Annotated in this window: 58 protein-coding genes and 1 riboswitch (1 of these 59 running past the window's edge); of the genes, 32 read left to right on the top strand and 26 right to left on the bottom strand. The window is 66.9% G+C overall.

The window, feature by feature from the left end:
* The 6 genes in view from OC184_RS07945 to OC184_RS07920 are tightly spaced (at most 3 nt apart) and all read left to right on the top strand, a layout consistent with a single transcriptional unit that may run on beyond the window.
* A protein-coding gene (locus tag OC184_RS07945) for a D-alanyl-D-alanine carboxypeptidase family protein (RefSeq protein WP_265506662.1) crosses the window boundary here: on the top strand, window positions 1–579 show its 3' portion. It extends 576 nt beyond the left edge of the window; 579 of the gene's 1,155 nt are visible here — the last part of the coding sequence; its start codon lies beyond the left edge, outside the window; its stop codon occupies window positions 577–579.
* Window positions 579–1,175 (top strand): dTMP kinase, encoded by a 597-nt coding sequence (tmk, locus tag OC184_RS07940; protein WP_265506661.1) that lies wholly within the window; start codon window positions 579–581, stop codon window positions 1,173–1,175. The genes OC184_RS07945 and tmk overlap by 1 nt, the downstream gene beginning before the upstream one ends.
* Window positions 1,172–2,284, top strand: coding sequence for a DNA polymerase III subunit delta' (locus OC184_RS07935; RefSeq protein ID WP_265506660.1), 1,113 nt, complete (start codon window positions 1,172–1,174; stop codon window positions 2,282–2,284). Before tmk ends, OC184_RS07935 begins: the two co-directional genes overlap by 4 nt.
* Before the next feature lie 3 nt (window positions 2,285–2,287).
* A complete protein-coding gene (locus OC184_RS07930) occupies window positions 2,288–3,085 on the top strand; it encodes a TatD family hydrolase (RefSeq protein ID WP_265506659.1) in 798 nt (265 codons plus the stop codon).
* A complete protein-coding gene (locus tag OC184_RS07925; RefSeq protein ID WP_265506658.1) occupies window positions 3,082–3,900 on the top strand; it encodes an MBL fold metallo-hydrolase in 819 nt (272 codons plus the stop codon). Before OC184_RS07930 ends, OC184_RS07925 begins: the two co-directional genes overlap by 4 nt.
* The gene (locus OC184_RS07920; RefSeq protein ID WP_265506657.1) at window positions 3,897–4,841 is read left to right on the top strand and encodes an AEC family transporter; all 945 of its coding nucleotides are present in this window, start codon (window positions 3,897–3,899) and stop codon (window positions 4,839–4,841) included. The genes OC184_RS07925 and OC184_RS07920 overlap by 4 nt, the downstream gene beginning before the upstream one ends.
* Before the next feature lie 2 nt (window positions 4,842–4,843).
* On the opposite strand, the gene OC184_RS07915 is transcribed toward OC184_RS07920, so the two are convergent.
* The 7 genes from OC184_RS07915 to OC184_RS07885 form a co-directional block, all read right to left on the bottom strand.
* Window positions 4,844–5,404: a hemerythrin domain-containing protein gene (locus tag OC184_RS07915; RefSeq protein ID WP_265506656.1), complete on the bottom strand. Its 561-nt coding sequence runs from the start codon at window positions 5,402–5,404 to the stop codon at window positions 4,844–4,846.
* A complete protein-coding gene (locus OC184_RS07910; protein WP_265506655.1) occupies window positions 5,401–6,351 on the bottom strand; it encodes an ABC transporter permease in 951 nt (316 codons plus the stop codon). The genes OC184_RS07915 and OC184_RS07910 overlap by 4 nt, the downstream gene beginning before the upstream one ends.
* Before the next feature lie 3 nt (window positions 6,352–6,354).
* Window positions 6,355–7,656, bottom strand: a complete 1,302-nt coding sequence (locus OC184_RS07905; RefSeq protein WP_265506654.1) for an ABC transporter permease — start codon at window positions 7,654–7,656, stop codon at window positions 6,355–6,357.
* Between the two features lie 53 nt (window positions 7,657–7,709).
* Window positions 7,710–8,786 carry an ABC transporter substrate-binding protein gene (locus OC184_RS07900; RefSeq protein WP_265506653.1) on the bottom strand — a complete coding sequence of 359 codons (1,077 nt, stop codon included), beginning with the start codon at window positions 8,784–8,786 and terminating at the stop codon, window positions 7,710–7,712.
* A 78-nt stretch (window positions 8,787–8,864) separates the two neighbouring features.
* The gene (locus OC184_RS07895) at window positions 8,865–9,935 is read right to left on the bottom strand and encodes an ABC transporter substrate-binding protein (protein WP_265506652.1); all 1,071 of its coding nucleotides are present in this window, start codon (window positions 9,933–9,935) and stop codon (window positions 8,865–8,867) included.
* 59 nt (window positions 9,936–9,994) lie between these two features.
* Window positions 9,995–11,098, bottom strand: a complete 1,104-nt coding sequence (locus OC184_RS07890) for an ABC transporter ATP-binding protein (RefSeq protein WP_265506677.1) — start codon at window positions 11,096–11,098, stop codon at window positions 9,995–9,997.
* A gap of 218 nt (window positions 11,099–11,316) precedes the next feature.
* The gene (locus OC184_RS07885) at window positions 11,317–13,212 is read right to left on the bottom strand and encodes a DEAD/DEAH box helicase (protein WP_265506651.1); all 1,896 of its coding nucleotides are present in this window, start codon (window positions 13,210–13,212) and stop codon (window positions 11,317–11,319) included.
* A 242-nt stretch (window positions 13,213–13,454) separates the two neighbouring features.
* Here OC184_RS07885 and chrA point away from each other — a divergent pair, with 242 nt between their 5' ends.
* From chrA to OC184_RS07830, 11 genes are all read left to right on the top strand, one after another.
* A complete protein-coding gene (gene chrA / locus OC184_RS07880; RefSeq protein ID WP_265506650.1) occupies window positions 13,455–14,738 on the top strand; it encodes a chromate efflux transporter in 1,284 nt (427 codons plus the stop codon).
* A gap of 45 nt (window positions 14,739–14,783) precedes the next feature.
* Window positions 14,784–14,886, top strand: a riboswitch (TPP riboswitch).
* A 66-nt stretch (window positions 14,887–14,952) separates the two neighbouring features.
* The gene (thiD, locus tag OC184_RS07875; RefSeq protein WP_265506649.1) at window positions 14,953–15,759 is read left to right on the top strand and encodes a bifunctional hydroxymethylpyrimidine kinase/phosphomethylpyrimidine kinase; all 807 of its coding nucleotides are present in this window, start codon (window positions 14,953–14,955) and stop codon (window positions 15,757–15,759) included.
* On the top strand, window positions 15,752–16,711 hold the full coding sequence (locus OC184_RS07870) for an FAD-dependent oxidoreductase (RefSeq protein ID WP_265506648.1): 960 nt from the start codon (window positions 15,752–15,754) through the stop codon (window positions 16,709–16,711). The genes thiD and OC184_RS07870 overlap by 8 nt, the downstream gene beginning before the upstream one ends.
* Complete coding sequence (thiS, locus tag OC184_RS07865; protein WP_265506647.1) at window positions 16,701–16,898, top strand: sulfur carrier protein ThiS; 198 nt, start codon at window positions 16,701–16,703, stop codon at window positions 16,896–16,898. The genes OC184_RS07870 and thiS overlap by 11 nt, the downstream gene beginning before the upstream one ends.
* A 3-nt stretch (window positions 16,899–16,901) precedes the next feature.
* Window positions 16,902–17,663, top strand: coding sequence for a thiazole synthase (locus OC184_RS07860; protein ID WP_265506646.1), 762 nt, complete (start codon window positions 16,902–16,904; stop codon window positions 17,661–17,663).
* Window positions 17,660–18,256, top strand: coding sequence for a thiamine phosphate synthase (locus tag OC184_RS07855; protein WP_265506676.1), 597 nt, complete (start codon window positions 17,660–17,662; stop codon window positions 18,254–18,256). Before OC184_RS07860 ends, OC184_RS07855 begins: the two co-directional genes overlap by 4 nt.
* Window positions 18,253–19,224 carry a HesA/MoeB/ThiF family protein gene (locus OC184_RS07850; RefSeq protein WP_265506645.1) on the top strand — a complete coding sequence of 324 codons (972 nt, stop codon included), beginning with the start codon at window positions 18,253–18,255 and terminating at the stop codon, window positions 19,222–19,224. The genes OC184_RS07855 and OC184_RS07850 overlap by 4 nt, the downstream gene beginning before the upstream one ends.
* Window positions 19,221–20,162, top strand: coding sequence for an ABC transporter substrate-binding protein (locus tag OC184_RS07845; RefSeq protein ID WP_265506644.1), 942 nt, complete (start codon window positions 19,221–19,223; stop codon window positions 20,160–20,162). The genes OC184_RS07850 and OC184_RS07845 overlap by 4 nt, the downstream gene beginning before the upstream one ends.
* Window positions 20,162–20,833, top strand: coding sequence for a thiaminase II (tenA, locus tag OC184_RS07840; RefSeq protein WP_265506643.1), 672 nt, complete (start codon window positions 20,162–20,164; stop codon window positions 20,831–20,833). The genes OC184_RS07845 and tenA overlap by 1 nt, the downstream gene beginning before the upstream one ends.
* Window positions 20,830–21,543, top strand: a complete 714-nt coding sequence (locus OC184_RS07835) for an ABC transporter ATP-binding protein (RefSeq protein WP_265506642.1) — start codon at window positions 20,830–20,832, stop codon at window positions 21,541–21,543. The genes tenA and OC184_RS07835 overlap by 4 nt, the downstream gene beginning before the upstream one ends.
* Window positions 21,544–21,665: 122 nt before the next feature.
* Window positions 21,666–22,400: an ABC transporter permease gene (locus OC184_RS07830; RefSeq protein ID WP_265506641.1), complete on the top strand. Its 735-nt coding sequence runs from the start codon at window positions 21,666–21,668 to the stop codon at window positions 22,398–22,400.
* Between the two features lie 16 nt (window positions 22,401–22,416).
* Here OC184_RS07830 and OC184_RS07825 read toward each other — a convergent pair whose 3' ends face one another.
* The 7 genes from OC184_RS07825 to OC184_RS07795 all read right to left on the bottom strand — a co-directional run bounded on the left by OC184_RS07825 (window position 22,417) and on the right by OC184_RS07795 (window position 31,621).
* Complete coding sequence (locus OC184_RS07825) at window positions 22,417–23,190, bottom strand: MetQ/NlpA family ABC transporter substrate-binding protein (protein ID WP_265506640.1); 774 nt, start codon at window positions 23,188–23,190, stop codon at window positions 22,417–22,419.
* 27 nt (window positions 23,191–23,217) lie between these two features.
* Complete coding sequence (locus tag OC184_RS07820) at window positions 23,218–23,892, bottom strand: methionine ABC transporter permease (RefSeq protein WP_265506639.1); 675 nt, start codon at window positions 23,890–23,892, stop codon at window positions 23,218–23,220.
* Entirely contained in the window at window positions 23,882–24,940 is a 1,059-nt protein-coding gene (locus tag OC184_RS07815) for a methionine ABC transporter ATP-binding protein (RefSeq protein WP_265506638.1), read from the bottom strand. Before OC184_RS07815 ends, OC184_RS07820 begins: the two co-directional genes overlap by 11 nt.
* A 199-nt stretch (window positions 24,941–25,139) precedes the next feature.
* The gene (locus OC184_RS07810) at window positions 25,140–26,969 is read right to left on the bottom strand and encodes a response regulator (protein WP_265506637.1); all 1,830 of its coding nucleotides are present in this window, start codon (window positions 26,967–26,969) and stop codon (window positions 25,140–25,142) included.
* Window positions 26,959–27,822 carry a CheR family methyltransferase gene (locus tag OC184_RS07805; RefSeq protein ID WP_265506636.1) on the bottom strand — a complete coding sequence of 288 codons (864 nt, stop codon included), beginning with the start codon at window positions 27,820–27,822 and terminating at the stop codon, window positions 26,959–26,961. The genes OC184_RS07810 and OC184_RS07805 overlap by 11 nt, the downstream gene beginning before the upstream one ends.
* Complete coding sequence (locus tag OC184_RS07800) at window positions 27,819–30,890, bottom strand: hybrid sensor histidine kinase/response regulator (protein ID WP_265506635.1); 3,072 nt, start codon at window positions 30,888–30,890, stop codon at window positions 27,819–27,821. Before OC184_RS07800 ends, OC184_RS07805 begins: the two co-directional genes overlap by 4 nt.
* Window positions 30,891–31,063: 173 nt before the next feature.
* On the bottom strand, window positions 31,064–31,621 hold the full coding sequence (locus tag OC184_RS07795) for a cytochrome b (protein ID WP_265506634.1): 558 nt from the start codon (window positions 31,619–31,621) through the stop codon (window positions 31,064–31,066).
* A 144-nt stretch (window positions 31,622–31,765) separates the two neighbouring features.
* Between OC184_RS07795 and OC184_RS07790 the strand changes: the two genes are divergently transcribed.
* The 6 genes from OC184_RS07790 to OC184_RS07765 all read left to right on the top strand — a co-directional run bounded on the left by OC184_RS07790 (window position 31,766) and on the right by OC184_RS07765 (window position 37,248).
* Entirely contained in the window at window positions 31,766–32,467 is a 702-nt protein-coding gene (locus OC184_RS07790) for a CDP-alcohol phosphatidyltransferase family protein (protein ID WP_265506633.1), read from the top strand.
* Window positions 32,464–34,056: a sulfatase-like hydrolase/transferase gene (locus OC184_RS07785; RefSeq protein WP_265506632.1), complete on the top strand. Its 1,593-nt coding sequence runs from the start codon at window positions 32,464–32,466 to the stop codon at window positions 34,054–34,056. The genes OC184_RS07790 and OC184_RS07785 overlap by 4 nt, the downstream gene beginning before the upstream one ends.
* The gene (locus tag OC184_RS07780; RefSeq protein ID WP_265506631.1) at window positions 34,053–34,985 is read left to right on the top strand and encodes a lysylphosphatidylglycerol synthase transmembrane domain-containing protein; all 933 of its coding nucleotides are present in this window, start codon (window positions 34,053–34,055) and stop codon (window positions 34,983–34,985) included. The genes OC184_RS07785 and OC184_RS07780 overlap by 4 nt, the downstream gene beginning before the upstream one ends.
* A complete protein-coding gene (locus OC184_RS07775) occupies window positions 34,982–36,049 on the top strand; it encodes a glycosyltransferase family 4 protein (RefSeq protein WP_265506630.1) in 1,068 nt (355 codons plus the stop codon). Before OC184_RS07780 ends, OC184_RS07775 begins: the two co-directional genes overlap by 4 nt.
* A 72-nt stretch (window positions 36,050–36,121) precedes the next feature.
* The gene (locus OC184_RS07770; RefSeq protein WP_265506629.1) at window positions 36,122–36,535 is read left to right on the top strand and encodes a VOC family protein; all 414 of its coding nucleotides are present in this window, start codon (window positions 36,122–36,124) and stop codon (window positions 36,533–36,535) included.
* On the top strand, window positions 36,532–37,248 hold the full coding sequence (locus OC184_RS07765; protein ID WP_265506628.1) for a fumarylacetoacetate hydrolase family protein: 717 nt from the start codon (window positions 36,532–36,534) through the stop codon (window positions 37,246–37,248). Before OC184_RS07770 ends, OC184_RS07765 begins: the two co-directional genes overlap by 4 nt.
* On the opposite strand, the gene phoB is transcribed toward OC184_RS07765, so the two are convergent.
* The 6 genes from phoB to OC184_RS07735 form a co-directional block, all read right to left on the bottom strand.
* Complete coding sequence (gene phoB / locus OC184_RS07760; RefSeq protein ID WP_265506627.1) at window positions 37,233–37,922, bottom strand: phosphate regulon transcriptional regulator PhoB; 690 nt, start codon at window positions 37,920–37,922, stop codon at window positions 37,233–37,235. The genes OC184_RS07765 and phoB overlap by 16 nt on opposite strands.
* A gap of 3 nt (window positions 37,923–37,925) precedes the next feature.
* Window positions 37,926–38,645 (bottom strand): phosphate signaling complex protein PhoU, encoded by a 720-nt coding sequence (gene phoU, locus OC184_RS07755; protein WP_265506626.1) that lies wholly within the window; start codon window positions 38,643–38,645, stop codon window positions 37,926–37,928.
* Between the two features lie 19 nt (window positions 38,646–38,664).
* Window positions 38,665–39,462, bottom strand: a complete 798-nt coding sequence (gene pstB, locus OC184_RS07750) for a phosphate ABC transporter ATP-binding protein PstB (protein ID WP_265506625.1) — start codon at window positions 39,460–39,462, stop codon at window positions 38,665–38,667.
* A 23-nt stretch (window positions 39,463–39,485) separates the two neighbouring features.
* Window positions 39,486–40,844, bottom strand: a complete 1,359-nt coding sequence (gene pstA / locus OC184_RS07745; protein ID WP_378926409.1) for a phosphate ABC transporter permease PstA — start codon at window positions 40,842–40,844, stop codon at window positions 39,486–39,488.
* Window positions 40,841–42,043, bottom strand: coding sequence for a phosphate ABC transporter permease subunit PstC (gene pstC / locus OC184_RS07740; protein WP_265506624.1), 1,203 nt, complete (start codon window positions 42,041–42,043; stop codon window positions 40,841–40,843). The genes pstA and pstC overlap by 4 nt, the downstream gene beginning before the upstream one ends.
* Before the next feature lie 69 nt (window positions 42,044–42,112).
* A complete protein-coding gene (locus OC184_RS07735; RefSeq protein WP_265506623.1) occupies window positions 42,113–43,138 on the bottom strand; it encodes a substrate-binding domain-containing protein in 1,026 nt (341 codons plus the stop codon).
* Window positions 43,139–43,308: 170 nt separating this feature from the next.
* Here OC184_RS07735 and OC184_RS07730 point away from each other — a divergent pair, with 170 nt between their 5' ends.
* Complete coding sequence (locus tag OC184_RS07730) at window positions 43,309–43,737, top strand: VOC family protein (protein ID WP_265506622.1); 429 nt, start codon at window positions 43,309–43,311, stop codon at window positions 43,735–43,737.
* A 36-nt stretch (window positions 43,738–43,773) separates the two neighbouring features.
* On the opposite strand, the gene OC184_RS07725 is transcribed toward OC184_RS07730, so the two are convergent.
* The 3 genes from OC184_RS07725 to OC184_RS07715 form a co-directional block, all read right to left on the bottom strand.
* Complete coding sequence (locus OC184_RS07725; protein ID WP_265506621.1) at window positions 43,774–44,268, bottom strand: MarR family winged helix-turn-helix transcriptional regulator; 495 nt, start codon at window positions 44,266–44,268, stop codon at window positions 43,774–43,776.
* A gap of 137 nt (window positions 44,269–44,405) precedes the next feature.
* Window positions 44,406–44,714, bottom strand: a complete 309-nt coding sequence (locus tag OC184_RS07720; RefSeq protein ID WP_265506620.1) for an FAD assembly factor SdhE — start codon at window positions 44,712–44,714, stop codon at window positions 44,406–44,408.
* Window positions 44,707–45,051: a helix-turn-helix domain-containing protein gene (locus OC184_RS07715; protein ID WP_265506619.1), complete on the bottom strand. Its 345-nt coding sequence runs from the start codon at window positions 45,049–45,051 to the stop codon at window positions 44,707–44,709. The genes OC184_RS07720 and OC184_RS07715 overlap by 8 nt, the downstream gene beginning before the upstream one ends.
* A 76-nt stretch (window positions 45,052–45,127) precedes the next feature.
* On the opposite strand from OC184_RS07715, the gene OC184_RS07710 reads away from it, so the two are divergent.
* Together OC184_RS07710 and OC184_RS07705 are read left to right on the top strand one after the other, a co-directional pair.
* Complete coding sequence (locus OC184_RS07710) at window positions 45,128–46,330, top strand: pyridoxal phosphate-dependent aminotransferase (RefSeq protein WP_265506618.1); 1,203 nt, start codon at window positions 45,128–45,130, stop codon at window positions 46,328–46,330.
* A 49-nt stretch (window positions 46,331–46,379) separates the two neighbouring features.
* Entirely contained in the window at window positions 46,380–46,766 is a 387-nt protein-coding gene (locus OC184_RS07705) for a baeRF12 domain-containing protein (protein WP_265506617.1), read from the top strand.
* A 124-nt stretch (window positions 46,767–46,890) separates the two neighbouring features.
* Here the strand turns inward: OC184_RS07705 and OC184_RS07700 are convergent, their stop codons facing one another.
* Entirely contained in the window at window positions 46,891–47,673 is a 783-nt protein-coding gene (locus OC184_RS07700; protein WP_265506616.1) for a 3-hydroxybutyrate dehydrogenase, read from the bottom strand.
* Between the two features lie 266 nt (window positions 47,674–47,939).
* Between OC184_RS07700 and OC184_RS07695 the strand changes: the two genes are divergently transcribed.
* The 3 genes from OC184_RS07695 to OC184_RS07685 all read left to right on the top strand — a co-directional run bounded on the left by OC184_RS07695 (window position 47,940) and on the right by OC184_RS07685 (window position 51,297).
* Window positions 47,940–49,796, top strand: a complete 1,857-nt coding sequence (locus OC184_RS07695) for an extracellular solute-binding protein (RefSeq protein ID WP_378926406.1) — start codon at window positions 47,940–47,942, stop codon at window positions 49,794–49,796.
* A 130-nt stretch (window positions 49,797–49,926) separates the two neighbouring features.
* Window positions 49,927–50,259, top strand: a complete 333-nt coding sequence (locus OC184_RS07690; RefSeq protein ID WP_265506614.1) for a hypothetical protein — start codon at window positions 49,927–49,929, stop codon at window positions 50,257–50,259.
* 150 nt (window positions 50,260–50,409) lie between these two features.
* Window positions 50,410–51,297 (top strand): cation diffusion facilitator family transporter, encoded by an 888-nt coding sequence (locus OC184_RS07685; RefSeq protein WP_265506613.1) that lies wholly within the window; start codon window positions 50,410–50,412, stop codon window positions 51,295–51,297.
* Here the strand turns inward: OC184_RS07685 and xth are convergent.
* Window positions 51,294–52,079 (bottom strand): exodeoxyribonuclease III, encoded by a 786-nt coding sequence (gene xth / locus OC184_RS07680; protein WP_265506612.1) that lies wholly within the window; start codon window positions 52,077–52,079, stop codon window positions 51,294–51,296. The two genes, OC184_RS07685 and xth, sit on opposite strands and share 4 nt — an antisense overlap.
* A 63-nt stretch (window positions 52,080–52,142) precedes the next feature.
* Here xth and OC184_RS07675 point away from each other — a divergent pair, with 63 nt between their 5' ends.
* Window positions 52,143–52,679 (top strand): hypothetical protein, encoded by a 537-nt coding sequence (locus tag OC184_RS07675; RefSeq protein ID WP_265506611.1) that lies wholly within the window; start codon window positions 52,143–52,145, stop codon window positions 52,677–52,679.
* On the opposite strand, the gene OC184_RS07670 is transcribed toward OC184_RS07675, so the two are convergent.
* A complete protein-coding gene (locus tag OC184_RS07670; RefSeq protein WP_265506610.1) occupies window positions 52,676–52,999 on the bottom strand; it encodes a HesB/IscA family protein in 324 nt (107 codons plus the stop codon). The genes OC184_RS07675 and OC184_RS07670 overlap by 4 nt on opposite strands.
* A 75-nt stretch (window positions 53,000–53,074) precedes the next feature.
* On the opposite strand from OC184_RS07670, the gene OC184_RS07665 reads away from it, so the two are divergent.
* Entirely contained in the window at window positions 53,075–54,232 is a 1,158-nt protein-coding gene (locus tag OC184_RS07665) for a deoxyguanosinetriphosphate triphosphohydrolase (RefSeq protein WP_265506609.1), read from the top strand.
* A 56-nt stretch (window positions 54,233–54,288) separates the two neighbouring features.
* A complete protein-coding gene (locus tag OC184_RS07660; protein WP_322630190.1) occupies window positions 54,289–54,711 on the top strand; it encodes an OsmC family protein in 423 nt (140 codons plus the stop codon).
* Window positions 54,712–54,893 lie beyond the last annotated feature (182 nt).

Here is a 54,893-nt window from a genome sequence, read left to right as displayed (position 1 = left end):
AAAAACCGTGTTCCCGCCAACGCCAACAATCGCAATCCCCTGCTGCATCTGGGCAACGGAGAATGGACGGCCGACGGCCTCAAAACCGGACACACCGAAGAGGCAGGCTATGGCCTTGTCGGCTCGGCGGTCCAGGACGGGCGGCGGGTGATCTTCGTGATCTCGGGCCTGCCGTCGGACCGCGCAAGGGCCGAGGAATCTGAGCGGCTGGTGAACTGGGCATTTCGCGAATTCACCATGAGCACGCTGGTTCCGGCGGGCGAGAATGTGGTTGAGGCGCCGGTCTGGCTGGGCACTGCGGGCCGTGTGGGCCTGACCACCGAAAGCGGCGTGAACGTCCTGGTGCCCGCCGGCGCGCAGGACCAGGTCCGGGTCGAGGTCGTCTATGAATCGCCCATACCTGCACCGATCCGTCAGGGCGAAACGCTTGGGCAGCTGGTGGTCACCATCCCCGGAACTCCGGACACGGTCACGCCCCTGATCGCGACCGCCGACATCCCCGAGGCCGGCTTCCTTGGCCGGATGAAGGGTGCCGTGATGCATCTGGGACAGCGCGCGATCAACGCCGCCGGCAGCTAATGCTGATCAGCTTCGAGGGGATCGACGGCAGCGGCAAGACCACGCAAGCCCGCCTTCTGGCCGAGGCTCTGCGCGCCGAGGGCCGCGACGTCCTGCTGACCCGCGAACCCGGCGGCAGCCCCGGCGCCGAGGAAATCCGCCGGCTTCTGGTCGAAGGTGCCGGCGAACGCTGGTCCCCCGAGACCGAGTGCCTGCTGTTTACGGCCGCCCGCCGTGACCATCTGGAGCGCAGCATTCGCCCCGCCCTCGCGCAGGGCCGCGTGGTCATCACCGACCGCTTTGCGGATAGCACCCGCGTCTATCAGGGGGCCGCGCGCGGCGATCTGCGGCAGATCGTCGACAGCCTGCACGCGTTGATGATCGGCATCGAACCCGACCGGACCTTCGTGATCGACATCAATCCCGCCACCGGGCTGTCCCGCGGCAACGCCCGCGGCGGGTCCGAGGACCGATTTGAAAGCCTGGGGCTGCAGTTCCAGGAACGCCTCGCCCTTGGCTTTCGCGCGCTGGCCGCCGAATGCCCAGGCCGCGTTGCGCTGATTGACGGCAGCGGGACCGCCAATGAGGTTGCCAGCCGCGTCAGGGCCGCCTTGTGAAGACGGCCGTCGAGGACATTCCCGAACCCGACCGTGTTCCGGGCGCGCCCCATCCGCGCCACACCCGGCGCGTGATCGGGCAGGACGACGCCATCGCCGCCTTTGCCGATGCCGCGCGCGGCGGTCGCCTGCATCACGCCTGGCTGCTGACTGGGCCACGCGGCGTCGGCAAGGCGACGCTGGCTTGGTCCATCGCACGGTGGCTGCTGTCGGGCGCCGAAAGCGCGAACCTGTCGGTCGACCCCGACGCGCCCGAGGCCCGACGCGTCACCGCCATGTCCGAGCCGCGCCTGCAGCTGATCCGCCGCCCGTGGGACGACAAGACCGGCCGCCTGCGCGCCGAGATCACCGTGGACGAGATCCGGCGCCTCTTGTCCTTCTTTCACCTGTCTTCGGCCGAGGGTGGTCGCCGCGTCGCCATCATCGATGCGGCCGACGACATGAATGTCGCTGCCGCCAATGCCCTGTTGAAGGTGCTGGAGGAACCGCCCGCCGACGCGCTGATCCTGATGATCGCGCACCAGCCTGCGCGCCTGCTGCCGACGATCCGGTCGCGCTGCCGCACGCTGCGGCTGTCGCCGCTGAAACCGCAGCAGATGGCGGGCATCCTCTCGGGCATGGGCATCGACGAAGACGCCGAGGCGCTGGCCGCCCTGTCCGACGGTTCTGTCGGAGAGGCGCTGCGGCTGGCCGGTCAGGGCGGGCTGGACCGCTATCAGGACCTTGTCGACCTGTTCGCTGGCCTGCCGCGTTTGGACCGGCTGGCGGCTGCAAAATTCGCCGAGGGCGCCACAGGCCGCGCAGGGGCGGATGGCGACCCGTTCGATCTGACGATCACCATCCTCGACCGCTTTCTGACCCGCATGGCGCGCGCGGGTCTGATGGGCGCCCCACTGCCGCAGGCTGCGCGTGGCGAAGGCGCGCTGATGGCGCGGCTGTCGCCCGACGACCACGCGGCGCGTATCTGGGCCGAGGCGCAGGCGCGGCTCTCGGCCCGCGCCCGGACCGGGCGGGCGGTCAACCTTGACCCTGCGGCGCTGGTGATGGATATGGTGCTGGAACTGGCGCAGCTGCCGCCCGCCGCGTCTGCCCCACCAAGCCGAGGTTGAACGATGCAGGACGCGACCCCCTTGTCGCTGGTAGACAGCCATTGCCATCTGGACTTCCCGGACTTCGACGGCGAACATGATGCGCTGATCGACCGCGCCCGTGCCGCAGGTGTCGCTCGGATGGTCACGATCTGCACCCGCCTGCGCCAGGAACCGTCCGTCCGCGCCTTGGCCGAGGCCCATGACGGCGTCTTCTACGCCGCCGGCACCCATCCGATGAGCGTGGCCGACGAACCCATGGCCACCGTCGAGCAGCTTGTGGCGCTGGCCGATCACCCGAAGTTCGTGGGCATTGGCGAAACCGGCCTCGATTATCACTACACCGCCGACAGTGCGGCGCAGCAGCAGGAAAGCCTGCGCATCCATATCGAGGCCGCCCGCCGCACCCGCCTGCCCCTGATCATCCACGCCCGTGACGCCGACGATGACATGGCACGCATCCTGACCGACGAGCACCGCGCTGGCGCCTTCAACTGCGTCATGCACTGCTTCAGTTCGGGCATGGCGCTGGCGCGCACGACACTGGACCTGGGGTTCTACCTGTCCATGTCAGGCATCGCGGCCTTCCCCCGCTCGGCCGAGTTGCGCGACATCTTCGCCGCCGCACCCCTGGACCGCATCCTGGTCGAGACTGACAGCCCCTATCTTGCCCCGCCGCCCCATCGTGGGCGTCGGAACGAGCCTGCATATGTCGCCCACACGGCAGCGAAGGGCGCAGAGATCTTCGGCCTGTCGCTGGCTGAATTCGCAAAAGCGACGTCGCGGAACTTCGATCGGCTGTTCTGGAAGGCCGCGGCATGATCCGCGCAACCATCCTTGGATGCGGATCGTCGGGCGGCGTGCCGCGCCTTGGCGACCGCTGGGGCGCCTGCGACCCTGATGAGCCGAAGAACCGCCGCCGCCGCTGTTCGCTTCTGGTCGAGCGCGAGGGCGCAGGCGGCACGACGCAGGTGCTGATCGACACCGGCCCTGACCTTGTCCCGCAGCTTCTGGACGCCGGCATCGCTACGTTGGATGCGGTGGTCTATACGCATGCGCATGCAGACCATGTCCACGGAATCGACGACCTTCGGCAGCTGGTCTTCAACTCGCGCCAGATCCTGCCGCTCTGGGCCGATGCGCCGACGGCCGAGGCTTTGACGGCGCGCTTCGGCTATGTCTTCCAGACCCCCGAGGGAAGCTTCTATTCGCCCATCTGCGCGCTGAACCCGATCGAGGGCCGTATTGACATCGACGGGCCGGGCGGGCGGATCTCGCTGATCCCCTTCCGCGTCCAGCACGGAGAGATCACGGCGCTTGGCTTTCGTATCGGCGGCCTGGTCTATCTGCCCGACGTCTCGGCCATCCCCGAGGCCGCTTGGCCGCTGATCCAGGACGCGCCGGTCTTCATCTGCGACGCCCTGCGCCCGCAACCGCATCCCAGCCACGCCCATCTGGCGCTGGCGCTGGACTGGATCGCCCGCGCCGGCAGCCCCCGCGCGGTGCTGACAAACATGCATATCGACATGGATTATGCGACCGTCGCGGCCAATACGCCAGACCATGTCATTCCCGCCAACGACGGCCTCCGGATCGAGACAGAGGCCCAGACGCCTGAACTGCCCGCCGCTCTATGAGCGCGCTTTTCACGATCATCCTGCCGGTCTTCCTGGTGGTGGGCTTCGGTTACCTGGTAGCCTGGCGCGGCTGGTTCAAACCGGGCGCCGTCGACGGGCTGATGAACTTCGCCCAGAGTTTCGCCGTTCCGACCCTGCTTTTCGCGTCGATGGCGCGGCTGGACCTGGGGTCAGAATTCAGGGCGCAATTGCTGGTGCCCTTCTATGCCGGGGCCTTCGGCGGCTTTGCCGCCGGATGGGCCGGCGCGCGGTTCATATTTCGCCGGTCGGGCGTGGAAAGCGTCGCCATCGGTTTCGTCTGCCTGTTCTCGAACAGTCTGCTGCTGGGTGTGCCGATCACGGAACGGGCCTACGGTTCTGACGCGCTGACGGGCAACTGGGCGATTATCGCGCTGCATTCGCCGATGCTCTACACCTTCGGGATTACGGTGATGGAGTTCACGCGCGCCCGGGGCACGGGCCTGTCGGCAGGCCGCGTGGCGCTGCGGGCGCTGTCGGGCGTGCTGCGGACGTCACTTGTGATCGGCATCCTGGCAGGGCTGACGATGAACCTGCTGATGCAGGCAGGTTTGGTCATGCCGCAGGGTTTCTGGGACGCGGTTGACATGGTCGCGCGCGCCGCCCTGCCTGCCGCGCTGTTCGGCCTGGGCGGCATCCTGCATCGCTATCGCCCCGAGGGCGACATGGCGACCATCGCGATGTGCTGCGCCGTCAGCCTGATCCTGCACCCCGCGATCACCTTCGGCATGGCGGCGGCGCTTGGTCTTGATGTCGCGGGAATGCGATCGGCGGTCCTGACCGCGGCGATGGCGCCGGGGGTCAACGCCTATCTGTTCGCCAACATCTATGGCGCAGCACGGCGGGTTGCGGCGTCCAGCGTCCTGCTGGCGACGGGGTTGTCCACGCTGACAGTCTGGATGTGGCTGTCCGTGCTGCCCTGAGGTCAGATCGGTATGCGCAGCGCGCCCAATGGCTCCTCCAGAACCGTCTCCTCGTATCCAAAATGGGACCGGGCTGCCCGGTCCAAGGCTGCGAAGCGGGTCGCGCAGGCGTCGAAGGTCGTGCCGCCCGGATCGGCAACCAGTTCCTCGGCAGCTTTGTGCAGATCCTCGATCAGGTCGTGGATGACACGATGCTCGGCACGGAGTCGCGCCATGACCGGCGCCAGAAGGTCCCCGCCCCGCTCCTCCAGCGGCGGGAACATCCACGCCTCCTCTATGTCGTGGTGATTCATCAGCAGGGCGCAGTCGCGCCCGCAGGCGGTGCCGAACTGCCGAAAGTTGCGGGCGATCTGCGTTCCCGCGACGGCAGGCGCCAAGGCGTCGGGGGCTGAGTCCCCCTGCCGGATGGCCTGCATCAGCCGCGCCACGGCGGCCAGTTCGGCCCGGTACATGCCGTGGATCGCCGCCAGCCGCCGGCCATGGGCCCGTTCCGCACGTCCCGCACCCGGCCACGGACCGGGACGAGGCCGTGCGGCCTCGTCCTCAAGCTCCTCCGGGGTCATCGGGGCGTGACACCGCGGATGCGTTCCGAGCGCCGGCGCAACAACTCCACCGTGGTCAGCAGCAGGATCGAGAAGATCACCAGCAGCGTCGCCACTGCAAGGATTGCCGGGCTGATCTGCTCGCGGATGCCGTTCCACATCTGCCGGGGAATGGTCTGCTGCTCGGGGCCTGCGATGAACAGGACGGCTACAACCTCGTCGAACGAGGTCACGAAGGCGAAGAGGCCGCCAGAGATGACGCCCGGCAGGATCAGCGGCATCGTTACCCGGAAGAACGTCGTCCGCGGGTTCGCCCCGAGGCTGGCCGCCGCACGGTTCAACGATTGGTCAAAGCCAACCAGCGTCGCCGTCACGGTGATGATCACGAAGGGGATGCCAAGCGTCGCATGGGCCAGGATCACCCCCAGATAGGTGCCGGCCAGTCGGCCGCAGGATGGCGAGAGGCCGAAGAAGGTCAGCAGCTCGCAAGGGTTCGAATAGAAGAAGAACATTCCCGTCGCCGTGATGATCAGCGGCACGATCATGGGCGAGATCAGGATCGCCATGATCGCGCGCCGGAACGGCATCTCGGGCCGCGACAGGCCAAGCGCCGCCAGCGTTCCCAGCACCGTCGCCACCAGTGTCGAGAACACCCCGATGATGATCGAGTTCTTGGCAGCCTGAACCCATTTCGCGTTCGCCCAGGCATCCGACCAGAAGGCCCAGCCCGCGCTGTCGGGGTTCTGCATCCCGAAGGTCAGCAGGCTGCGATACCAGCGCAGGCTGTACCCCTCGGGGTCCAGCGACAGCATCTTGTCCGTGAAGGTGAAATAGGGCTCGACGTTGAAGGACAGCGGGATGATGACGATGATCGGCGCGATCAGGAAGAAGAAGATCGCCGCGCAGATTGCCAGATAGGTATAGTGCCAGACACGCTCCAGCGGGCTTGCATAGGTCGGAACGGCCATGGGTCACCCCAGTTTCAGGTTGTCGACGCCCACGAGGCGGTCATAGAGCCAATAGAGGACCAGCACCGCCGCCAGCAGGATCGCCGCCAGCGCTGCCGCCATCGACCAGTTCAGCGTGTCGGTCATGTGCATCGCGATCATGTTCGAGATCAGCTGCCCCGACGATCCGCCAACCAGCGCAGGCGTGATGTAGTAGCCGACCGCCAGAATGAAGACCAGCATGGCCCCCGCCCCCAGCCCGGGCAGCGTCTGCGGGAAATAGATGCGGCGGAAGGCCGTCCAGCTGGTCGCCCCGAGGCTGCGCGCCGCCCGGACATAGGACGGATTGATCGTCCGCATCACGGAATAGAGCGGCAGGATCATGAACGGCAGCAGGATATGCGTCATCGCGATGATCGTGCCGGTCTGGTTATAGATCATCTGCAGCCGCTGCCCGCCGCCGATCACCCCCAGCCAGACCAGGATGTCGTTCACGACGCCCTGCTGCTGCAGCAGCACCATCCAGCTGGTTGTGCGCACCAGAAGCGAGGTCCAGAAGGGCAGCAGCACAAGGATCATCAGCAGGTTCGATTTGCGCATAGGCAGGGTTGCCAGCAGATGCGCGATCGGAAAGCCCAGGATGAAGGTCAGCGCCGTGATCACGCCGGACAGCCAGAAGGTGCGCCAGAACAGCATCACATAGACCTGCTGGCGCTCCTCGACCTGCTGGATCTGACCCTGGGCATCGCGGGTGCGGTCCACGGCCGCCAGGTAGAAGTTCGCGGTCAGCGGGGTCGCGGCCTCTCGCATCGTGGACCACAGCTGCGGGTCACCCCAGTCCTCGTCGATCTCCAGCAACGCCTGGTCATAGGGCGGCTCGATCCCCCGGCGGACCTGGCGGCCCGTCGAGGTGAAGAGCGACCGGGTGCCGGGCAGGTCATAGTTGATGCGCGTGCCGACGACGCCAATCGTGCGCGCCTCGGCGCTGGCGGTCAGGTCGGCCGCAAGCGCGTTCCAGGCAGCCTCGTCAGGGGGCGTGCCGCGTTCGGTCTGCGCGAACCAGGCGGACACCTGCGGCATGTTGACCGAGAAGCCGTCGTTATAGAAGGACCGCTGCAGCATCTGCCCGATCGGCACCACGAAGGTGACGACGATGAATGCCAGAAGCGGCAGCACCAGAAGGAAGGCCCGGCGCCGCGCCCGGCGCTGGCTGCGCGCCAGGGCGCGGGACAGCGGCTTTCCGTCGGCGGTGGTCAGCCGCTCGGTCGCGACCCCTGATGCGGTGGTCGCGATGGCGGCATGTGGATCAAGTGCGGCGTCGGCCATGTCGTTCCCGGCATTGGGGCCGCCGCGCATCGTCAGGCGCGGCGGCGTTCGGATCAGGAGGAAGCCAGCCAGCTGTTGAAGCGCTCGGTCAGCTCGGCATCATGGTCGGCCCAGAACTCGGGGTCGTCCAGAACGGCGTTCTGCATGTTCGCTTCGGCCGTGGGCATGTGGGGCGCCATCTCGGTCTTGCCGTCCTCGTACATGCCGACCATCGCGGCCGAGGATTTGCGCGACGGGCCATAGGCAATGTATTTCGCCTGATCAGCCAGCCGCTGCGTGTCGGTAGCGAACTTCAGGTACTCCATCGCGGCTTCGGGGTTCGGCGCGTCCTTCGGGATCACGAACATGTCCATGTCCATGTACTGCCCGTCCCAGATCACCTCGAAGGGCTGATCCTCGGCCACCATCGCATCGAAGACGCGGCCGTTATAGACGGTGGTCATGCTGACCTCTCCGTCGGCCAGAAGCTGCACGGGCTGGGCGCCAGCCTCCCACCAGACGACGTCGTCCTTGATCGTGTCCAGCTTGGCGAAGGCGCGGTCAACGCCCTCGTCCGTCGACAGCACGTCATAGATCTCATCGGCCGGGACGCCGTCTGCGATTAGCGCCAGATACAGCGTGCGCTTGGGGTTCTTCGGCAGGCCGCGCTTGCCAGGATAGGTCTCGGTGTCGAAGAAGTCGGCGGCAGTGGTCGGGGCCTCGCCCTCGAACTTCTCGGTGTTGTAGGCGATCACCGTTCCCCAGACAATGTTGGCGACGGCGCAGTCCTGCAGCGCACCTTCGACGAAATCGTCGACGGCGGGCGTGCCATCGGGGGCCGGCGGCAGGGTCGCGGGGTCGATCTCGACCAGCGCGCCCTCGTCGCACAGGCGGATCGCGCTCGACACCTCGATGTCGAAGACGTCGCCGGTGACGTTCCCGGCCTCGACCTGCGCTGTCAGCGGCGTCGCCGGGTCGTCGGCGGCGATCATGTTGACCTTGATGCCGGTCTCTTCGGTGAAAGGCTTGTTATAGGCCTCGACTTGGCTGCGCTCATAGGCGCCGCCCCAGGACACGACGTTGACCTCTTGCGCGGTCGCCGCGAAGGCCAGGCTGGTCAGCGCGGTACCCAGGATCAGTGTGGTTTTCACGTATTTTCTCCCTGCGAGATTGGCCTTTTGCGGCCTTATGTGGCTGTGGCCGGGCCATGGTGCGGCCCGGCCGGCTGCTCAGCTGGCCAGCCAGCTGTTGAAGCGTTCGTTCAGCTCGGCATCGTGGTCGACCCAGAAGTCGAGGTCGGAGCCGAGGGCGTTCTGCATGTTCGCGTCGGTCGTGGGCAGGTGCGGGCCCATCGGCTGGTCCGTGCCCTCGATGTTGCCGACCATCGACGCGGCCGACCGGCGTGGAGGGCCATAGCTGATGAACTCGGCCGCACGGGCCTGGGGCGCAGGCGCCGTGGTCCAGGACACGAACTCCATCGCCTGGTCCAGGTTCGGCGCGCCCTTCGGCACGACCCAGCCCTCCATCTCGTAGATCTGGCCGTCCCAGATGATCTCGAAGGGTTGACCGTCCTGCTGCGCGGCGTTGAAGATGCGGCCGTTGAAGGCGTAGGCCATGTTGACCTCTCCATCGGCCAGCAGCTGCGGCGGCTGTGCGCCGGCCTCCCACCAGATCACCTCGTCCTTGATGGTGTCCAGCTTGGCGAAGGCGCGGTCCACGCCCTCGGGGGTAGAGAGAACGTCATAGACCTCGTCGGCCGGGACGCCGTCGGCCATCAGCGCCAATTCGAGGTTGAACTTGGCGCCCTTGCGCATGGTGCGCTTCCCAGGGAAGGCTTCCAGGTCGAAGAAATCGGCCGGAGACGAGGGCTGCGCATCGGCGTACTTGTCGGCATTGTAGGCCAGCACCATCGAATAGACGTCAGTGCCGACAAAGCACTCGGTGATCGCGCCGTCGATGAAATCCTCTTCGGCGGCGGTGCCGTCCTCGGCCGGGACCAGGATCGCCGGGTCGATCACCTCAAGCGCGCCTTCGTCGCACAGGCGCACCGCATCCGCATATTCGACCGAGGCCACGTCGATCGAGACGTTGCCGGCCTCGACCTGCGCCTTGATCGGCGTGGCGGGGTTGTCGGCATCCGACATGTTGACGGCGATGCCGGTTTCCTCGGTGAAGGGCTTGGCATAGGCCTCCAAGTGGCTGTTGCCATAGGCGCCGCCCCAGGACAGCAGGTTCACGTCGGCCAGCGCGGGTCCGGCCACCAAGCCGATTGCTGTGCCAAGAAAAAGAACTCGTTTCATCAGGGTCTCCAGTTGGAACTAACGTGGCCTTCTGGCCGTCACTTTGGGCTGCGGGCCGGTCAGGTCGGGTCGAGTGCGCGGGCGTCCTGCGGGTGCCATCCGATGCGGATCTGCTGCCCCGGCTGCAGCCGGGTCTGGCCGATGGTGTTGCGCATCTTCATGACGAAATTGTCGCTGCCGGCGACCGCCAGACGGGCGCGCAGGATGTCCCCCATATATACCACGTCGACCACGCGGGCCTCGATGGTATGGGCGCCCTGGGGCATCATCTCGGGCTTGAACTCGACCCGTTCCGGGCGGATCGAGACGGTGGTCCGCTGGCCGACATCACGAATGTTGACCGCGGTCGCGTCGATCACGCCGCCGTCATCCAGGCGAACCAGAGCCTTGTCGCCCTGAAGCTGCTCGATCGTGCCTGGCAGGGCGTTGTTTTCGCCGATGAAGTTAGCGACGAAGCTGTTCTCCGGCGTTTCATAAAGCGCGGCGGGCGGGGCCAGCTGCTGAATGCGCCCGTCGTTGAAGACCGCGATGCGGTCGGACATGGTCAGCGCCTCGCCCTGGTCATGCGTCACATAGACCACGGTGATCCCAAGTTCTTCGTGCAGGTGCTTGATTTCGAACTGCATATGCTCGCGCAGCTGCTTGTCCAGCGCACCCAGAGGTTCGTCCATCAGCACCAGTTCGGGGTCAAAGACCAGCGCACGCGCCAAGGCGATCCGCTGCTGCTGTCCACCGGACAGCTGCGCCGGACGGCGATTGATGAACTTGCCCATCTGGACCATGTCCAACGCTCGCTTGACGCGGGTCTCTCGTTCGGGCTTGCCCATGCCGCGCACTTCGAGCGGGAACGACAGGTTCTCGCCCACGGTCATGTGCGGAAACAGCGCATAGTTCTGGAACACCATCCCGATGCCGCGCTTATGCGGCGGAACCTGGTTGATCGGGCGTCCGTCCAGCCGGATCTCACCATGAGTGGCGGTCTCGAAACCGGCCAACATCATCAGGCAGGTCGTCTTGCCGGAACCGGACGGCCCCAGCATGGTCAGAAACTCTCCCTTGCCTATCGAAAGGTTCAAGTCTTTGACGACAAGGGTTTGTCCATCATAGCTTTTTTGCACATTCTCGAAGGCGACGAACGTGTCGCCGCGGCGGTTGTCCAGCAAAAGGCGCTCTCCCTGTTGTGGTTTGTTGTTCAGCGCAAGGCGGAGGTTATGCGGCCCGTCGGTCAGCTGGCAAGACCAATTGCGACATTTCATGTGCCGTTCCCGGCATGACGAAGAAGCGCCGGACAGAACCTGCCCGGCGCTTTTCAGATGCTGCAAAAACCCGATGATGCCCTGCCTGTGTCGCAGGCAGCATGCGCGGTCGTGGGCTTTAAACGTCAGCCCGGCCGCTTCGGCCCCTTGCGGTGCGGCTTCGGCCCGCCCGGACGATCGGCGCGCGGCTTGCCCTTGGCCGCCCATGCGGGCTTGCCGCCGCCCTCGGTGGTCGAGGACTTCTTCTTCCACGCCTTCAGCGGCGGGCGCGGGCCGTCCGTGCGCGGATCGGCCAGCGGTGCGTCGTCAGGAACCCAGCCGCCGCGAGCCGCCTTGACGCGGGCCTTGTGCCCTTGGTCGTCGGCGGGCTTGCTGCGCGGCGCAGGCTTGCGCGCGGGCTTGTCGTCGCGATCGAACCGAGGCCGCGGTGCGCTGTCCAGATCGGGTTCGCCCTGCATCCGACGCATCGTCACCTCGGGGCTAATCTCGATGAAGTCGCCAAAGCGGTCGGCCTGGTCTGCGGCGATCTGCACGTAGGACAGGTCCTGCTTCACCCGGATCGCGCCGATCCCGTCGCGGGTGATCCCGCCAGCATCGCAGATCTTGGGCAGCAGCCAGCGTGCCTCGGCCCGGCCGGAATGGCCGACCGACAGCGTGAACCAGACCGACGGCCCGAACTCGCGCGGCTGACGCGGCGCCATGGGCGCGGGCGGGGCCTGCGTCTCCATCAACTCCTCGGCAGCGGGGCGGCCTTCGCGCCACAGCTTCAGGAAGGCCGATGCGACCTGTTCCGCACCGAAACGCTCCAGCAGCTGCGCCGCCAGCGGGGCATCCTCGCCCACCTCCTCGGTCAGGCCGGGATGGTCCAGCATCCGTTCGTCATCGCGCGACCGCACGTCGTCGGCCGAGGGCGCCTTGACCCATTCCGCGACCACCTTGGCGTTCTGCAGCAGCCGCTGCGCGCGCTTGTAGTCGGACGACGGCACGATCAGCGCCGACACGCCCTTCGACCCGGCCCGTCCGGTCCGGCCGGACCGGTGCAGCAGCGTTTCTGGATTGGTGGGCAGATCGGCGTGGATCACCAGCTCCAGCCCCGGAAGGTCGATGCCGCGTGCGGCGACGTCGGTCGCGATGCAGACCCGCGCGCGCCCGTCACGCAGCGCCTGCAGCGCATGCGTCCGCTCCTGCTGCGACAGCTCGCCAGACAGCGCCACGACCTTGAAGCCGCGGTTCGACATGCGCGCCAGCAGGTGGTTCACGTTGGCCCGCGTCTTGCAGAAGACGATGGCGGTCTGCGCCTCGTGGATGCGCAGCAGGTTGAAGATCGCGGGCTCGCGGTCGCGGGCGGTCACGGAATAGGCGCGATAGGCGATATCGCCGTGCTGACGCGCTTCGCCCTGGGCGCTGATGCGCAGGGCGTCACGTTGGAAATCGCGGGCCAGCTTCTCGATCGCGGGCGGCACCGTGGCCGAAAACATCAGCGTGCGCCGATCCTCGGGGGCGGCGCTCAGGATGAACTCCAAGTCCTCGCGGAAGCCCAGGTCCAGCATCTCATCGGCCTCATCGAGGACGGCCGCGCGCAGGGCCGACAGGTCCAGGCTGCCCCGGTCGATGTGGTCGCGCAGGCGGCCCGGCGTGCCGACGACGATCTGCGCCCCACGGGCCAGAGCCCGGCGCTCGTTGCGGTAATCCATGCCGCCGACGCAGGTCGCGATCTGCGCCCCCGTCCCGGCATAAAGCCACTCCAGTTCTCGGGCCACCTGCAGCGCCAGTTCGCGCGTGGGCGCGATGGCCAGCGCCAGCGGCAGATCGCCCTCGGGCAGGCGGTCTCCCTCCAGCAGGTCGGCGCCCATCGCCAAGCCGAAGGCCACGGTCTTGCCGGACCCGGTTTGCGCCGACACCAGGACGTCACGGCCCTGCGCCTCGGCCGTCAGGACGGCGGTTTGCACGGATGTCAGGCTGTCATAGCCCTTCTCGGCCAGCGCCGCCTGAAGCGGTGCGGGAAAATTCTGTTCGGTCATTCTATTCGCCAAATGCGGGGATGCCGTTCGCAAGGCATCCGGTGAGCGGACCCCATCGTCGCTGCGACCGGCCCACCCTGCACCCGCCGCCCCGAAACTGCAGGGCCAAGAGCGGTCCCATACGCGAGCAGCCCGCGAAAGTCCATGACCTTTCGGCCGGACCATGACCGCCGTGTGACAGTGACCGCCGCGGCGCTTGACGGAATACCCCCCGCGAGGCACCAACCGGGAAAGGAGACGCCATGCATCCGAACGCGCAACCCGACGTCGGCACGGCATTCAGGGTCTGGGCACGGGTCGCGGCGCTCAGCTTTGGGGGGCCGGCGGGGCAGATCGCGGTCATGCACCGCATCCTGGTCGAGGAGCGGCGGTGGATCGACGAGGCGCGCTTTCTTCATGCCCTGAACTTCTGCATGCTTCTGCCGGGCCCCGAGGCGCAGCAACTGGCGACCTATATCGGCTGGCTGACCGGCGGCGTGCGCGGCGCGCTGATCGCGGGCGTGCTGTTCATCCTGCCGGGTGTGGTCGCGATCATGACGCTCAGCTGGATCTATGTCCTCCTGGGCGACGTGGCGGTGGTCGAGGGGCTGTTCTTCGGCCTAAAGGCGGCAGTGCTGGCCATCGTCGTGCAGGCCGTCGTCAGACTGGCCGGAAAGGCCCTGCCCACCCCTCCGCTGCGGGCGCTGGCGCTGGTGGCCTTCGTCGCGCTTTTCGCGTTCGACGCGCCGTTTCCGCTGGTCATCGCCGGTGCCGCGCTGATCGGCGCCTTGATGCCGGCGGCACCCCTAGCCCCCACGGCGGCTGCGCTGGCGCCGCCAGACGCCGGCGCGGCCCGGCGGGCGGCGGTCTGGGCGCTGGCGCTGTGGCTGGCCCCGGTGGGCCTGCTGGCGCTTCTGGCGCCGGGCAGCGTCTTTGCCGACATCGCGGTCTTCTTTTCCAAGCTTGCCGTCCTGACCTTCGGCGGCGCCTATGCCGTCCTGGCGTGGGTTGCGCAAGAGGCGGCAGGTCCCCTTGGCTGGCTGCAGCCCGGAGAGATGCTGGACGGCCTCGGCATGGCCGAGACGACGCCGGGGCCGCTGATCATGGTGCTGCAGTTCGTCGGCTTCATGGCGGCGCTGCGCGAGGGCGGCGGGCTGCTGGCCGCCACCGCGGGTGGGCTGCTGGCAACCTGGGTGACCTTCGCGCCCTGCTTCGCGTGGATCTTCCTCGGCGCCCCGTTCATGGAGCGTCTGAGTCAGAACCGGCCGCTGGCCGCCGCCCTGCGTGCCGTGACGGCCGCCGTGGTGGGCGTCATCCTGAACCTGGCGCTGTGGTTCGCGGTGCACCTGATCTGGACCCGGACCACGCTTCTTGCTGCAGGTCCGCTGAGGATCGAGCTGCCGATCATGGGCTCGGTCGACTTGGCCGCGGCAGCCTTGTCGGCGGTGGCGCTTGTGGCGGCGCTGCGTCTGCGGGTGGGCATGGCACCGTTGCTGGCCGGGTCCGGCCTGGCCGGAATGGCGCTGCACCTGTCCGGCATGACCTGAAAAGCCCCCCTTGAACCGGGCCGCGCGGATCGCTAGTCTGGCGTCTGCAAACCGTTGGGGTGTCCCGTGAAGGGGCTGAGAGGCGTCGAGCCAACCCATCGAACCTGATCCGGGTCATACCGGCGGAGGGAACGGTGCAGATGATCGCGGCCCGCGGCCGCCCTTTGTCCCCCTTCGCCCGGTCACGTCCCGCAAGACGCCGAAGGGGGACGACGTGACCACATCCATCGCACTGACCATCGCCGGATCTGATTCCGGCGGAGGCGCAGGCATTCAGGCGGATCTGAAGACATTCTCGGCGCTTGGCTGCTATGGAGCAAGCGTCGTCACGGCGCTGACCGCTCAGAACACGCGCGCCGTGACGCGGGTCGAGGCCGCAAGCCCTGCCATGATCTCGGCCCAGATCGAGGCGGTCTTCGACGACCTGGACATCCGGGCGGTCAAGCTGGGGATGCTGGGAGGGAGCGACGCGATTGAAGCCGTGGCCTGCGGCCTGCGGGACAGGGGCGTCCCTGTGGTGCTGGACCCGGTCATGGTGGCCAAGTCAGGCGACACGCTGCTGCCCGCCGATGCCATCGCCACGCTGCGCGACCGTATCCTGCCGCTGGCCGACCTGCTGACACCGAACCTGCCAGAGGCTGCGCGCCTGCTGGACACAGCCGTCGCCACGACCGAGGTGGAAGTCTTGACCCAAGCCAGGGCGCTTCTGGACCTTGGCCCAAAAGCGGTGCTGATGAAGGGCGGCCATGCCGAGGGGCCGGACTGCATCGACCTGCTGGTGACGCACGATGCCGTGATGCGGCTGTCGGCTCCGCGGCAGCTGACGAAGAACACCCACGGCACCGGCTGCACCCTGTCGGCGGCGGTCGCGGCGGGGCTGGCGCAGGGCCTGCCGCTGTCCGACGCAGTGCACCGGGCGCATGACTATCTGCAGCGGGCCATCGCCGCCGCCGACGCCCTGCAGGTGGGCCGCGGGCACGGGCCTGTCCACCACTTCCACGCGGTCTGGGCCCATGACTGACGTCACGATCATCGGGGCCGGTGTCGCTGGCCTCTTTGCCGCGCACGAGCTGCTGCGGCGGGGGGTCCACCCCCGCATCCTGGACCGGAACGGCCCGCCGGGACCGCATGGCTGCTCCTGGTGGGCAGGCGGGATGCTGGCGCCCTGGTGCGAGGGGGTGACCGCCGAACCCGTCGTCGCCCGTTTGGGCGCAGGGGCCGCGTCGGCCTGGGCCGAGATCACACCGGTCACACACAACGGCACGCTCGTGGTGGCGCTGGACCGCGACCGGGCCGAGCTGTCGCGCTTTGCCCGCCGCGCCACCGGCCACCAGTCCTGCGATACCGCCGAGGCAGAGCCTGACCTGCCCCGCAGGCAGGGCCTCATTTTCCCCGACGAGGCGCACTTGGACCCCCGTCGCGCCCTGGCGGATCTGCAAGCCAAGCTTGCCGCGCAGGGCGTCCAGATCGAAACCGCCGCGGCCACACCCGAGGACGTCCCCGGCACCGTGATCGACGCCCGGGGCCTTGCCGCCGGTCTTCCTGGCCTCCGCGGGGTGCGGGGCGAGATGGTCGTCCTGCATGCACCGGACATCCGGCTGTCACGCCCAGTGCGCCTGCTGCATCCCCGGCATCCGATCTATCTTGTGCCGCGGCGGGACGGGCTCTTCATGCTGGGCGCCACGCAGCTGGAAAGCGCCTCTCGGGCGCCGGTCAGCGCAAGGTCGGCGCTGGAGCTGCTGTCGGCGGCCTATGCGCTCGACCCGCGCTTCGCCGAGGCAAGCGTGTTCGAACTTGGCGCCGACCTGCGCCCGGCCTTCGCCGACAACGTGCCACGCGTGATCGTGCAGGGCCGGGTCCTGCAGCTGAACGGCCTTTTTCGGCACGGCTATCTGATGGCCCCGGCGCTGGCCCGGCAGGCCGGCGATTATCTTCTTAGCGGAACGAAGGGAGAGCTTGTCCATGAGGGTTGAAGTCAACGGAACCGCGCGAGACATCGCCGCCGACACGGTCCAGGACGCGCTGGCCGAGCTGGGCTGGGCCGAGGCCCGCGTCGCCACCGCCCTAAACGGCGAATTCCTGCCCTCGACGGCCCGCGCCACGCAGCCCCTGCGGGATGGCGATCGCCTTGAGGTGCTGGCCCCGATGCAGGGGGGCTGAGCGTTGCGCGATTTCTATGGCGTCACTCTGTCGAACGCGATGATGCTGGGCACGGCGGGATACCCCTCGCCCGCGGTCATGGAGGCCGCCTTCCGCGGCAGCGGCGCGGCGGTGGCCACGGTCTCGTTGCGCCGCGAAGCTGGTGAGGGCCAAGGCTTCTGGTCGATCATCCGGTCGCTTGGTGTGCGCATCCTGCCCAACACCGCCGGGTGCCACAGCGCCCATGAGGCCGTGACGACTGCCCGCATGGCCCGCGACCTGTTCGAGACGAACTGGATCAAGCTGGAGGTGATTGGCCACGCCGACACCCTGCAGCCCGACCCCTTCGGCCTGCTTCAGGCGGCCGAGACCCTGGCCGCCGACGGCTTCGAGGTGTTCCCCTATACGACCGAGGACCAGGTCCTTGCCCAGCGGCTGATCGAGGCCGGATGCCGGGTGCTGATGCCTTGGGGGGCGCCCATCGGGTCGGGGATGGGGCTGATGAATCGCCAAGGCTTGCGGATGCTGCGCGCGGCCTCCCCGGACGTTCCCATGGTCATCGACGCGGGCCTTGGCCTGCCCAGCCACGCGGCCGACGCGATGGAAATGGGCTTTGACGCCGTCCTTTTGAACAGCGCTGTGTCGCAGGCGGGCGACCCCGCCGCCATGGCCCGCGCCTTCGCGCTGGCGGTGCAGGCGGGCGAACTTGCGCGCGACGCCGACCCGATGGGGGTGCGGGACATGGCCGTCCCCTCGACGCCGCTTCTGGGAAAGGCATGGCTCTGATGCTGCCGCGTTTCTATCCGATCTTCGACGACCTGCCCTGGCTGGAACGCGCCCTGCCGCTGGGCGTCCGGCTTGTCCAGCTGCGGCTGAAGGACCTGCCCCCTGAGACGCTGCGGGACCGGATCCGCCGGGGCCTGACACTGGCCCGGCGGCACGGGGCGGCGCTTGTGGTGAACGACCACTGGCAGATCGCCATCGACGAAGGCGCCGAGTGGCTGCACCTGGGGCAGGAGGATCTGGATCAGGCAGACCTGCCGGCGATCCGGCGTGCCGGGCTGCGGCTGGGGATCTCGACGCACGACCATGCGGAGCTGGACCGGGCATTGGCGCTGCAGCCGGACTATGTCGCGCTTGGGCCGGTCTATCCGACAATCCTCAAGAAGATGCGCTGGCATCAGCAGGGGCTGGACCGGGTGACGGAATGGAAGCGGCTGGTCGGCCCGACCCCGCTGGTCGCCATCGGCGGCATGAGCGTGGAGCGCGCGACCGGAGCGTTCCGGGCCGGCGCCGACATTGTCTCGGCCGTCACGGACATCACGCTGAACCCGAACCCCGATGCACGGATGCGCGAATGGCTGCAGGTGACCGCATGAGCCGCCACGCCCGCCAGAACGTCCTGGCCCAGGTCGGCCCGCAAGGCCAGCGACGGCTGGCGGCGGGGCGTGTACTGATCGTGGGCGCGGGTGGACTGGGCTGCCCCGCGCTGCAATACTTGGTTGGTGCCGGCGTCGGACGCATCACGCTGGTCGATCCCGACCGGGTCGAGAAGACGAACCTGCACCGGCAGCCGATCTATCGCATGGACCAGCTGGGCCGGCCCAAATCCTTGGCCGCAGCCGAAGCCATGGCCGCGCTGGACGCGGATGTGCAGGTCGCGGCGCGGGTCGAATGGCTGACGCCGGCCAACGCCCCCGGTCTGGTCTTGGATGCCGATGTGGTGCTGGACTGCGCCGACAGCTTCGCCGTCAGCCTGACGCTGTCGGACGCCTGCATCGAGGCCGGGCGGCCGCTGATCTCGGGGTCGGCGCTGGCGCTGTCGGGCTATGCACTTGGCTGCTGCGGCGGCGCGCCCAGCCTGCGGGCGGTCTTTCCGGACCTGCCGGCGCAGGGCGCGTCCTGCGCCACCGCCGGGGTGCTGGGGCCGGTCGTCGGCATGATCGGCGCGGTGCAGGCGCAGATGGCGCTGGCTGTCCTTCTGGGGCTTGACCCATCACCTCTGGGCCGGCTGGTCAGCTTCGACGCGGCAAGCTGGCGCATGGGTGGCTTTCGCTTCGACGCCGCCCCGGAGCCTGCGGCGCCCCTGCCCTTCATCGCCGCCAGCCAGGTCGCACCCGACGACCTGCTGGTCGACCTGCGGACCGAGGCTGCGGCCGTTCCCGGCGCGCGCCACCTTCCGCCCGACCGGATCAACGAGTTGATCCCCGGCGACGCGGCCCGCGTCGTGCTGGCATGCCGCACCGGGCTCCGGGCCCACAACGCGGGCCAAGTTTTGCAACGCCACTGGCCGGGGCGCATCGCGCTTTTGGCCCTGACCGATCCCGATCTGAAAGGAACATCGTGAAGACCCTTGCCCTGTCGCTGGCCGTGCTGGCCGCGCCCGCCCATGCCGGAACCGACCTGACGGTCATGCTGGACTGGTTCGTGAACCCGGACCACGCCCCCATCGTTCTGGCCGAAGAGCTGGGCTATTACGACGATGCCGGGCTGGAGGTCGAGCTGGTTTCGCCTGCCGACCCGAATGATCCGCCGCGCATGGTGGCGGCGGGGCGCGCGGACCTGGCCGTCAGCTATCAGCCGCAGTTGCACCTGTCGCGCCACCAGGGTCTGCCGGTCACGCGGGTCGGGACGCTGGTCGAGACGCCCCTGACATGCCTTGTCGTCCTGGCCGACAGCGGGATCACCACGCCAGCCGACCTCAAGGGCCGCAAGGTCGGCTTCGCCGTCGCTGGCGTACAGGAGGTCATGCTGAACGCCATGCTGGCCGACAGCGACCTGCAGCCGTCGGACGTCGAGCAGATCAATATCGGCTGGTCCATCGCCCCCGCGCTCATGTCCGGGCAGGTGGATGGGGTGATCGGCGCCTTCCGCAACTTCGAGCTGAACCAGCTGCGGATGGAGGGGTTCGAGGGCCGCTGCCTGTTCCCAGAGGCGCACGGCATCCCCGCCTATGACGAACTGGTCTATCTGGCCGACCCGTCCCGCATGGACCGTGAATCCGTGGCGGCGTTCCTAAACGCGACCGAGCGTGCCACAGCCTTCATCAAGAACGACCCCGACGAGGCATGGCGTATCTTCTCTGCCACCGCGTCCGAACTGCAGACGCCCCTCAACGAGGCGGCTTGGGCAGACACCTGGCCGCGCTTCGCCGGCCGACCCGCCGCACTGGACGCAGGCCGTTATCAGCGATTCGAGGCGTTTCTGGCCGATCGGGGCGCCACGCCCGGCGGTTTGCCGCTGTCGGACCTGGCGGTGGACGTCAACGCGCCGGTGGCGCCGTGATGGCCGACTATGGGCGCGCTTTCGCGCTGTGGCGGCAGGCGGCGGGGGCGGACTGGGACCGCTATGTCGGGCATGACTTCGTCCGGCAGCTGGCGGCAGGAACCCTGCCCCGAGACAGCTTCCTGTACTATCTGCGACAGGACTATGTCTTCCTGCTGCATTTCGCGCGGGCCTGGGCACTGGTGATGGCCAAGTCCAACCGCCTGCCCGAGATGCGCGCGGCCGCAGGCATCGCGCAGGCGCTGCTGGAGGAAGAGATGCCGCTGCATGTCGGCATCTGCGCGCGTGAGGGGATTACCTCGGACATGCTGGCGCAGACGCCCGAATCGCCCGCAAACATGGCGTATACCCGCTATGTCCTGGCCACCGGCCAGTCCGGCGACGTTCTGGACCTTCTGGCTGCGCTTGCGCCCTGCGTTCTGGGCTATGGCGAGATCGGTCGGCGCCATGCCGGCAGCGGCGGCCCCTATGCCAAATGGACCGCGACGTATGGCGGCGAGGACTATCAGAGGCTTTGCCAGGAAGTCGGGCAACTGATCGATGCGGCGCTGGAGGCGCGGCTGGGACCCGACTGGCCGTCCCTGCCCCGCGCGTCGTCGCTGGCGCAGCAGTTTGCGCAGGCCACGCAACTGGAAGTGGCCTTCTGGCAGATGGGCCTTGACCGGACATGAGCGCGCCGGCCCTGCGCCTGCAAGGCGACCTCTGGATCGGTGACAACCGTCTGGCGCGGGACCTGAAGATCACCGCGCCCGCCGGGCGTTGGACCTGCCTGCTGGGTCCCTCTGGCGTCGGCAAGTCGACGTTGGGGCGCCTGGTGGCCGGCCTGCCGGGACGCGCACGGCTGGACGGCGACGCAACCGCTGTCCGTGGTCGGGTTGCGATGCTGGCCCAGCAGGATCAGTTGCTGCCATGGGCGTCCGCGCTGCAGAACGTGACCCTGGGCGCAAGGCTGAGGGGCGCGCCCGCGGACCACCGGCGGGCGCGGGACCTGCTGGACCGGGTGGGGCTGGCCGGGCTGCACCACCGTCGCCCTGCGACCCTCTCGGGCGGACAGCGCCAGCGCGTGGCTTTAGCCCGCACGATGATCGAGGATAGCCCGGTGGTCGTTCTGGACGAGCCGTTCTCTGCCCTCGACGCAGGCACGCGGATGGCGATGCAGGACCTTGCGGCGCGATTGCTGGCGGGGCAGACTGTGCTTCTGATCACCCATGACCCGCTGGAAGCCGCGCGGCTGGGACATGCCGCCTTCCTGATGACGGCGCAGGGCAGCCGCCCGGTCAATCTTCCCGAAGGGCCGACGCCCCGCGATGTCAGCGACCTCGCCGTGACAGCGGCACAGGCCGCTATCTTTGACGCGTTGTCGCAGAGATGCGCGGCATGACCGGCCATGTCTCGGCACCGCGCCCGCGTGCAGTCGCCGGGCGCACCGAGCCCGGTTCCGATGTCCGGCAACGCAGTATCGGGGCACCGCCGCCTGACCGGCATCGCAGGCGGAAGGTCATCGTGCCGGTTTTGCGCTTTACCGCCACCGCCATCACGACGCTTCTTCTGGGGCAGGCGCTGGTCTGGATGACGGGACTGCCGCCTTTCATCCTGCCGGGACCGGCGCGGGTGGCGCAGGCGCTGGCGGACCACGCGCCGATGCTGGCCGAGAACGCCCGCTTCACCGCCACCAACCTGCTGACAGGTCTGATGGCCGGCATCGCCCTGGGGGCGATAACGGCCTTGAACCTTGCGGCCTCGCCGCTGGCGCGCGGCCTGATGCGGCCCATGCTGGTCGCGGCGCAGGCCGTCCCGGTCTTTGCGCTGGCCCCGATCGTCACGCTGTGGCTGGGCTATGGCGCTGCGTCGAAGATCGTCATGGTCGTGCTGGTCGTGCACTTTCCGGTGGCGTCCGTTCTTTTCGATGCGCTGATGCGCCTGCCGCAACCGCTGGAGGATCTGATCCACAGCCTGCGCGCCAAGCCGATGCGGGCGCTGCTGCTGGTGCGGCTGCCGCATGCGCTGCCGGCGCTCGGATCGGGGCTGCGGCTGGCGGCGGTGCATGCCCCTTTCGCGGTGATCGTCGGCGAATGGGTCGGGTCCAGCAGGGGGCTGGGGCATGTGATGCTGATGGCGAACGGGCGCGGCCAGACCGACCTGATGTTCGCGGCGCTTGCTCTGCTGGCTGGAATGGGCGGGACGCTGTTTGCGCTGGCGGACCTGCTGCAGCGCCGGATGGAGAAGGGCCGCCCCTGAGGGCGGCCCCCAAATGTTACCACGACGTCAGGACGGCGCCGTCGTACTTGTCCTCAATGAAGGTCTTCACCTCGGGGCTGTGATAGGCCTCGACCAGGGTCTCGACCCAGGGCTCGTCCTGGCGGCCCTGCTGCACGACGAGGATGTTGACGTAGGGGCTGTCGGCCTTTTCCATCGCAATGGAATCTTCCTTGGGCGACAGGCCGGAGGCTAGGGCATAGTTCGTGTTGATGATCGCGATGTCGGCATCGGCCAGCGCGCGAGGCAGCTGCGCCGCGTCAAGCTCGATGAAGCGCAGGTCCTTGGGGTTGTCGCTGATGTCCAGCGGGCTGGGGACAAGGCCCGTGCCGTCGGCCAGGGTGATCAGGCCCAGGTCCTGCAGCAGCAACAGCGCGCGGCCGCCATTGGTCGGATCGTTCGGGATTGCGACCTGCGCACCTTCGGGCAGGTTGGCCATGTCCTCGATCTTGTCGGAATAGATCCCCATCGGCGTGGTGATGGTGGTGCCCACCTCGACCAGATCGAACCCGCGGTCCTTCATCTGGTTTTCCAAATAGGGGCGGTGCTGGAAGCTGTTGGCATCCAGGTCGCCGTCGGCCAGCGCTTGGTTCGGAACGACATAGTCCGAGAACTCGACGATCTCGATGTTCAGGCCCATGGGTTCGGCGACCTTCGCCACCTCCTCCATGATCTCGCCGTGCTCGCCGGGCGAGACGCCGACGGTGATGTCTTCGGCCATGGCGGCGGTGCCGAGGGCCAGGGCGGAAACGAACGTCGTCAGTCGCAGCATGGAAAGCTCCTTTCTTCTGCGGGAAATTCAGTGGCCGCGGTTGCGAGGTGCGCGGCGGTCGACGCGGGCGGCGAACCATTCGCCAAGGGACTGCACCAGCTGCACCAGAACGATCAGGATGACGACGACGGCCAGCATCACCTCGGGCATGAAGCGCTGATAGCCATAGCGGATGCCCAGATCGCCCAGACCCTCGCCGCCGACGGCGCCGACCATGGCGGAATAGCCGATAAGGCTGACCACGGCCAGTGTCAGCCCAAGCGCGATGGCGGGCATGGCCTCGGGGATCAGCACCTTGCGGATGATCTGCAGGGGCGTCGCACCCATGGCACGCGCGGCCTCGATGAGCCCGCCGTCGACCTCGCGGATGGCGTTTTCGACCAGGCGGGCGATGAAGGGGATGGCGGCCAGCGTCAGCGGCACGATGGCGGCATTCGTGCCGATCGATGTGCCGACCAGCGCCCGCGTGAAGGGGATGATCGCCACGACCAGGATGATGAAGGGCACCGACCGCGTGGCGTTCACCACAAGGCCCAGTACCTTGTTGACCCAGGGCGCGCTCAGCAGTTCGCCCCGCTGCGACGTCGCCAGGAAGACGCCCAGGGGCAGGCCTCCAATCGTGCCGAGGATCGTTGACACCGCCACCATGTAGAGCGTCTGCAGCGTCGCGTCCCAGAGGATCGGGATCAGGTTAGCGGACATGCCCAAGCACCTCTGTCGTCAGCCCGTGGCGTTCCAGATAGGCCCGCGCCTGCGCGCCCCGGTCTGCGTCCAGCGAAAGAAGCAGGTTGCCGAACGGGTGCGGGCCGACCTCTTCGATGTTGCCGGACAGGATGTTCGCGGCGATCCCCAGATCCGTCGCCAGCCGCGCCAGCATCGGGTCGGTGGCATGCTGCCCGGCGAATGTCACGCGGATCACTTCCTGGCTGGGGCCGTCAGGGCGTTCAGGCAGCAGCCGCCCCGCGATGAAGCCGGGCAGCGTCGCGCCCGTCACGCCCGACAGGAAGCTGCGGGTCGTCGGATGGGCAGGTTTGCGGAAGACGTCATAGGTCGGACCCGCCTCGACGATGCGGCCGCCCTCGATCACCGCCATGTGGCTGGCGACGTCGCGCAGGACCGCCATCTCGTGCGTGATCAGCAGGATGGTCAGGCCGAGGTCGCGGTTGATCCGCTCCAGAAGCTCCAGCACCGTCTGCGTGGTTTCCGGGTCCAGCGCGCTGGTCGCCTCGTCCGAGAGCAGCACCTTCGGGTTCGTCGCCAGCGCCCTTGCGATGCCCACGCGCTGCTTCTGTCCGCCTGACAGCTCGGCCGGATAGCGGTCGCCAAGCGCCGACAGGCCCACCTGCTCGATCAGCTGGTCCACGCGCGGGCGGATCTGCTGGGCGGGCGTTCCCGCGATTTCCAGCGGCAGGGCAATGTTGCCCCTGACTGTACGAGAGGCCAGCAGGTTGAAGTGCTGGAAGATCATCCCGACGTCACGGCGGATCGCCCGCAGCGCCGCACCGTTGGCGCCGCCAACATCGCGGCCGCCGACAAGAACGCGGCCCTCGGTCGGGCGCTCCAACCCGTTCACCATCCGCAACAGCGTCGACTTGCCGGCGCCGGACCGGCCGATGATGCCGGTGACGCTGCCCTGCGGGACCGACAGGTTGATATCGGCCAGCGCCGTCACGCGGCTGCCATCCGCCTTCGGAAAAGCCTTTCCGACGCCTTCGAAGGTCATCGCCGCGCCCTGATCCGTACCGGTCATGCGTGTCCGCCTGCTTACAGAGGTGAGGGCGAGGGCATGCCCGAAATGGCGGGCAAGCGCAAGATCGCCCTGTCGCGCAACTCCGCGTGGCCGCAAATGCCGGCCCTGTTCCAACACCCGCGGCGGAATGCCCGGACATCCGGCGGCACCTGGCAGGAACACCGTCCGCGACCGACGCTGCCGCAGCCGAATGCTGTCCTTATTGCGCCGCCTGTGCCACGCCGCGCGACAGAAGCGAGGTCAGCGTCATCCGCAACGTGTCGGGTCGGAACGGTTTTTCGATCAGGGGCGCGTGGTCGAAACCTTGCGGCAAATGTTCCCGGCCATAGCCAGAGACGAAGCAGAACGGCACCGACATCTGGTCGAACAGCGCCGCCACGTCGTCAACCGGCTCTCCGCGCAGGTTGCCGTCCAAGAGCGCTAGGTCGATGCCCCCACCCCGCGCGGCGTCCAGCGCATCTTCGACGCTGCGGACGATGTCGGTGACGGTGGCGCCCGCCTCCTCCAGTTCGTGGCGCAGGTCCAGCGCGACCAGCGGCTCATCCTCGACCAGCAGCACGCGGCAGCCGTCCAGCGTCGCGGGCCGCCGCTGCGGCTGCGCGGGAATAGAGTCGGCAGAGGTCCGGGTGCCGCGCAATGGCGTCGCACCCTCGGCCAGAACGATGGTCCAGACGACGCCCTCGGGCCGCCAGTCGGCCGTGACCGCGCCCGAATCGCCGCCTCCGGCCGCGCTGATCAACGTCGTGCCGAACCCCCCGCCCTGCGGCGGCGTGACCGGCGGGCCGCCTGTTTCCCTCCAGGTCAGGGTCAGCTGGTGATTTGTCAGCTGCCAGTCCAACTCGATCAGGCCCTGCGGGACCGACAGGGCGCCATATTTGGCCGCGTTGGTGCCCAGTTCGTGCAGCGTCAGCGCCAGGCGCAGCATGGTGTCTGGCGAGAGCTCGACCGGGGGGCCGTTCCGCCGCAGCCGGTCGCCGTCCAGCGTGCCCGAACTGATCTGGTCGTCGATCAGCTGGTCCAGCGGGGCGCTGGCCCATGTCGCATCGGAGAGGATCGAATGCGCCCGCGCCAGCGCCTGCAGCCGACCGCCGAAGCTTGCCTCGAACTCATCCAGGCCGTGGGACTGGCGCAGGCTCTGGCGAGCGATGGCCTGAACGTTGGCGAGGGTGTTCTTGATGCGGTGGTTCAACTCTCCAATCAGAAGCGACCGGACCTCCTCGGCCTGCTTGCGGTCGGTGATGTCCAGGATCTGCAGCGACAGCGTCTGCAGCCCAGGCCCTTCGGTCAGGACCGAGCCATAGACCTCGCAGCTGATGGGTCCGACGCCCGCGTGATCCAAGACCATCTCGGCCGAAAAGCGCGGCGCATGATCGCCGGGGGTGGCCAGCCAGCCGCGCAGCACCTGCGCGCCATCCCGGTCCAGCCAGCCAGATGCGGTCGCCGAAAAGCCAAGAAGGTCGCCGGCGCTGCGGCCGAACATCCGCTCGGCCCCCTTGGACCAGCTGCGGATGTCCAGTTCGCTGTCCAGGGTCACGAAGGCCAGCGGAGAGTTGTCGGCATGTGCCCGAAGCTGCGCCATGACGTTGTCGCGGTGGCGGGCGATGTCCTGCATCTCGTCGCGCTGGCGTTCCAGTTCGCGGGCCTGGCGGCCGATGCGGAAAAAGACTTCTGCCTTTGACTTCAGGATCACCGGATCGATGGGCTTGAAGATGTAATCGACCGCCCCCGCCTCATAGCCGCGGAAGCGGCGCGCCTCGTCCATTTCGGCGGCGGTGACGAAGATGATGGGTACGCCGCGCGTGCGCTCGGTCGATCGCATCAGTTCTGCCAGTTCATAGCCGTCGGTGCCGGGCATCTGCACGTCCAGGAAGGCCAGCGCATAGTCGTGCAGCAGCATCAGTTCCAGCGCCTCGCTGGCGGATCTGGCATAGTCGACGACCAGCCCTTCTCGGCGCAGCAACGCCTCGAGCGCGACGATGTTCTCGACGATGTCGTCGACGATCAGGAACCTGATGGGTCTATCGGGCATTGGCAATCTCCTGGCAGGCGGTACGGCGCCAGATCCGGTCGGGTTCGTCGAAGGCCTCGAAGGCCCTGGCGTGGGCGGAAAAGCGCAGCGTCTCATGAGAGCCGAGTGCAAGGAAGCCGCCACGGGTCAGAGCCTCGGCAAAGAGGCCGAGCGTGCGGTCCTGCAGCGCATGATCGAAATAGATCAACACGTTGCGACAGGAAATCAGATGGACTTCGGAGAACACCTGGTCGGTCGCCAGGTTGTGTTCGGTAAAGACGGTGCGCGCCCGCAGGCTGCGGTCGAAGGCGGCACGGCCATAGGCGGCGGTGTAATAGTCCGACAGCGATCCCAGCCCACCCGCCAGCTGATAGTTCTGCGAAAACACCGGCAAACGGTCGATGGCATAGACGCCGCCTTCGGCCTTCAGCAGCGCGCGGCGATTGATCTCGGTGGCGTAGAACATCGTCCGGTCGAACAGCCCTTCCTCGCGGAAAAGGATTGCGAGCGAATAAAGCTCTTCCCCGTCGGCGCAACCCGCCACCCAGACCTTGAGCGATGGGAACGTCCGCAGATGGGGCAGCACCTCGCGCCGAAGCGCCAGGTAATACGCAGGGTCGCGGAACAGTTCGCTGACCTGCACGGTCATCGCGTCGATGATGTCGGGCAGCACTGCGGGGTCGTGCAGCAGCCGGCCCTGCACCTCGGACAGTGTGGCGCATCCCAGACGCTCGCAGGCCAGGTTCGCCCGCCGGACCAGCGACGCCCGAGAATAGGACCTGAAGTCATAGTGATAGCGCCTGTTCAGCGCCTCGAGGAACAGGTCCAGCTCGATGTCGTCGCCAGGCCGTGCCGGAACGGGGTCGACGGTCATCGCGGCATCCACACGCGGGTCAGCGACAGCAGCTTGTCGACATCGAGCGGCTTGGGCAGATAGTCGTTGGCCCCGGCGGCCAAGCACTGGTTCTGGTCCTCGGCCATGGCCTTGGCGGTCAGCATGATGATCGGCAGCGTCTTCCAACGGTCCAGCTTGCGGATCTCACGCGTGGCAGTCAGACCGTCCATCTCTGGCATCATCACGTCCATCAGCACCAGATCGATCTTGGGCGCCGCGCCATCGTTTACGCGGCCCAAGGCCTCCAGCGCCTCTCGGCCATTGCGGGCGATCTGCACGGTCGCGCCATGCGGCTCGAAGACGCCGGTCAGGGCATAGACATTGCGGATGTCGTCCTCGACCACCAGGATTCGGCGCCCCTCCAGCTGGCCGTCGCGGTTCAGCGAGGCGGCCAGCATTTCCCGCTGCTTCTCGGGCAGGTCGCTGACGACCTGGTGCAGGAACAGCGTGACCTCGTTGATCAGGCGCTCGGGCGATTTGGCGCCCTTGATGATGATGGACTTGGAATAGCGGCGCAGGCGCTGTTCCTCGGCCTCTGACAGGGCGCGGGCGGTATAGACGATGACCGGCGGAAAGGACGCCGTGCCGTCGCCGCTCAGCTGCTCGAGCAGCTCGAACCCCGAAGCGTCGGGCAGCGTCATGTCGAGAACGATGCAGTCTACGGTCTCGGTCCGGCAGATCTCCAGCGCGCGGGCGGCGGTGCCGGCGCCGACGGTCACGACCTCGTCGCTGGCCAACAGGGCCTTTAGCCCCTCCATCTGCGCGGGATCGTCCTCGACGATCAGGACGCGGCGCAGGCGCTGTTCCAGCCGCGTCTCCAGCTTGCGGATCGCGTTCGCCAGATGATCCCGCTGCACGGGCTTCAGCATATAGCTGATCGCCCCCTGGGCCAGCGCCTCCTTGGTATAGTCCTCGGCCGACACGACATGGACCGGGATATGCCGCGTGCTCGTGTCGCGCTTCAGCCGGTCCAGCGCCGACAGGCCGGAATGGTCGGGCAGCCCCATGTCCAAGACGATCGCCTGCGGCAGGAAATGCCGGGCCGCGCGCACGGCATCGTCGGCGCGGCCGACGCAGACGCAGCGGAAGCCCAGCTCGTGCGCCAGGTCATAGAGCAGCCGGGCGAACTCCACATCGTCCTCGACCACCAGCATCACCCGGTCATCGGCGGTGATGTCCGCGTGGTCGTCATCCAGCCCCGGCAGGGCGTCCAGCACCACCACGTCGACGTCCTGGGCCTCAGGCAGCGGTGCGGCCACCTGCTGGCGCTGCGCTGCAGGCCGCTGGCGGGCGGGCGTGGCGGGAAGGATCAGCGTGAAGACGCTGCCGCGGCCCTTCTCGCTGGTCAGCGTGATCCGCCCCCCCAGAAGGTCCGCCAGTTCACGAGAGATGGACAGACCCAGCCCCGTCCCGCCGAAGCGGCGGGAGATGGTGCCGTCCGCCTGCCGGAACGCCTCGAACACGTTCTCCTGCTGGTCGGCATCGATGCCGATGCCAGTATCCTCGACCGAGAATGCGACCCCTTGGGCCGCAGGCGCGATGCGCAGCGTCACCCGGCCGCGTTCAGTAAATTTCAGCGCGTTCGAGATGAAGTTCCGCAGCACCTGCTCCAGCCGCTGGCTGTCGGTTTCGACCTGCCCGAGGCCTGGTGCGACCTCGGCTACCAGCTGCAGGCCCTTGCTGCGGGCCTGGACCTCGAAGGCGCGGACCAGCTTCTCGGCGACCGCCTGCGGGTCGATCAGGTCGTTCGAAACCTCAAGCTTGCCGGATTCGATCTTCGACAGGTCGAGGATGTCGTTGATCAGCGCCAGCAGGTCCTGCCCCGAACTTTCGATCGTCTCGGCCCACCGGACCTGTTCCTCGGTCAAGTTGCGGCCGCGGTTCTCGGACAGAAGCCGGGCCATGATCAGCAGCGCGTTCAGCGGCGTGCGCAGCTCATGGCTCATGTTGGCGACGAATTCGGACTTGTAGCGGCTCTCGCGCGCCAGTTCCTGGGCCTGATCCTCGAGCATTCGGCGCGAACGGGCCAGCGCGTCGCGCTGCTCCTCCATTTCCTGCGTCTGGCTCTCCAGCTGCGAATTCTGAGTCTCCAGCTCGGCCTGCTGGGCCTCGAGACGACGCTGGCTGTCCTGCAGCTGGCGGGTCTGCTCCTCCAGCTCCTCGTTCGAGGCGGCCAGTTCCTCTCCGTGGCCGCGCAGTTCCTCGGCCTGACGGCGGGTCTCCTCCAGCAGCTCCTGCAGCTGTTCGCGATACTGGGCGGAACGAAGCGCGACCCCCATCCGGTCGCCGACACCCTCCAGCAGTTCCATCACACGGCCCGGTGCGGGATGGTCCAGCCCCAGCTCCACCGCACCGTTCACCAGTTGACCGTCGCGCAGCGGAACGATCACGGCATGCGCAGACCTGCCGCGAGAGAGGCCCGACGTCCAGCCAAGCGCCTCGTCAGGTGACAGCGTCAACTGCAGCGCCCGCCCCTCGGAAATGCACCGCCCCAGGTGGCCCTGCCCTTCGGGCAGGCGTGCGGGCAATGCTGCGTCGTCGACGCCCCAGCTGGACAGCAGCCGGTGACCGCTGCCATTCCTGGCATAGACCACGGCCGCCCGCGCCCCCAGGCGGTCGCCGAGGATCGTCAACACCTGCTTGGCCAGCCGCTCGGGCGAGAGATCCCCCTGCATCCCGCGAGAGACGTCGATCTGCGCCTGGTTGACCCATTGGGTGCGCGTCAGCTGCAGCCGGTTCAGGATCAGCCTGCGACCGGTGACCCCCAAGGCGACATAAACCAGCCCCGCCATGCTGCGGTTGAAGGCCGCGACCTGCGGGTCGATCCCCGACCGGTCGAGCATGAAGCCCGCCGCCATCGCGACGCAGGCCAGCAGCGCCACGACGATGGGTGCGCTCGGCAGCCGCGTGGCCGATGCCAGCGTCAGGGGCAGCAGATACAGAAGCCAGACTGCCGTTCCCAATGGGAACATCATGTCGAGGGCGAAGATACCGCCGAACGCGGCGATGATGATGCCAATGATCGGCAGGTCGAGGTTTCTTGTCACAAATGCTCCTGTCGCGCCATTTTCGACGCCACGCGTCGAACGCGCGAAGGTCGCGTTGGTTCAATGCGATGCGAAAAAAACAAGGCGCCACCCTGCAGCATGTGCAGATCCGCAGGCCGGCCAAGATTTCTAACCGCGCCTGTCGAGCCTGTCGAGTGGCTTGCGACGCGACGTCAGGTCCGCTTGCGGGCCACCGGCGGCCACATCCGCTGAAAGACCCCGTCGCGGCGGATCAGCGCGTGTTGCAGCGCCGCCCCGACGTGGATCGCGATGACGCCGATCAGCGCGAAGGCCGCAACCTGATGAAAGCTGCTGGCGGCCTCGGCCAGCGCCTCGGACCGGGGGACAAGCGCGGGAACGCCCATCGCGTCCAGCGCCTCGATCGGATAGCCGCCGGCGCGCACCCTGACATAGCCGCTGAGGGGCATCGCCACCATCAGCACGTAGAGCGCCACATGGGACGCCGCCGCCGCCCGCCGCTGCCATGACGGCAGGCTGACCGGAAGATCCGGGGGCCGGTGCGTCAGACGCCAGGCCAGCCGCAGCGTAACAATGACGATCAGCAGGCTGCCCACGTTCTTGTGAAAGATGAACAGCGCATCCTGGAGGTGGCGCTCCAGCCCCTCCTGCACCATGATCAGGCCGGCGGGGATCATCAGCAGGATCAGCACGGCCACAAGCCAGTGCAGGACGCGCGTCGTGGTGCCGTGACCTTCGGGCAAGCGTTCCATCTGGGCATCCCCCCCCTTTGTGACAGGATAACGACCCTCACCTTCCAGACAAGTGGCTGGAACGCCGCTTGACGGCACATGCCGCTGTCATATTGTCGTCCGATGCAGGTCACGCGCCCTGACACCATGAAAGCAGATGCCAGGGTGACGGGACATGTCCCGGTGCGCCTGCCTGACGGCTTGATGCTGGCGGTCCCGGCCGGGCTGGCGCTGAATCTTGGCGTCGGCGTGCTGGTGACGGGACAAGGCACCGGCGCATTGGTCGCAGGCGCCGGCTATCTGATCGCCGCCGCCATCGTCGTGATCGGGATGAAGCGGCACTATCTCCATGACCGGATCGGCAGCTGCAACACGGTCACCCTGATGCGGACCGCGCTGACCACGGCACTGCTGGCGCCGCTGGTGGGCGGAACTTCAGCCGGGTGGGCGGTCGCGCTGGTCGCGACGCTGTCCCTGGCGATGGACGGCCTCGACGGTTTTCTGGCGCGGCGCAGCGGGCTTGTGTCCGACTTCGGAGCACGCTTCGACATGGAGGTCGACGCCGCCCTCGCCCTGATCCTGGCGCTGCACGTGCTGGCCGGCACCCCCGTCGGGCTCGAGGTCCTGGTCCTCGGCATCATGCGCTATGTCTTCGTGGCCGGTGCCCTGGCGCTGCGCTGGATGCGCCGCCCTCTGCCCGTCAGCATGCGACGCAAGACCGTCTGCGTCATCCAGCTGGCCGCGCTGATCGCCCTGCAGGTGCCGCAGGTGCCCGTCGATCTGTCGATCTGGCTGGCGCGCGGCGCGTCGCTTGCGCTGGCTTGGTCATTCGCAAGCGACGTCCTCTGGCTGTGGAGACATCGTTGATCCTGCGCGCTCTGATCGCCGTGGTGGTGCTGCACCTGTTGACGGCGCTGCCGTCAGAGCCGACGGGCCTGACCTGGGCTGCCTGGCTGCGCCCGTCACCCGAAGTCCCGATCCTGCTGATCGCGCTGATGTCGCTTGGCAGGTCGCTGGCCGGACAGGCGCTGCGGCTGCTGGCGGTTGTGGCGCTGACGCTGGTGACGGTGCTGCGGCTGGCCGACATCTCGATGCTCGAGACGCTCGGCCGCCGGTTCAACCCGGTGGCCGACCTGCCGCTGATCGACGCCTCGGTGCGGCTGATCTCGGGCAGCATCGGACCCTTCGCGGCGGCGGCTGCGGTTGCGGGCGCGGCCCTGCTGCTCCTGGCGATCGTCTGGGGTCTCTGGTGGGCGACCGGCGTCTGGATGCGGCTGGTCCCCCATCGGCCGCGGCTGCGCAGGGGCGGCGCCGTTCTGGCGACGGCGCTGACGGCGGCGCTTGTGCTTGTGCAGCCGGCGGGCGTCTCGGCCCTCGTGCCGCAGACCACGGCCTATGGCGCGGCGCGCCTGGACGTCGCCGCCCGCACGATCGAGGAGCTGGCGCAGTTCCGGTCCGAGGCGCGGCTGGACCCGATGGCCGACCTGCCCAATCCGTTGGCCCGGATCGACCGCGACGTGCTGGTGATCTTCCTGGAAAGCTATGGCCGAACCAGCTTCGACACGCCGTTCTACGCCACCGACCACCTGCCGATCTTGGCCGACGCGCAGGTCCGGCTGGAGGATCTGGGCCTGGCGATGCGGTCGGGCTTCGCCACGTCACCCACTCATGGCGGCCAGAGCTGGCTGGCCCACGCGACCTTCGCCAATGGCCTGCGGATCGACGACCAGACGCGGCACCAGGCCTCTGTCGCCAGCGGGCGGCGCACGCTGTTTCATTATGCCGCCAAGGCCGGCTTCAGGACCGCGACGGTCATGCCCGCCATCGTCCGCCCCTGGCCCGAGGCTGACACGATGGGCTTTGACCGCATCCTGACGGCCGCCGATCTGGACTATCAGGGGCTGCCGTTCAACTGGGTCACGATGCCCGACCAGTTCACGCTGACCGCGCTGGACCGGAAGCTTCGCGATGGGAACGATTCTAGGCCGCTGTTCGCCCAAGTGGCGCTGATTTCGTCCCACGCGCCATGGACGCCGGTGCCCTGGCTTCTGGATTGGAACCTTGTCGATGATGGCCGCGAATTCGACGCGATGGCGCAGGCGGGCGATCCGCCGAGCGTTGTCTGGAAGGACCGCGAGCAGGTCCGAGAGCACTATCGCGACACCATCTCCTATGTCCTGCGAACGGTGACCGAGTATGCCGAACGCCATGCCGGGGACCCGCCGCTGATCCTGCTGCTGGGCGACCACCAGGCTGCCAGCTCTATCGGTCTCGACGACCGCCGAGAGGTCCCGCTGCACCTGATCGGCCCGCTGGACCTGGTTGAGGCCGCCGCCGAATGGGGGCTGACCCCCGGTCTGATCCCCCCTCCGGGCAGCGCCCCCCTGCCGATGGAGGGTCTGCGCGACCGCTTCCTGCGGAGCTTTTCGGGCACCGTTGACGTTCCCCCCGCATGACATGGGTTCGCAGCCTGCAACTTCTGGCCGCGGTAGCGGTGATAGCCTTGCTGTGGACGGGGCTGGACGGCGCACAGGCAGCCCGGCTGCTGTCGCAGTCGCAGCCCGGATGGCTGTTTGCGGCTCTGGCGGCGCTGACGATGCAGACCGTCCTGTCGGCGATACGCTGGCAACTGACGGCGGACCAGTTGGGACAGCGCATCCCCTTGGGCCGGGCGATCGGCGAATACTATCTGGCGCAGGTGGTGAACCAGTCTTTGCCGGGGGGGATGGTGGGCGACGCTGGACGTGCCGTCAGGGCCCGCCACGCCGGCGGACTGAGGCGCGCCGGGGCCGCCGTGGCGATCGAACGGTTGGCGGGCCAGCTGTCGCTGATGCTGGTCCTGACCATCGGTGTCCTCTCGGTCACGCTAGCCCCCGGCGGGCTGAGCATCCCCGCACCGCTTCTGGGCCTTTTGGCGGGCATGCTGTTGGTCTGCCTCGGCGCCGGATGTGGCCTGCGCTTCGCGGGCGCCCTGCCGGGCCACGCCGGGCGTTTTGCGGCGGACCTGCGCGGCGCGCTGTCGCGGACCCTTCTGACGCGGCGGGCGTTTCCCCGGCAGGCCGCGCTGAACCTGGCCATCACCGTCGCGAACCTGCTGGCATTCGCCGCCTGCGCGCGCGCGACGGGAACCTACATGACACTTGTCGAGGTCGCCGTGCTTGTCCCCCTGATCCTGCTGACAATGATCCTGCCCCTGACCATCAGCGGCTGGGGCCTGAGAGAGGGCGCCGCGGCGGCCCTGTTCCCGATCATCGGGGCCAGCGCTTCGGCGGGACTGGCCGCCAGCGTCGCCTTTGGGCTGGTCTTCCTGGCCAGCACCGCCCCCGGCATCCTGATGCTGCTGTCGCGGCAGCACTGCTGCGACGCCGCGGGGACTGACGGATGACGGCCCGCGCCGCCTTCGCCCTTCCGGGTGACATCGCGACGCTGACCGGCGGCTACATCTATGACCACAGGCTGGTCGAAGGCCTGCGCGATCTGGGCTGCAAGGTCGAGGTGATCTCTCTGCCTGCCAGCCTTCCCACGCCTGACGCGGCGGACATGCGGAGGGCGCTGGACCGGCTTGCCGCCCTGCCGGCAGATGTCCCGGTCATCATTGACGGTCTGGCTTTCGGAGCGCTGGAGACCGCAGGTCTGCATCGGGTCAGGGCGCCCATCGTCGCGATGATCCACCATCCGCTGGCGCAGGAAAGCGCGCTGCCGGCTGACCTGGCGGACCACCTGTGGCGGACCGAACGTGCGAACCTGGCGCTCGCCCGCCACGTCATGGTTCCCAGCCCGCATACCCGCGACATGCTGATCACTCGCTATGACGTCTCGCCCGCGAAGATCACCATCGTGCGGCCAGGCACCGACCGTCCCGCCGCGCCCCAGGCGCCGGTCGATCCGCCGCTGATCCTGTCAGTTGGCATCCTGCATCCGCGCAAGGGCCACGACGTCCTGATCGCGGCGCTGGCGCAGCTAGCGGACTTGGCCTGGCAGGCGGTCATCGCCGGCAACCCTTGGGACGACCAACATGTGGCCGCGCTGCATGCGCAGGTCGCGGAAAGCGGCCTCGGCGCGCGGCTGGAACTGGCGGGCCGCGTTACGCCAGAGCGACTGTCGCAGCTTTACCGGCAGGCCTCGATCTTCGCGCTGGCGACTCGGTACGAGGGTTATGGCATCGTCTTCGACGAGGCGCTGTCGCATGGGCTGCCCATCGTCAGCACCCGGACCGGGGCGGTGGTGGATACCGTTCCCGAAGATGCGGGCCTTCTGGTGCCGGTGGATGACCCAGAGGCGCTGGCAGCGGCCCTTCGGCGCCTTCTGACCGAACCGCAGGAGCAGGCCGCCCGTGCAGCGGCGGCGGCCCGTGCCGGTGCGGCGCTGCCGAGATGGGCCGATGCGGCAGCCACGGCGATGGCGGTGCTGGATGCGCTGCCGCCCTCGGACCCCGCGTCCATGCCCTAACCGCCGGCCGGGCTTGCGCAGAGGCTGCATGGGGTGCATCACTGCGCCTGGGTTCACCTGCCGGAGACGCCGATGAAATCGCTGTTCCACCTTGCCATCCATGTCACCGACCTCGACGCCGCGCGACGCTTTTATGGCGACATCCTCGGCTGTGCCGAGGGACGTTCGACCGACACATGGGTCGACTTCGACTTTTTCGGCCATCAGCTTTCGCTGCACCTGGGCACCCCGTTTCCGACGACGCGCACGGGACGCGTGGGCGACCACATGGTGATGATGCCGCATATGGGCGCCGTGCTGCGGCTGGACGACTGGATGGCGCTGGCCGACCGGCTGGCCGCCAAGGGCGTGGCCTTCGACATTCCACCAGTGGTGCGCTTCGAAGGCCAGCCGGGAGAGCAGCGGACGATGTTCTTCTTCGATCCCTCGGGCAACCCCATCGAAATTAAAGGCTTCGCCGACTTCGACGGGCTGTTTGCCTCATGACCTGGGCCATCACGCCAGCCGTTCAACCGTCGGTCCCGGTGCATGGCAGCCCCAACCGCTTTCCCGTGCGCCGCATTTTCTGCGTGGGCCGCAACTATGCCGACCACGCCAGAGAGATGGGCCATGATCCCGACCGGGAGCCGCCGTTCTTCTTCACCAAGCCCGCCGACGCCTTGCTGACCGGTGATAAGCCCCTGCCCTGGCCGCCGCTGACGCAGGATCTGCATTTCGAGGGCGAACTTGTCGTGGCCCTTGGCGCAGGCGGAACAGACGTGGCACCCGGCGACGCGACCGCGCTGATCTGGGGCTATGCGGCGGGCAACGACCTGACGCGCCGCGACCTTCAGGCCGAGGCCAAGCGCCTGGGTCGGCCGTGGGACATGGCCAAGGGGTTCGACGGCTCTGCCGTCTGCGGGGCGATCCACCCGGCGACCGCGCCGATCGCCTCGGGCCGACTGGAGGTGACCGTCAACGACGAGGTGCGGCAGCAAGCCTGCCTGTCGCAGATGATCTGGCCTGTGGCCGATGTCATCTCTCATCTGTCGCGGATGGTGCGGCTGGAACCGGGCGACCTGATCTATACGGGTACGCCGGCCGGCGTCGGCCCGCTTCGGCCGGGCGACAAGGTCACGGTGAGCATCGAGGGGCTGTCGCCAGTGTCGACCCTGATCCTGCCTGCGCAACATGCCACGGGACGTCAGCCCAGGGCATAACCGGTGCCGCGCACCGTCCTTACGGGGTTGTCGCCGCCGTTCTGCATCAGCGCCTTGCGCAACCGTCCAACATGGACGTCGATGGTGCGCGTGTCGACATAGATGTCGCGGCCCCAAACACGGTCCAGAAGCTGTTCGCGCGTCCAGACCCGGCCAGGCTTTTCCATCAGCGTCGACAGCAGACGGAACTCCGTTGGCCCCAGATGCAGCGCCTGCCCCGCGCGGAAGACGCGGTGTTCGCCGGCATCCAGGATGATGTCGGCAAAGCTCAGACGCTCACCCATCGTGGCGGGACGAGTGCGGCGCAGCTGCGTGCGCAGGCGGGCCATCAGTTCAACAACAGAATAGGGCTTGACCACATAGTCGTCCGCCCCGGTCTCAAGGCCGCGGACGCGGTCCACCTCTTCGCTGCGGGCAGACAGCATGATGATCGGGATGCTGCGGGTGGCGGGATCGGCCTTGACCTGGCGGCAGACCTCGATTCCCGACACCTTGGGCAGCATCCAGTCCAGAACGATCAGGTCGGGCTGTTCCTCCTGCACCAGCAGAAGGGCATCCTCGCCGTTGTCGGCCACGACGACCTCGAAGCCCTCGGCCTCGAGGTTGTAACCCAGGACTTCGCGCTGCGCGCCTTCATCCTCGACGACCAGGACGCATGGGGACTGCCGCGCCATCGGTCAGACCTCGCCCATCGATGAAATCATCGGGACGCTGTTGCTTTTCGGCCGCGCCTCGTCTGGCAGTTCGCCGGTCACCAGGTAGACCACCTGCTCGGCGATCGAGGTGGCGTGGTCGCCCATCCGCTCGACGTTCTTGGCGATGAAATGCAGGTGCATGCAGGCGGTGATGTTGCGCGGATCTTCCATCATGTGGGTCAGGAATTCGCGGAAAAGGGCGTTGTACATCTGATCGACCTCAAGGTCGCGCTGCCGCACGTCCTGTGCCAGGTCGGCGTCACGGCGAATATAGCTGTCCAGCGAATCCTGCAGCATCTTGTTGACGGCCTGGCTCATCCGGCGCAGCGCCATTCCGGCGCCCTCGATCACCGGCATCTGCGACAGCACCTCGGTCCGTTTGGCCATGTTCTTGGCGTAATCGCCCACACGCTCCAGCGAGGCCGAGATCTTGATGACCGCCAGCACCATCCGCAGATCGGTCGCGGTTGGCGCGCGCAGGGCGATCAGTCGGGCAGCATCCTCGTTGATCTGCGCCTCAAGCGCATCAATGGCGGCGTCGCGGCGGCGGACTTCGTCGGCCAGATCCTCATCACGGGTTTCCAGCGCGGTCGAGCCGTCGGTGATCGCGGCCTCGACCATGCCGCCCATCTTGACCACCATCGCCTGGATGGTTTCCAGATCGCGGTCGAAGGCCGAAGAGATGTGCTTGTCGCGGTTCATGTCCTGTCCTTCCGATCCGTCAACCGATCCGGCCCGAGATATAGGCCTCGGTCCGGCTGTCCCTGGGTTTGGTGAAGATGTCGTTCGTATCGCCATATTCGACCAGGTTGCCCAGGTGGAAGAAGGCGGTCTTCTGGCTGACGCGGGCGGCCTGCTGCATCGAGTGCGTGACGATCACGACCGAAAACTGCTCGCGCAACTGGTCGATCAGCTCCTCGACCTGGCCGGTGGCGATCGGGTCCAGCGCGCTGCACGGCTCGTCCATCAGCAGCACCTCGGGGGCGGTTGCAACGGCGCGGGCGATGCACAAGCGCTGCTGCTGGCCGCCCGAAAGGCCGGTGCCAGGTTCCTGCAGGCGGTCCTTGACTTCGTTCCACAGGGCCGCACCGCGGAGCGCCTTCTCGACGATGCCGTCCAGGTCGGCCTTGTTGCGCGCCAGGCCGTGGATGCGCGGGCCATAGGCCACGTTGTCGTAGATCGACTTCGGGAACGGGTTCGGCTTCTGGAACACCATCCCGACCTTGGCGCGCAACTGCACCGGGTCAACGCGGCGGTCATAAACATCCTCGCCGTCGAGACGGATCTCGCCCTCGATCCGGGCGATGTCGATTGTGTCGTTCATCCGGTTGATGCAGCGCAGGAAGGTGGACTTGCCGCAGCCCGACGGGCCGATAAAGGCCGTTACGGTCTTGTCCAGGATCTCGACGTTCACGTCCTTGATGGCGTGCTTGTCACCGTAATAGACCTGCACGTTCCTGGCCGAGATCTTGATGTCCTGCTGGCTCACGTCAGCCTCCGATCGGGTCGTGTCGTACATGGTTATAGGACCTTATGGTTGACTTACCAACGGCGCTCGAACTTGCGGCGCAGGTAGATGGCCAGCAGGTTCATGCACAGCAGGAAGATCAGCAGGATGATGATGGCGCCCGAGGCGCGTTCGACGAAGGCGGGGTCGGACCGTTGGGTCCAGTTGTAGATCTGCACGGGCAGCGCGGATGCGGGATCGAACAGCCCCTCGGGCGGACCGGCGGGGAATTCGCGAACGAAGGCCACCATCCCGATCAGCAGCAGCGGCGCGGTTTCGCCCAGGGCCTGGGCCAGGCCGATGATGGTCCCGGTCAGGATGCCCGGCATCGCCAGCGGCAGGACGTGGTGGAAGACCGACTGCATCTTGGATGCACCCACCCCAAGAGCGGCATCGCGGATCGACGGCGGCACGGCCTTCAGCGCCGCACGAGTCGAAATGATGATCGTCGGCAGCGTCATCAACGTCAGCACAAGGCCACCGACGATGGGCGCCGATTGCGGCAGCCCCGCAAAGTTGATGAAGACGGCAAGGCCCAGGATGCCGAAGACGATGGACGGCACGGCCGCCAGGTTCGCGATGTTCACCTCGATGATGTCGGTCAGGCGGTTCTTGGGGGCGAATTCCTCAAGATAGATGCTGGCCGCGACGCCAATCGGCACCGACAGCACCAAAACCACCAGCATCATGTAGAGCGAGCCGAGAATCGCGACGCCCAGGCCCGCGGCCTCGGGTCGCTGGTCTGACGCATCGGGGTTGGTGATGAACTCGCGGTTGAAGCGGGTCACCAGCAGGTCGCGTTCGGCCAGCGCATCCGCCAGCATCAGCTGCTGGGGCGAGATGTTGCTGTCACGCTCGGCGCTGGCCATGGTGACCCGGCCCTTGAAGTAGCCGTCGATGCGACCGTTCACCAGCACGTTCACGTCGACCGTCTGTCCGATCAGTTCGGGGTTGTCCAGCACCCGCGAGCGCAGCTGCGCCGACGCCTCGCGAGAGATCAGGCCGTCGATGTCATCCTCGGTCAGGCCCTGGATCTGCAGGTCCATGCCGCTGACGGCCTGGTCCAGCGCGGTGTCCAGCACCTGCCCATAGGCCAGCGTCAGGACACTGGACATTTCGGCCACGTCGCGGTTGCCCTTCGGGTCCAGACGCTCGGCGTCTAAGGTCACCGGGATGGAGAGATAGGTCTGGCGGAAGGCGCCCGACCCATCGCGGATGATTGTCGCCAGCAGGACCGCAAGCGCGACCACGGCAATGCCGATGGCCACCGCGCCATAGGTGCGAAAACGTTTCTCGGCGGCATTGCGACGGCGCGTGCGCGGGTCGACCTCGATCAGCGAGGACCTGCGGGCGGGAGTCGGCCGGGCCGTCCCGGGGATGGGCATGTCGGTCATTCGTACTGCTCGCGGTATTTGCGCACGATGATCAGTGCGACGATGTTCAGGCCCAGGGTGATGACGAAAAGCGTCAGGCCAAGCGCGAAGGCCACCAGCGTCTCGGGCGAGGAAAAGTCGTTGTCGCCGGTCAGCTGGCTGACGATCTTGACGGTGATCGTGGTCATCGCCTCGAGCGGATTGAGGCTCATGGTGGCGGCGGCGCCCGCGCCCAGCACGACGATCATCGTCTCGCCGATGGCGCGGCTGGCCGCCAGCAGGACGGCCCCCACGATGCCCGGCAATGCGGCCGGCATGACAACCTGCCGCACGATCTCGGATGGGGTCGAGCCGAGGCCCAGCGCGCCATCGCGCAGGCTTTGCGGAACGGCGTTGATGATGTCATCAGACAGTGAGCTGACGAACGGGATCAGCATGATCCCCATGACCAGCCCCGCCGTCAGCACCGAAGACGCGGAATTACCCAGGCCCAGGGGCTGCGCGATCGCGTCCCGCAGCAGCGGCCCGACGGTAATCAGCGCGAATAGGCCATAGACAATGGTTGGAATACCGGCGAGCAGCTCGACCAGAGGCTTGGCGATGCTGCGAACGCGGGGGCTTGCATATTCGGACAGGTAAATCGCGGCCATCAGGCCGATCGGCACCGCGACCAGCAGCGCGATGAACGAGATGTAGAGCGTGCCCCACAGCAGCGGCAGCATACCCAGCTGAGAGTTGCCGTCGAAGCGGGGCGTCCATTCGGTGCCGAAGAAGAACTCGTGCCAGCTGTATTTCTGGAAGAAGCTGCCCGTCTCGAAGATCAGGGACAGGACGATGCCGGCGGTCGTCGCGATGGCGATCATCGAACACAGGATCAGGAAGGTCAGGACCATCCGCTCGACTGCGTTGCGTGCCTGGAATGCCGCGTTGATCCGGCTGATGCCATAGCCCAGACCGATGACCGCGGCAATCAACACGGCGATCCCCGTCGCCGCCGTATCCGCGGCAAGCAGGCCGGACATGCGCAGGACAGCCGCCAGCAGCAGGACCACAAGCGCCGGAGCGACGGTCAGAAGCGCTACGCTGGCGCCGTGATAGGTTGGTCGGCTGTGCATCAGCCTGATATCCGCGCCGGCCGAGGAAAAGGCGCGGCTGCGGCCGACCAGATAGCCAGCGCCTGCCAGAAGCAGCGTGACGAGCAGAGCCCAGGACATTGGCATCCGGAAGGTCCTTGCTGGGAGAATGGGACCGGGCGGCCAGACCGAAAGGCCGGCCGCCCGAGGGGGACGTTATTGCATGGTCTCTTCGTTTGCGACCATCTGCTGGGTCGCAGCCAGTTCGGGATCAGCGACCAGGCCGTATTCGGCCAGCGGACCGTCTGGGCCGGCGATCTGGTCGGACACGAAGAACTCAGCGAATTCCTTCACGCCCGGAATCTCGCCGATATGCGCCTTCTTGACGTACATGAACAGCGGGCGCGACACCGGGTATTCGCCCGAGGCGATCGTCTCGGTCGAGGGGGTCACGCCCGACATCGACGCGACCTGCAGGGTGTCGGTGTTGTTTTCATAGAAGGACAGGCCGAAGACGCCGATGCCGTTGGGCGAGCTGTTGATGCGCGCCAGCGTCTCGGTATAGTCGCCGTCGATGTCGACCGAGCGGCCGTCCGTGCGCAGCGTCATGCAGGCGGCTTCGGCCTCGTCCTCGCCCATCTGGGCGGTGAAGACTTCCAGCGCGCCGGTGTCTTCGCAGCCCTGCAGCATCACCTTTTCCTCGAAAACTTCACGAGTGCCGTGGCGGGTGCCGGGAACGAAGGCCAGGATCTCCTGGTCGGGCAGGTCGGGGTTCACCTCGCTCCAGTTGGCGGCGGTGTTGTCGACGATCTCGCCGTCACGCACGACCTTGGCAGACAGCGCGTTGAACCAGTCCGAGGGCGTGAATTCGAACGAGTTGCTGTCGGCCAAGTTCGCGAAGACGATCCCGTCATAGCCGATGCGGACCTCGATGATTTCCTCCACGCCGTTGGCGGCGCATTCCTCGATCTCGCTGTCGCGGATCGCGCGGCTGGCGTTCGCGATGTCGATGGTGTTTTCGCCGACGCCCTCGCAGAAGCGGCGCAGACCGGTGGACGAACCGCCCGACTCGACGACCGGGGTCGCGAAGTCGGTGTTCTCACCGAACAGCTCGGCGACGATCGTCGAGTAGGGCAGGACGGTCGACGAGCCGGCGATCTGAACCTGATCGCGGGCGGCAGCGGCGCTGGCCGAAAGGGCGATCACGGATAGAGCCGTAGCGGTGAGGCCGATGGTCTTCATGATGTTCTCCGTCAAGGATGGACGTACGTTGGTGGTGGCACCCCTAATGGCGTCATGTGACGGCTATGTATGATTCGTGTGACGGTTCCATGACAGCCGATGGCGCGGCTGTGGCTTGCGTCACCGACAGACGCATGACAGATTCTCGGGTGACACGAACGGAGACGACGATGAACATCCGCTATCTGCACACGATGGTCCGCGTGCTGGACCTGGACAAGACGATGGAATTTTTCCGCCTGCTGGGGCTGGAGGAGACGCGCCGCATGGACAACGACAAGGGCCGCTTCAGCCTGGTCTTCATGGCGCCGCCGGGACAGCCGGAATGCCCAGTCGAGTTGACCTGGAACTGGGACGGCGATGACGGGCTGCCGTCCGACAGCCGCCATTTCGGCCACCTTGCCTACCGCGTCGGCAACATCTACGAGATCTGCCAGAAACTGCAGGATGCAGGCGTGACCATCAACCGGCCGCCGCGCGACGGCCACATGGCCTTCGTCCGTAGCCCGGACAACGTGTCGATCGAGCTGCTGCAGGAAGGGGACGCCCTGCCACCGCAGGAGCCCTGGGCCAGCATGGAAAACACCGGCCACTGGTAGCCGAAACGGCGCGGGCCGCAGCGGCCCGCGCCGTCGTCAGTAGATATAGCGGATCTGCTCGCTCCAGAACCTTTCGATCCTGCGGTTCTGCAGGTTGACCTGGTCGAGCGGCGGATCCTCCAGCACGCCGGACATCGCCAGACCCTCGGCGTGGCGGATGAACAGCCGCTGGACCATTTCGCGGACGGCCTGCCCCTCGGGCGTCAGCCGCACCCGGACCGAGCGCCGGTCCATGTCGCAGCGTTCGTGATGCACATAACCCATCGAGACCAGCTTCTTCAGGTTATAGCTGACATTCGACCCCTGATACATGCCGCGCGACCGCAGTTCGCCAGCCGAAACCTCTGCCTCGCCGAGATTATAGAGGATCATGGCCTGCACCGGCGTCAGCTCGCCCCGGTTCAACCGCTCGAACTCGTCCTTGACCAAATCCAGCATCAGCCTGTGCATCCGCTCCAGCAGCTGCAGCGATTCCAGATAAGCTTCGGTCATGTCCGCGATGGTGGCGTCGGCGGGCTGGGGTTGCAACATCGGACGCGTCTCGCGTGGTGCAGGGGCAAACATGGCTTTTCTATGTCCTGTCCTGTTCGTCATGAAGCGAACATGATTGACAAAAGACAATCTTCGGTTAATCGCCGCCGCCTTTTGAACCAATCTTGGCGAAAATCTTAGCGATCCGAGAGCATGCGGCCCCCGGCATGCTGCGCCACCCGATCAAGGATCGGCACCAGCAGCGTCGGCGCGCCACGGTCGACGGGCGTGCCCGTCCCGATCCGCGCGGTCACCCACAGGTACAGGTCCTGGTCGTTCTCACCCAGCATCCGCTCATAGAGGTCCAGCTCGGACCCGCTAAGGGCGCCGAGGCAATCGTCGGCGAACCGCCCCAATATCAGGTCCATTTCCTTCATCCCGCGCCGCCAGCTTCGCATATGCAGCCGCTTCAGGCGGTTTTCGAGTGTCTCCATCGTATCAGCCATGTCCAAGCGCCTCTTCCAGCCGGTCCACCTGGGCCACCGCCTCGGCCAGAACCCGGCGGAGTTCGCGCAATTCTGCCCGCAGGGCCGCGCCCGCCGTGGTGTCCTTGGGCCCCGCCCCCTCGCCCGTCAACAGCCAGACCAGCGAAACGCCGGTGACCGCGGCAATGCGTCCCATGAGCGTTGCGGTCGGCTCCGCCTGGTCCACCTCCCAGCCCTCCAGCGTCTCGGGCCGCAGGCCAAGCTCCTCGGCCAGTGCCTCGATCTGCAGCCCGGCTCCTTCGCGGGCCGCCGTCAGGCGATCCCCCAAGGTTGCCACCGGCTCGGCGTAGCTGTCCATGTCAATCCTCTGCTTGTGGCATCATGCGGCGCAGCGTAAGCCAATGACGCGCCCAGATCAAATCCACGAGGTTCAGATGGCCTTCCTCTCCGACCGGCTCAGCCGCATCAAGCCCTCTCCCACCATCGCGATGACGACGCGGGCGGCTGAGCTGCGGGCGCAGGGGCGCGACATCATCAGCCTGTCGGCCGGAGAGCCGGACTTCGACACGCCGGAACATGTCCGCGAAGCCGCGAAGGCGGCCATCGACGCAGGCCACACGCGCTATACCGCCGTCGACGGGACACCGTTGCTGAAGCGTGCCATCGCCGCCAAGTTCGCGCGCGAGAACGGCCTTGATTTCACGCCGTCGCAGATCACGGTCGGCACGGGCGGTAAGCAGATCCTGTTCAACGCGCTGATGGCGACGCTGGACGCGGGGGATGAGGTGATCGTCCCCGCCCCCTACTGGGTCAGCTATCCCGACATGGTGCTGCTGGCGGGGGGCGAGCCGGTCATCGTGGAATGCCCGCAGGATCAGGGCTTCCGCCTCACGCCCGACGCGCTGGAGGCTGCGATTACCCCCCGGACCAAGTGGCTGATTCTGAATTCGCCTTCGAACCCCTCTGGCGCGGGCTATGACCGGGCGCAGATGCGGGCGATCTGCGACGTGCTGCTGCGCCATCCGCAGGTCTGGGTGCTGGCGGATGACATCTACGAGCATATCGTCTTCGACAATTTCAGGTTCTGCACCCCCGCAGAGGTCGAGCCCCGCCTGAGGGACCGCGTGCTGACCATGAACGGGGTCAGCAAAGCCTATGCCATGACCGGCTGGCGGATCGGCTATGGCGCAGCGCCCGAGCCCCTAATAAAGGCGATGGCCAAGCTGCAGTCGCAGTCGACCTCGAACCCATGTTCGGTCAGCCAGTATGCCGCCGAGGCCGCGCTGGAAGGGCCGCAGGATTATGTCCGGGACAGCCGCGCGGTGTTCCAGCGCCGCCGCGATCTGGTCGTGGCCGGGCTGAACGCCTGCCCTGGCCTTGATTGCCCGGTGCCGCAGGGCGCATTCTATGTCTATCCTTCGATGGCCGGGCTGATCGGCCAGACCAGCAGCGGCGGCACGCTGATCGACAGCGACGAGGCCTTCGCCAACGCCCTTCTGGACGAAGAGGGCGTGGCAGTCGTTTTCGGCGCGGCTTTCGGCCTCAGCCCGCATTTTCGCATCTCGTATGCCACCAGCGACGAGATCCTGATCGACGCGGTCAGCCGCATCCGCCGCTTCTGCGAAGGGTGCAACTGACAGGCGATTGCCGGCGTTGGGGATGACGAGCAGAGAGAAGGACATCCCCATGCTGCCACAGAACACCGTGGTGGTCGTCGCGGACGGCCACGCCGCCACCATCTTCCGCAATCAGGCCAGGCACGGGATCGATCTTGCGGCCTCCGAAACGGTCACCCCCGAAAGCCTGTCGGACCCCGCGACCATCCCGCAGCTTGACGAAGTCTCGGCCTCGCGGGACGAGGAAGAGGCGGGTTTTGCCGTCCGGCTGACGCGCCACCTGAATGCGATGGTCCTGAAGCACAAGATGGACGACGTGGTCATCATCGCCGACCCATCGACCCTGGGCGTGATGCGCAAGCACTACCACAAGGAACTGCAGTTGCGCCTGCGCAAGGAGCTGGCCAAGTCGATGACCAATTCGGACATCCCGTCGATCCAGGAAGCCCTGACCTGATTTCCAGTGCGGGCGCCCTGCGGCGCCCGCACTTAGAACAGGCTAAGGACGAACAGCACCGCAATTACTGCGGAGGGAACGCCCAGGAACCACAGCAGGATGCCCCTCATCCCGTTCTTCCTGATCAAAGGGCGGTCCAGCCGCCGTCCACGCTGATCGTCGTTCCGGTGATCTGTGCCGCGGCATCGCTGCACAGGAAGACGACCGTGTCGCCCAGCTGCTCGGTCGTCGCGAAGTCCTTCGACGGCTGCCGTTCCAGCAACACCTTCTCGATCACCTCTTCCCGGCCCATGCCGTATTTCTCCATCGTGTCGGGGATCTGCGCCTCGACCAGGGGGGTCAGGACATAGCCGGGGCAGATCGCGTTGCAGGTGATCGGCTCCCTAGCGGTTTCCAGCCCCGTCACCTTGGTCAGCCCGACGATTCCGTGCTTGGCCGCCACATAGGCCGACTTGTAGGGGCTGGCCGTCAGGCCGTGGGCCGAGGCGATGTTGATCACCCTGCCCCAGCCCCCCTTCCGCATCATCGGCAGCGCCGCTGCCGTGGTGTGGAACGCCGAGGACAGGTTGATCGCGATGATTGCGTTCCACTTGTCTACGGGGAAGTCGGGGATGGCGGCGACGTGCTGGATGCCCGCGTTGTTCACCAGGATGTCGCAGGTCCCCGCGGCTTCGACCAGCGCGCGGCAGTCGTCGCCCTTCGACATATCGGCCTTGACATAGCGAACGGCGACGCCGTGTTCGGCGGCCATGTCACGGGCCAGTTGATGGTCCTGATCGCTGTCAGTGAAGCTGTTCAGCACCATGTCGGCCCCCGCGCGGGCCAGCCGGTGGGCCACGCCCAGCCCGATGCCGGAGTTCGATCCGGTGACAATGGCGGTCTTGCCCTTCAGGAATTTCTCGAACATCGGCTGCTCCTACGGTTGCCGGCGGCCGGGGCGCGGGTCGCGCAAGGCCGGTTATGCAGCTGCAGCATGGGCAAAAAAAAACGCCCGCACAAGGCGGGCGCAAGTCATGAGGCAGGTTTCATACAGGCAAGAAACCTATCGAGCAGTGATTTATTTATACGCGACTAATCGCCCGAGTCCAACACCCATCTTCCGGGCTTGGTTGACGCACCCTTGCCGAGCCTGTTGATATCTTGGCCAAACAAGAAACGATCAGGCATCGGGCAATGCGAATCTTCAAAAACCTTAACAAATCTCCGGCAGGTGTGGTGGTTGCCGGAATAGTGGTCGCCACATGCGGTGTTGCAGCAATGCCTCTGGCAACCCATGCAGCGCCGGCACATGGCATTGCAATCTATGGAGAACCTGCGCTGCCACAGGGGTTCGACCATCTTCCCTATGCCAATCCCGACGCGCCGCAAGGGGGAACGATTCGGCTGGCAGAGCCCGGCGGGTTCGACTCGCTCAAACCCTGGGTCCTGAAGGGAAACGCCGCTTGGGGCGTCGGCGTCCATGTGACCGAGTCGCTGATGATGCGGTCGATCGACGAGCCGTTCACGCTCTATGGCCTTCTGGCCGAGTCGATCGAGACCGCGCCCGACCGCAGCTGGGTCGAGTTCACCCTGCGCCCGGAGGCCCGTTTTTCAGACGGCACCCCCGTCACGGTCGAAGATGTCATGTGGTCCTACGAGACGCTTGGGACGCAGGGGCATCCGCGGTATCTGTCCGCCTGGTCCCGCGTTGCGTCGATGGAGCAGACAGGCCCCCGCAGCGTGCAATTTACCTTCACCGAGCCCGACCGCGAGCTGCCGCTGCTGATGGGGCTGCGGCCGATCCTGAAAAAGGCCCAGTGGGAGGGGCAGGATTTCTCCGCCTCCAGCCTCGAGCCGCCGATCGGCAGCGGCGCCTATGTCATCGACGAGGTCGATCCCGGCCGCTCGATCTCGTTCCGGCGCGACCCGGACTATTGGGGCAAGGACCTGCCGTTGATGGCGGGCGTGAACAACTTCGACACGATCCGCTATGACTATTTCGGCGATGCCAACGCGATGTTCGAAGCATTCAAGGCCGGAGAGGTCAATGTCTGGCGCGAGCTGTCTGCGCAGCGTTGGGCGACCGAATACGGCTTTCCGCTGGCTGCGCGCGGTGACGTCGTCAAGTCCGAGATCCCGAACGAACGCCCTTCTGGCATCGTCGGCCTGGTGATGAACAGCCGAAACCCAATCTTCGACGACTGGCGCGTCCGGCAGGCCCTGATCGAGATGTTCAATTTTCGATTCATCAACCAGACCCTGAACGGCGGGGCCGATCCGCGGATCACGTCCTACTTCTCGAACTCGGTACTGGGGATGGGCTACGGTCCGGCCAGCGGAAAGGTGGCCGAGCTGCTGGCGCCCTTTGCCGAGGACCTGCCCCCCGGCACGATCGAAGGCTATTCCCTGCCCGAGGGGAGCGAGCGCGCGATGGACCGCGCCGCCATCCGACGCGCGCTTGCGCTGATGGAGGAGGCGGGCTGGACGGTGCAGGACGGGCGCCTGAAGAACGCGGCCGGTCAACCGTTCGAGTTCGAGATCCTTCTGAACCAGAACGGCAGCGCCATGCGCAGCGGCTCGGAGGTCCAGCAGATTGTGAACATCTATGTCGAGGCGCTGCGCCCCTTGGGCATCACCCCCCGCGTGACCACCTTGGACAGCGCCCAGTATGTCGAACGCACGAACAACTATCAGTTCGACATGACCTGGTACGAACGCGGTCTGTCGCTGTCGCCGGGAACCGAGCAGCGGCTCTATTGGGGTTCGGACGGCGTCGACACCCCCGGCAGCCGCAACTGGATGGGTATGAACAGCCCCGCAGCCGACGCGATGATCGACGCCATGATCGCGGCCGAGACAACCGAGGATTTCACCGCCGCCGTCAAGGCGCTGGACCGCGTGCTGACCGCCGGGCGGCACGTCATCCCCGTCAGCTTCTCGCCAATATCGCGGCTGGCCCATGCCGCGGATCTGAAATATCCTGACCGGCAACCAATCTACGGAGACTGGCCGGGCTTTCTTCCCGAAGTCTGGTGGCAGGAGGCGAACTGATGCGGATCTTTTGGGTTACATTCCTGGCCTGTGGGATACTGGCCGGATGCAACACAGTCGCCGGAGTGGGCGAGGATATCACGGGGACGGCGCGCTGGTTCCAGGGCGCCCTCCCTGCAGGAGGTTATTGATGAAGTGGCACCACGTTCAGGAAAACTGGTCCGCCTTCTATGAGGCGATCATCGACAAGTGGCCAGAGGCGGATGAAGGGGATCTGGACGAGATCGACGGCGATCAGCGCGCCTTCGTCGCCTATCTGGTCGAGGTGACCGGGCAGGAACCCGAGGAGATCCGCGAAGAGCTGCGTGAATGGCTGATCGGAGAAATTCCGTCGGACGTCGTCATGGACCCGACGCATGACGACCACTCGCTTCGGCTCAGTGGCAAGTTCGTCAACGAGGGCGAGGACGAATACACCGACGACGCCAGCTTCGGCGATGACCGCGAGGAACCGGGCGACTGAGCCCGGCGCCCTTGAACCCTGACCGCCCGGCCTTCGGTCGACCGTTCGACGCCGGGCGGCGCCGCCGCATCAATGGTTGAGATCGCAGCCCGCTTCTGTCACATGACCGCCTTCAAGTTGACCCGCAACGGATCGAAAAGGCGGACGAAGATGTCCAGCACGTTGAAGATTGCCATCGGCAGCATTCTTGTGGGGCTTGCCGTTCTGGCGCTGAAGACGCTGGCGTGGCAGGTCACCGGCTCGGTCGCGCTGATGTCTGACGCGCTGGAAAGCATCGTGAACGTGGCCACCGCCATCGCGGCCCTGGTGGCGATCAGGGTGGCGCAGCGGCCTGCCGATCAAGGGCACCCCTACGGGCATCACAAGGCCGAATTCTTCAGCGCCGTGCTGGAGGGCGTGCTGATCATCTCGGCCGCCCTTTTGATCCTGAGAGAGGCTTGGTTCGCCTTCCAGTCACCGCGGGTGATCGGCGACGTGGGTCTCGGAATTGCGATCAACCTGGGCGCCGGCGCTTTGAATGCCGCCTGGTGCTGGGTGCTGCTGCGGCAGGGCCGGCGCCTGCGGTCGCCCGCGCTGGCGGCCGACGGGCGCCACTTGCTGTCCGACGTCGTGTCGTCCGCGGGCGTCCTTCTGGGCGTGGGCCTGGCCGTCGCCACCGGCTGGACCATTCTAGATCCGCTGCTGGCGATGCTGGTCGGGGTCAACATCCTCTGGTCAGGGTGGAAGGTCATGGCGACCTCGCTGTCCGGGCTGATGGACGAAGCCGTCCCCGAGAAGACGCTGGCGGCCATCCGCGACATCATCTCGGACAAGGCCAGCGGCGCGTTGGAGGCCCATGACCTGCGGACCCGTCACGCCGGCGCCGTCACCTTCATCGATTTTCACCTAGTGGTGGACGGGCAGACGACGGTGGCCGACGCCCATGACATCTGCGACCGGGTCGAAAGCAGTCTGAAAGCCCGCCTGCCGGACGCGCAGATCACCATTCATGTCGAACCCGAACACAAGGCCAAGCATTCGGGCGTGCTGGTGATCTAGGCCGCCAGTCGCACCCAGACGGGCACATGGTCGCTTGGCTTTTCCCCGGCGCGGGCATCGCGGTCGACGCCGGTTTCGAGCATCATATCGGCCGCCTGAGGCGACAGCAGCAGATGGTCGATCCGGATGCCGTTGTCCCGCTGCCAGGAATTCGCCTGATAGTCCCAGAACGTGAACGGTCCGCGCGTAACCCAGGGATCGCGAATGCGCACGGCGTCCGTCCAGCCCTGGTTGACGATGGCACGGAACGCCGCCCGGCTTTGCGGCAGGAACAGCGCATCCTCCACCCAGGCCTCGGGACGGGCCGCGTCGCGCGGCTCTGGGATGATGTTGTAATCGCCCAGCATGACCACTGGCATCTCAGACGCCAGCAACTCGGCGGCACGGCAGCGCAGACGCTCCATCCAGGCCAACTTGTAGTCGTATTTCGGCCCCGGCGCCGGGTTTCCGTTCGGCAGGTACAGTCCCGCGATGCGAACGGCCTGGGCGCCGATGACCGTCGCCTCGATATATCGGGCCTGCTCATCCGCCTCGTCGCCGGGCAGGCCGCGGGTCACGTCCTCGAGCGGCAGCTTCGACAGGATGGCGACACCATTGAAGCCCTTCTGGCCGTGCGTCTCGACGCTCCAGCCCAGATCCTGGAAATGTTCGCGCGGGAACGCCTCGTCCACAGACTTGATTTCCTGCAGGACGACCAGATCGGCGTCGGTCGCCGCCAGCCAGTCAGTCAGCGCCTGGATGCGGGCCTTGACGCCATTGATATTGAAGCTTGCGATTTTCATGCGGCGCATCTTTAGCCGACGTCATGCGTTTGGCAACCGCTACCCTCAGAAAGGGCCACTATGTTGCGCGCCATGATCCTGGTCCTGCTGCTGCCCATCTCGGCCATGGCCGCGCCGCGGCCAGTGACCGGCCTGCTGACCAAGGGCAGCAACCTGCCGGCGAGGATCCCGTTGCAAGTCCGCGCGCCTGGCGACAGCGACCACGCCGTCATCCTGCAGGATCAGGACGGCCAGCCAGTCATCAGCGGATACCTTCGCGGCGGCGAGGTGCTGCGCCTGCTTGTGCCGCCCGGACGCCACAGGCTGGTCGTCGCCGCGGGCCAGCCCGAAGACTGGCAGGGCACCGACCGCCTGTTCGGAGAAGACACCCACGCGCTGGACATGCCACTGACCTTCCGGATCGAGGGGAACCGTCGGATCGGCCACTCGATTGTCCTGACATACAGCGACGGCAGCCTCAGCATCACCGACCACCAGAACCGGACGATCTGCCAGATCGCCGATTGGGACATCGAACGGAGGGTACAGATCGCGCCGGGCGGCACCGTTCTGCGCTGGCTGGACCCGCAGCTTGAAACCCGCAGCCGCCCCTGCGATTAGATCGAGAAGGACGTCCCGCAGCCGCAGCTGCTGGTGGCGTTCGGATTCTCGATCACGAAGCGTGCGCCGATCAATTCGTCGGTAAAGTCAATGATCGCGCCCGCCAGGTAGGGCAGCGACACGGGGTCCACGACCACGGCCTGCCCCTCGCCCTCGATCACCAGGTCGTCGCCTTCGGGACGGTCCAGCCGGATGTCGTACTGGAACCCCGAACATCCGCCGCCCGCCACTGCCACGCGCAGGGGCACCGGCTCTTTGCCGGCATTGATCTGAGCCAGGCGCTGGAATGCGCGTTCAGTGACTTTCGGCGGCAGGTTCATGGGGCGTTCCTGTTTTCGTCCGTAGGCTTCAAATATAGGCTCGGCCCCGACGTCCCGCAAGGAAGGCCCTGCCCCGTGACCGCCATCTATGCCTGCCAGCCCCAAGACAGCCGCGGGCGCCTGTTCCATGAAAGCCTTTCGACCTTCCGGTCCCCGTGGCAGCGCGACCGCGACCGGATCATCCATTCCAGTGCTTTCCGGCGGCTGAAACACAAGACGCAAGTCTTCGTCGAACATGACGGCGACGCCTATCGCGGCGACTATTTCCGCACCCGCCTGACCCACACGATCGAGGTTGCGCAGGTCGCCCGCACCATCGCCGGCGCGCTCGGCCTGAACGCCGACCTGGCCGAGACCGTGGCGCTGGCCCATGACCTGGGTCACCCGCCCTTCGGCCATACCGGCGAAGATGCCCTGGCTGCGCTGATGGCGCCCTATGGCGGGTTCGATCACAACGCGCAGGCGTTGCGCATCGTGACACGGCTGGAACGGCACTATGCCGATTTCGACGGGCTGAACCTGACTTGGGAAAGCCTTGAGGGGATCGCGAAGCACAACGGTCCGATCACAGGCGATCTGCCCTATGCCTTGGCCGAGGTGAACGCGGCTTGGGACCTGGAACTGCACACGAACGCCAGCGCCGAGGCTCAGGTCGCGGCCGTGGCCGACGACGTCGCCTACAACCACCACGACCTGCATGACGGCCTGCGGGCGGACCTGTTCACCGAGGCCGAGCTGTCCGAGTTGCCGGTGATCGGCCCCGCCTTCGCCGAGGTGGACCGCCTCTACCCCGGCCTCGACCCCACCCGCCGCCGGTACGAGGCACTGCGCCGCGTCTTCGGCGTCATGGTCGAGGATGTCATCGCCGTCGCTCAGAACCGGCTGGCGGGGCTGCAGCCGCAATCGGCCGACGACATCCGGATGATGGACGGGCCGATCATCCGGTTTTCGAAACCGCTCTACCAGAACATCAAGGCCATCAAGTCCTTTCTGTTCCAGCGCATGTACCGCGCCCCGACCGTCGTCGTCGAACGCACCCGCGTCACGCAGATGCTGAACGACCTGTTCCCGCTGTTTCTGGACGATCCTGCGATGCTTCCCGACCAGTGGCGTGCGGCGGCGCTGGCGCTTCCTAGCCAGACCGAGCGCGCTCGGCTGGTCCTCGACTATGTTGCGGGAATGACTGACCGCTACGCCATTGCGGAACATCAGAGGCTGATCGGAGCGGGCTGAACCCATGCGGCCCCGTCCGCGTTGTGGCGGCGACGCAAACACGAAAGGACGGCATCATGATCACCCGCAGCGGATCCGCGAAATGGGACGGCGGCCTGAAGGAAGGCAAGGGCCAAGTTTCGACAAAGTCGGGCGCCCTCGACGACCAGCCCTATGGCTTCCAGACCCGGTTCGAAGACAAGCCCGGCACCAACCCCGAAGAACTGGTCGGCGCCGCCCATGCCTCGTGCTTCTCGATGGCGCTGGCCATGATGCTTGAACAAGAGGGGATTTCGGGCGTCTCGATCCAGACGACCTCCGAAATCTCGATGGACAAGGAAGGCGAGGGTTTCGCGGTCAAGAAGGCCCACCTAGTCACGAAGATCACCGCAGACGCCGACGAGGCCAAGGTGAAGGAGATCGCCGAGAAGGCCAAGGCTGGCTGCCCCATCAGCAAGCTGCTGAACGCCGAGATCACGATGGAGGCGCAGGTCGGATGATTCCCGGCGGTTCGGTGTGGGCGTAAGGGTCAATCCTCATGGCAGTGAAAGCCGACTAGGGAGTCCCGCCTGAACACCTCTATCAGGCGGCGGATGGGAGGTGCTGACGGGGATTTCCTCGCGGGATGACGGCGCACCAGGTAAAGCAGCAAACACAAAAAGGCTCTGAGATGGGCAAGGAT

Origin of the sequence: Paracoccus rhizosphaerae (genome assembly GCF_026162645.1) — a bacterium.
GTDB classification, from domain to species: Bacteria; Pseudomonadota; Alphaproteobacteria; order Rhodobacterales; family Rhodobacteraceae; genus Paracoccus; species Paracoccus rhizosphaerae.
This window is presented reverse-complemented; position numbering and strand designations above follow the sequence as displayed.

Excerpts from the sequence above, each read along its gene's own strand:
- tmk (WP_265506661.1), top strand. The coding sequence starts at position 579 with ATGCTGATCAGCTTCGAGGGGATCGACGGCAGCGGCAAGACCACGCAA.
- OC184_RS07930 (WP_265506659.1), top strand. The coding sequence starts at position 2,288 with ATGCAGGACGCGACCCCCTTGTCGCTGGTAGACAGCCATTGCCATCTG.
- OC184_RS07925 (WP_265506658.1), top strand. The coding sequence starts at position 3,082 with ATGATCCGCGCAACCATCCTTGGATGCGGATCGTCGGGCGGCGTGCCG.
- OC184_RS07920 (WP_265506657.1), top strand. The coding sequence starts at position 3,897 with ATGAGCGCGCTTTTCACGATCATCCTGCCGGTCTTCCTGGTGGTGGGC.
- OC184_RS07915 (WP_265506656.1), bottom strand. The coding sequence starts at position 5,404 with ATGACCCCGGAGGAGCTTGAGGACGAGGCCGCACGGCCTCGTCCCGGT.
- OC184_RS07910 (WP_265506655.1), bottom strand. The coding sequence starts at position 6,351 with ATGGCCGTTCCGACCTATGCAAGCCCGCTGGAGCGTGTCTGGCACTAT.
- OC184_RS07905 (WP_265506654.1), bottom strand. The coding sequence starts at position 7,656 with ATGGCCGACGCCGCACTTGATCCACATGCCGCCATCGCGACCACCGCA.
- OC184_RS07895 (WP_265506652.1), bottom strand. The coding sequence starts at position 9,935 with ATGAAACGAGTTCTTTTTCTTGGCACAGCAATCGGCTTGGTGGCCGGA.
- OC184_RS07885 (WP_265506651.1), bottom strand. The coding sequence starts at position 13,212 with ATGACCGAACAGAATTTTCCCGCACCGCTTCAGGCGGCGCTGGCCGAG.
- chrA (WP_265506650.1), top strand. The coding sequence starts at position 13,455 with ATGCATCCGAACGCGCAACCCGACGTCGGCACGGCATTCAGGGTCTGG.
- OC184_RS07870 (WP_265506648.1), top strand. The coding sequence starts at position 15,752 with ATGACTGACGTCACGATCATCGGGGCCGGTGTCGCTGGCCTCTTTGCC.
- thiS (WP_265506647.1), top strand. The coding sequence starts at position 16,701 with ATGAGGGTTGAAGTCAACGGAACCGCGCGAGACATCGCCGCCGACACG.
- OC184_RS07850 (WP_265506645.1), top strand. The coding sequence starts at position 18,253 with ATGAGCCGCCACGCCCGCCAGAACGTCCTGGCCCAGGTCGGCCCGCAA.
- tenA (WP_265506643.1), top strand. The coding sequence starts at position 20,162 with ATGGCCGACTATGGGCGCGCTTTCGCGCTGTGGCGGCAGGCGGCGGGG.
- OC184_RS07835 (WP_265506642.1), top strand. The coding sequence starts at position 20,830 with ATGAGCGCGCCGGCCCTGCGCCTGCAAGGCGACCTCTGGATCGGTGAC.
- OC184_RS07825 (WP_265506640.1), bottom strand. The coding sequence starts at position 23,190 with ATGCTGCGACTGACGACGTTCGTTTCCGCCCTGGCCCTCGGCACCGCC.
- OC184_RS07820 (WP_265506639.1), bottom strand. The coding sequence starts at position 23,892 with ATGTCCGCTAACCTGATCCCGATCCTCTGGGACGCGACGCTGCAGACG.
- OC184_RS07815 (WP_265506638.1), bottom strand. The coding sequence starts at position 24,940 with ATGACCGGTACGGATCAGGGCGCGGCGATGACCTTCGAAGGCGTCGGA.
- OC184_RS07810 (WP_265506637.1), bottom strand. The coding sequence starts at position 26,969 with ATGCCCGATAGACCCATCAGGTTCCTGATCGTCGACGACATCGTCGAG.
- OC184_RS07805 (WP_265506636.1), bottom strand. The coding sequence starts at position 27,822 with ATGACCGTCGACCCCGTTCCGGCACGGCCTGGCGACGACATCGAGCTG.
- OC184_RS07795 (WP_265506634.1), bottom strand. The coding sequence starts at position 31,621 with ATGGAACGCTTGCCCGAAGGTCACGGCACCACGACGCGCGTCCTGCAC.
- OC184_RS07780 (WP_265506631.1), top strand. The coding sequence starts at position 34,053 with ATGACATGGGTTCGCAGCCTGCAACTTCTGGCCGCGGTAGCGGTGATA.
- OC184_RS07775 (WP_265506630.1), top strand. The coding sequence starts at position 34,982 with ATGACGGCCCGCGCCGCCTTCGCCCTTCCGGGTGACATCGCGACGCTG.
- OC184_RS07770 (WP_265506629.1), top strand. The coding sequence starts at position 36,122 with ATGAAATCGCTGTTCCACCTTGCCATCCATGTCACCGACCTCGACGCC.
- OC184_RS07765 (WP_265506628.1), top strand. The coding sequence starts at position 36,532 with ATGACCTGGGCCATCACGCCAGCCGTTCAACCGTCGGTCCCGGTGCAT.
- phoB (WP_265506627.1), bottom strand. The coding sequence starts at position 37,922 with ATGGCGCGGCAGTCCCCATGCGTCCTGGTCGTCGAGGATGAAGGCGCG.
- phoU (WP_265506626.1), bottom strand. The coding sequence starts at position 38,645 with ATGAACCGCGACAAGCACATCTCTTCGGCCTTCGACCGCGATCTGGAA.
- pstB (WP_265506625.1), bottom strand. The coding sequence starts at position 39,462 with ATGTACGACACGACCCGATCGGAGGCTGACGTGAGCCAGCAGGACATC.
- pstA (WP_378926409.1), bottom strand. The coding sequence starts at position 40,844 with ATGACCGACATGCCCATCCCCGGGACGGCCCGGCCGACTCCCGCCCGC.
- pstC (WP_265506624.1), bottom strand. The coding sequence starts at position 42,043 with ATGCCAATGTCCTGGGCTCTGCTCGTCACGCTGCTTCTGGCAGGCGCT.
- OC184_RS07735 (WP_265506623.1), bottom strand. The coding sequence starts at position 43,138 with ATGAAGACCATCGGCCTCACCGCTACGGCTCTATCCGTGATCGCCCTT.
- OC184_RS07730 (WP_265506622.1), top strand. The coding sequence starts at position 43,309 with ATGAACATCCGCTATCTGCACACGATGGTCCGCGTGCTGGACCTGGAC.
- OC184_RS07725 (WP_265506621.1), bottom strand. The coding sequence starts at position 44,268 with ATGTTGCAACCCCAGCCCGCCGACGCCACCATCGCGGACATGACCGAA.
- OC184_RS07720 (WP_265506620.1), bottom strand. The coding sequence starts at position 44,714 with ATGGCTGATACGATGGAGACACTCGAAAACCGCCTGAAGCGGCTGCAT.
- OC184_RS07715 (WP_265506619.1), bottom strand. The coding sequence starts at position 45,051 with ATGGACAGCTACGCCGAGCCGGTGGCAACCTTGGGGGATCGCCTGACG.
- OC184_RS07710 (WP_265506618.1), top strand. The coding sequence starts at position 45,128 with ATGGCCTTCCTCTCCGACCGGCTCAGCCGCATCAAGCCCTCTCCCACC.
- OC184_RS07705 (WP_265506617.1), top strand. The coding sequence starts at position 46,380 with ATGCTGCCACAGAACACCGTGGTGGTCGTCGCGGACGGCCACGCCGCC.
- OC184_RS07700 (WP_265506616.1), bottom strand. The coding sequence starts at position 47,673 with ATGTTCGAGAAATTCCTGAAGGGCAAGACCGCCATTGTCACCGGATCG.
- OC184_RS07695 (WP_378926406.1), top strand. The coding sequence starts at position 47,940 with ATGCGAATCTTCAAAAACCTTAACAAATCTCCGGCAGGTGTGGTGGTT.
- OC184_RS07690 (WP_265506614.1), top strand. The coding sequence starts at position 49,927 with ATGAAGTGGCACCACGTTCAGGAAAACTGGTCCGCCTTCTATGAGGCG.
- OC184_RS07685 (WP_265506613.1), top strand. The coding sequence starts at position 50,410 with ATGTCCAGCACGTTGAAGATTGCCATCGGCAGCATTCTTGTGGGGCTT.
- xth (WP_265506612.1), bottom strand. The coding sequence starts at position 52,079 with ATGAAAATCGCAAGCTTCAATATCAATGGCGTCAAGGCCCGCATCCAG.
- OC184_RS07670 (WP_265506610.1), bottom strand. The coding sequence starts at position 52,999 with ATGAACCTGCCGCCGAAAGTCACTGAACGCGCATTCCAGCGCCTGGCT.
- OC184_RS07660 (WP_322630190.1), top strand. The coding sequence starts at position 54,289 with ATGATCACCCGCAGCGGATCCGCGAAATGGGACGGCGGCCTGAAGGAA.